Origin of the sequence: Streptomyces sp. LS1784 (assembly GCF_020103755.1) — a bacterium.
Lineage (GTDB): Bacteria > Actinomycetota > Actinomycetes > Streptomycetales > Streptomycetaceae > Kitasatospora.
This window is the reverse complement of sequence record NZ_JAHSQD010000004.1, coordinates 1-57,671: the sequence shown is the minus strand read 5'-3', so window position 1 is coordinate 57,671 and position 57,671 is coordinate 1. Positions and strand designations below refer to the sequence as shown.

Sequence of the window (57,671 nt, the reverse complement as noted above, 5' to 3'; positions counted from 1 at the left end):
CACTGATCTCCGGCCCGGTGAGGAACTCCTCCACGAGCACGTTCCGCTCGTGCCGGGGCAGGCCCAGGAAATCGCCGTCCGCGCCGGCGAAGGCCTCGGTCAGCTGCTGCGGGTCGTCGACCCGCATGACGCCGCAACTGCCGGCCATGGAACGGGGCTTGATGATCACCGGGTAGCCGATCCGGTCGGCCGCGGCGAGGGCCTCGGCGACGGTGCTGACGGTGTGCGAGGCAGGCTGGGGCACGCCCGCGGCGGTGAGGACGGAGCGGGTGGCGGCCTTGTCGCGGCACGCGACGATGGTGTCCGGCGGGCTCCCCGGCAGCCCGAGGTCCTCGGCGAGCCGGGCGCAGAAGAGGACCTGCGACTCGTCGTAGGTGAACGCGCCCACGACCGGCAGCGAGTCCACGACCACTCGGGCGGCCGCGAGCATCGCCTCCGGGTCCCGGGTGTCGACCCGGGTGGCACCGGCGCAGTACGCCAGCTGCCAGCTCGCCTCGGCGGAATCGAGCAGCCAGAGCCGGTAGTGCTTCGACACGGCGGCCAGGATGTACTCGCGGTACGGGCGGTAGCCGCTGCCGACGAGCAGCAGGACGGGGGCGTCCTGAGCCGCGGCGCCGGAGCTGTGCACAGCCTGTTCAGTCATGACCGATTCCTTTGTGCGGGTGCGGGGAGGGCGGCATTCACATCGCGCGGGCCGAAACGGCACAGGAGGCGGCCGAATATGCGAATCGGAGTTTTCGCGAGGCCGGAGGCGGGGCGCTGCGCGATTGTTACCGGCTGGTCGAGAGACTGTCAACGGAGTTCGGAGTGGACGGCGGACGGGCCCGCGGCCCCTCCGCCGCCGCCTGTGCAACCGAGGAAAGTCGCAGTTGCACAGCACCGGACGACCTTGCGCGGCCCCGGGGCTTATGCCATAAAGATCCGGGCGTCGACTCCTGTGCGCCCGTCCAATCGAGGGAGGCCCGGTGTGAAGGATCGAATCCTGCAGATCGTCATCGAGGCGATCGACGACATCAATACCATGCGGGAGGAGAAGATCCCCACCGACAATGTGCTCGACCTGTGCCTCTACGGAAACGACGGGGTATTCGAGTCCATGTATTTGGTGGCTTTTCTGGCGCAGGTCGAGGAAGGCCTTGAGGACGAGTTCGGGGTGGAGGTCACCCTGGCGTCCGAGAAGGCCGTGTCACTCCGGGTGAGTCCGTTCAGCCGGGTCCGCAGGCTGATCGACTTCATCGAGGAGGAACTCCGACCCGTGGACGCGCAGAGCGTCACGGCATGATCATCATGATCACCGGTACCCGGACCGGGGTCGGCCGGGCGCTCGCCGAGCATTTCCTCGACTCCGGCCACGAGGTGGTCGGGTGCGGCAGGAAACCGGCCACCCTCGACCACCCGAAGTACCGGCACTACCAGGTGGATCTCACCGAGACGGACCGGACCAGGGCGATGTTCCGGGAGGTCCGGCAGGAGTACGGCCACCTGGACGCGCTGATCAACAACGCCGGCACCTCGACGATGAACCACTTCATGACGACGCCGGACGAGGTCACCAGGAAGATCTTCGACCTCAACTTCTTCGCCGTCCTGAACTGCTGCCGCGAGGCGGTGAAGCTGCTGCGCAAGTCGGACGAGACGGCCCCCGCGATCCTGAACGTCTCCACGGTCGCGGTGCCCTGGGCGCTCGACGGGCACCTGGCGTACTCGGCCAGCAAGAGCGCGGTCGAACAACTCGTCCGGGTCATGAGCAAGGAACTGGCCGCTTTCGGAATCCGGGTCAACGCACTCGGCCTGCCACCGGTCCGCACCGTCCTCACCCGGACCGTCGCACAGCCGAAGATCGACGCACTGATTGCCCGCCAGGCGATTCCCCGGATGTGCACGATGTCCGACATCGTCGGCCCGGTCGAATTCCTCATCGGCCGCCGATCGGCGTTCATCACGGGCGAGACCGTCTTTCTCGGGGGAGTGCACTGAATGCGGGACGAACTGGTACGGCGGTTCGAGGAGTTCGGCCGGAAAACCGCACTGATCGACCGGCAGGTCGAATTCGGTTACGATGACCTGCTGGACCGGATCCGGTCCGCCCGGGAAATGCTGCGCGCCCACGGGGTGGCACCACACGATGTGGTGGTCGTGAACGGCGGCTACTCACCGAACTCGATAGCGGCCCTGTTCGCGCTGTTCCTCAACCGGAACGTCGTCGTGCCCATGGTGACGCTCAACGAGCGGGACCTCGGCACCGTGATGGAACACTGCCGGCCCGGCTTCCTGCTGCGGGCGGGCGCCGGGCTGGAGCTCGACGAACTCGCGCCGCCGCCCGGCGGCACCCCGAGCGTGCTCGACCGGCTCGGTGACGAGGGCGCCGCCGGGCTCGTGCTGCTGAGCAGCGGGAGCACCGGCGCCCCGAAGGTCATCCTGCACAGCCTCGACTCGCTGGTCGCCGAGAAGCTGGAGAGCCGGCCCCGGCGCCGGGCGAGCACGCTCAACATCCTGATGGTCCTGATGTTCGACCACATCGGGGGCCTCAACTCGCTGCTCAGCACGCTCCTGGCGGGCGGGACCGCGGTCCTTCCCGGCCAGCGCACGCCCGAGGAGATCTGCGAGTTGGTCGAGCGTTACCGGATCCGCGTGCTCCCTGCGAGCCCGACCTTCCTCAACCTGATCCTGATGGGCGGCTACCACCGCACCCACGACCTCAGCAGTCTGCGCCTGATCACCTACGGCACCGAGCCGATGTCCGAGGAACTGCTCAAGCGGGTCAACCGGGAGATCCCGGGGGTGCGGCTGCTGCAGACCTTCGGGACCAGCGAGACCGGAATCGCGACCACCACGAGCGAGTCGTCCAGCAGCACCTACTTCAAGATCTCGGACGGCGGCGTCGAGTACCGGATCGTCGACGGCGAACTGCAGCTCAGGAGCCGGACCCAGTTCCTCGGCTACCTGAACTACGCCGACGACTCCCTCACCGAGGACCGCTGGTTCAGGACCGGGGACCTGGTCGAGGAGGGCGCCGACGGCTACCTCCGGATCCGCGGCCGGGCCAAGGAGCTCATCAACGTCGGCGGGGAGAAGCTGCTGCCGCTCGAACTGGAGACCGTCCTGCTGGCCAGCCCGCTGGTCGAGGACTGCGTGGTCTACGGGAGGCCGAACGCCATCACCGGGCAGACGGTGTGCGTGGACGTCAAACCCAGGGGCGAACTGACCCGCGCGGCCGTCCGCAAGCACGTGGTGGAGTTCCTCACCGGCAAGGTCGAGGCGTTCAAGATCCCCTCAAGGATCAGCGTCGTCGACGCCATCGGGATGTCGGACCGCCTCAAGAAGGTGCGGTCGCTCCCGGATTCCGGCACGGCCTGACCGGGCCGCCGACAAGCCTCATTCCAACCGGAGTCCGCCGCCACACCGGCGCGCGACTCCCCCAGTCCGTCCCAGGGAGAAACAAGATGGCACGATCGACGGTGGCGATCATCGGCGGCGGTCCCGCCGGCAGCGTCGCGGCTCTCACTCTGAACAAGCTCGGCCACGACGTCACGGTCTACGAGCGGTCCCGGTTCCCGCGGTACCGGATCGGCGAGTCCCTGCTGCCGGGGACGATGTCCATCCTGAACCGGCTCGGCCTCCAGGAGCGGATCGACGCCGAGAACTTCGTCAAGAAGCCTTCGGCGACCTTCCTCTGGGGGCAGGACCAGGCGCCCTGGACCTTCTCGTTCGCCGCCCCCAAGGTCGCCCCCTGGGTCTTCGACCACGCCATCCAGGTCAAGCGCGAGGTGTTCGACCGGCTCCTGCTGGACGAGGCCCGCGGCCGCGGGGTCACCGTGGTCGAGGAGGCCAACGTGACCGGCGTCGACCTGTCCCGCCCGGACGGCGTCGCCCTGGCGGTGCGCCAGGGCGAGGACACCCTGCGGGTCGAGGCCGACTTCGTCATCGACGCCGGCGGGTCGGGCGGACCGCTGGCCCGTCAGCTCGGCGTCCGCCGGTACGACGAGTTCTACAAGAACTTCGCAATCTGGTCGTACTTCAAGAAGAAGGACCCCTTCGAGGGTGACCTGAAGGGCACCACCTACTCGATCACCTTCGAGGACGGCTGGGTCTGGATGATCCCGATGAAGGACGACCTCTACAGCGTCGGACTGGTCGTGGACCGCTCCAAGTCCGCCGCCGTACGCGAGCTGGGCGCCGAGGAGTTCTACCGGACCACCCTCGCGAAGTGCTCCCAGGCCACCGACCTCCTGGGCGGTGCGGAGCAGGTGGACGAGGTCCGGATCGTGCACGACTGGTCCTACGACGCCTCGCAGTTCTCCGCCGACCGGTACTTCCTCTGCGGCGACGCCGCCTGCTTCACCGACCCGCTGTTCTCCCAGGGCGTGCACCTCGCCTCGCAGTCGGCGGTCTGCGCGGCGGCGGCGATCGACCGGATCACCCGCAACGAGGCGGAGCGCGACGCCGTCCACCAGTGGTACAACCGCACCTACCGCGAGGCCTACGAGCAGTACCACGAGTTCCTGGCGTCCTTCTACACCTTCGCCTCCTTCACCGAGCCGGACTCCGAGTTCTGGCTCAAGCGGCGGATCACCGAGTCCGACGACGAGCGCCTGAGCCGCCAGAAGTGGTTCGAGAAGCTGGTGAACAACAGCGGCCAGGACGATTCCGGGATCACGGTGACCAACTTCCGCGACCGGGCGTCCACGATGATCGCCATCGGCCGCCACCAGCGCCCGGAGCTCAGCGACGAGTTCTCCGAGGAGGAGCTGAACGCCGCCCGGGTGCGCTGGATCGGCGACCTGACCAAGCGGCTCAACAGCATCACCCGGCTCAGCTGGACCGGCGGCAAGGTCGTGCTGAAGCCGCACTACCGGGTCGAGACCCAGAGCTTCCGCCTCGAACAGCGCGAGATCCTGGCCAACCAGGAGGGGCTGGACCTGACCCAGTACCCCATGGACGAGGAGACCCGACAGGTCTTCCAGGACCTCGCGGAGGAGGAGTTCGGCTACCGGGCGCTGGTCAAGCGGCTCGGCGCCGTGGGCCGGCAGGAGATCGCCGCGCAGCTCGTACTCCGGCTCATGGAGTCCGGCCTGCTCACCGGCTACGACCAGGACGGCGCGAAGGTGTTCGTCCAGGGCCGGCTGCACTTCGGCGGCGTCGGCGTCGAGTACGAGGTCTGACACACCGACGACGCGCGGCCTCCCCCGCGCGTGAGTGTCCGAAACGCGTGACCGTCCGCACCGTGCGCCGCGCAGCCACCGTCCGATCGCCGTGCCCCCGCTCCGCCGGGGGCTGCGACCGGGCGGTGGCTGCCGTCGGTCCGCGGCCCCGGGACCCGCACGCCGCACCTGCCACGAGGAGAGACGCATGAAGCACATCGAACTGGGCGGCCTGGAGGTGTCCCGGATCGGCCTGGGCGCGATGGGCATGTCCATGGGCTACACCGGTTCGGGCGGCGACGACGCCGAGTCGATCCGCGCCGTCCACCGGGCGCTCGATCTGGGCGTGACCCTGATCGACACCGCCGAGGCCTACGGTCCCTTCAGCAACGAGGACTTGATCGGCCGGGCGATCCGGGGCCGCCGCGACGAGGTGGTACTGGCGACGAAGTTCGGGCTGGTCTCGCACGCGAACGGCGGCCCGGGGCGGCTCGACAGCAGCCCGGACAACATCCGCGCCGCCGTCGAGGGCTCGCTCCGGCGTCTGGGCACCGACCGCATCGACCTCTACTACCAGCACCGCGTCGACCCGGACACTCCCGTCGAGGACACCGTCGGCGCGCTCGCCGAACTGGTCGCCGAGGGCAAGGTCCGCCACATCGGGCTCTCCGAGGCGGGCGTCGGCACCATCCGCCGCGCCCACGCCGTGCACCCGCTCGCCGCCGTGCAGTCGGAGTACTCGCTGTGGACCCGCGATCCGGAGGCCGCCGTGCTGCCCGTCCTGCGGGAACTGGGGATCGGGTTCGTGGCGTACTCGCCGCTGGGCCACGGCTTCCTCACCGGCCGGGTCCGCTCGACCGCGGACTTCGACCCGAGCGACCTGCGGGCGACCAACCCCCGGTTCCTCGGCGAGAACTTCCACCACAACCAGCGCATCGCCGACGCGGTCGAGGCGGTCGCCGCCGCGGCCGGCGCGACACCGGCCCAGGTGGCCCTGGCCTGGCTGCTCACCCGGGGCGAGGACATCGCCGTCATCCCCGGCACCAGGCGGGCCGCCCGGGTCGCGGAGAACACCGCCGCCGACGCCGTCGATCTGACGCCGGGGCACCTCACCGCACTCGACCGGCTCCCCGCCGCCGCGGGCGATCACCACACGCCCGAGCAGATGGCGGAACTGGGCCGCTGACCCCTGCGGCCCTGCCCGGCTCCCCGGCCGGAAGGCCGGGGCCCGGGGTGCGCCGGCGGGCGCCCTCACCCTGGTCGTCCAGCCCGTTCACGACACCGTTCACCGGCCCGGCCGGTCCGGCCGGCGACGCCGACACCGGCCCCGATCCCAGGCCGGCCGGGACGGGCAACAACCCACTCGGGCACGAGGATCATGGACTTCGGCTGGAGTACCATGAGCACGACCCAGCCAGATAGGTTTCCGCCGCGGGGGTGACGGTTTGGAAGAGTCGGCTATGCCACCTGATGTGACGCGTCGTGACGATGCCGGTTCCGGTGGTGGGGTGCTCGATGCCGCCGTGACGCGTCGTGACGACGGTGGTGGTGGTTCCCCGGCTCTGCTGCGACTGCCGTCGGCGCTGTCCGAACGGTTCGTGGTGGTCGGGGAGTTGCCGCACCAGGGGCGTGAGGCGGACGTGCTGCTGGTCCGCGACGCGGCGGGGGGTGAGTTCGTCGCGAAGGTGTACCGCAGCGGGGTGCGGGTCATGCCCGAGGTCTGGGAGCGCCTGCGGGGACTGGACACCAGCCATGTGGTGCGGGTGGTCGAGACGGGCTTCTCGGACGGGCGCGACTTCGAGGTGTCGGAGTACCTCCCCTGCGGGTCGCTGGAGGACCTGGTCGGGGTGGGGACCGTACTGGCGCCGGCCGCCCTGTCCGGGGTCGTCTCCCAGTTGACGGAGGCGGTGGCGCATCTGCACGGCGCGGGGATCGTGCACGGCGACCTGAAGCCCTCGAACGTGCTCTTACGCCGGCGGGAGCCACTGGAGTTGGCGCTGGCGGACTTCGGCGTGAGCAAGTCCCTGGATGTGACGTCCCGGTTCACGCAGCGCGTGTTCGGGACGCTGGCGTACTCGGCGCCGGAGTACCTGTTCGGCGCGGAGGTGTCCGGCTCGCAGGACTGGTGGGCGGTCGGGATGATCGCCCGTCAACTGGCCACCGGCCGTGCGCCGTTCGACGGCCTGTCGGAGCCGGCGGTCCGGCATCACCTGGCGACTCGGCCGGTCGACGTGTCGGATGTGGCGGACGAGCGGGTACGGCTGCTGTGCAGCGGGCTGCTGGTCAGGGATCCGGGCCGCCGGTGGGGCGCTTCCGAGGTGCGCAGGTGGCTCGACGGCGGCACCCCGGAGGTGGCGGAGGAGTCCCCCGCCGCGGGCACCGAGCCGGCGAGCGCCACCGGCCGCAGTCCCCTGCAGTTCAACGGTGTGAAGTACACCGAGAAGACGGCACTGGCCCGGGCCCTGGCAGCGGACTGGGAGACCGCCGCACGCCGGTTCTTCGTGTCCATGGGGGAACGGGACAACCCCAGCCAGGGCTGGCGCCAACTGCGCAACTGGCTGGCGCAGTTCGACGATCCCGAGCACGACGGCGCCGAGGAGCTCGTGGACCTGGTCGACGTCCACCTCCCGGGGACCGACGTGCCGGACGCGAAGGTGCTGCGGCTGCTGCACTGGCTCGATCCGACGATGCCGCCCGTCTACCGCGGCACGCGCATGCTTCCCGAGGACCTGCTCACGCTCGCCGAACAGGCCTTGTCCCCCCAGGACGACGACGGGCGCCGGACCGCGCGGGGGCTCGTCGACGAGTTGTACACCCGCGACCTGCTCGCCGTCCTCGCGACCTTCGGCGAAGGCACCCACCAGCTCGCCGACGTGAACCGTCGCTGGCACGACCTGAATGCCCGCTGGGACGGGCTGCGGGAGTCGACCGCGCTGCCACCCAGGATCCGGAGCGAACTCGCGGACTCCGAGATCCGCGTGGAGGCGCTGGCCGTCGCCGTGTCCCCGGAATGGGCCCGGGCGCTACGACAACGGGTCGAATCCTCCGCGGCGTCCGTACCGGGCAGGATCGGCTGGTTCGACGCGCTGCTGGCCGACGGCGGGGACCCTGTCCGTCACCTGGCGGCCCTGCGCACGCTGACGACCGCCGTCGCCGAAGCCCGTCGCCTGGAGGAGGCGCTGCGCGCCAACGAGGCCGCGGCGACGGCCCAGCGGCGCGAGTGGCAGGAATCCGAGGAACGCAGGCAGTCCGGTACCGGAGAGGCGATTCTGCGCGCCATCGGCGGAGTGGCCCTGCTGTTCGCCCTGCCGGTCGGTGTGCCGCTGGTCCTGGGAACCCTGGTCGGCGAGGAGGAGTTCCTGACGCGGTTCATCCCTGCCGCGACGGTGACCTGCGGGGTTCCGCTCGTCTGCGAGCTGGTGCTGGCAGCGAAGCTCGGACAGGTCTACCACCCGCAGTGGTCCCTTCAGTCCCGCCTCGCCGACATCGGCCGCCGTCTGTCCGGCGGGCGGGAAGCACTGGCGACCCAGCTGCGGCCGATGCGGAAGAGGACGATCGCCTTCGGCGGGGGCTGCATCCTCTACCTGGTGCTCGGCAGCGTGATCTGGGTGATCGTCACACTGGAGATCTGGTCACCGATCACCCTGGTGGTCGCGGCGGGGTACGGATTCTGGTCGTTCCTCCGGTACCGGGAGTGGCGCACGGCGCACGAGGCGCAGCAGACGCAGGTTCTGGGGGAGCGATGAGCGGGCCCAAGTGCACGACGTACCGGGTCGACGAGGCCCTCACCGCGGCGGCGTTGCGCGCGGCCGCGGAGGACGCCGCGGTGCGCGAGGCCACGCGACGCCGTGAGGAAGCCGCCCGCCAGGCGGCCCTCCAGGCCGCGGCCGCCCGGGACGCCGCCGTGCGCGCGGTGAAGTCGCGCAACGCGCGGATCGCGGCTCTGGCCGTGTCCCTCGAAGGCTTCGAGCAGCAGTACGGTGCCTCCGTCGGCGCGCGGCCTCTCGAACCGCTGCGCATCGACGCGCAGTCCACGTCCCAGCTGGAGGACTGGTGCGCCGAGGCCGACCGCGCGCTGGCCGCCGCGGAGCGGGAACTGCGGGAACAGGCCGCCCGCGCCCTCGCGGCGAGCCTGTTCGCCGACGTGGCCGGGCACACCGCCGGGCGCCGTCCGGTCGGCGCCGCCGAGTTGTTCGCGGACCGCCCGAAGCCCTCCGGCGTCGTCGTCTCCGAGTCCTCGGACGAAGCCGCGCGCGAGGAGGTCGAACAAACCCTGACCCGGGTCCTGTCGCGCCTCCTTCCGGACTGCGGCGAGGGCGACCGGGCGGACGCTCGGCAGGCCGCGGCGCGGGTGGCCGAGGCGACCACCCTCGACGAAGCACGCACCTGGCTGACCGAGACGAGGCTCCGGGTCCAACGTGCCAATTCGGCCGCGAAGGCCAGGCGGCGCGACGCCGACGAGGCGATCGGGTTCCTCCACGACCTGGAGAACGCCCGGGTCGCGGACGTGGACCCGGTGCGGGCCCTGCTCGCGGAGGTCGTGGCCGGCCGCCGGGCCCTCGACGAGCCACTGCGCCGACGGGTGGCCGGCTGCCGGGCCGCGGCCGAGGCGGAAGCCGAACAGCGGTACGTGGTCAACACGGTGACGGACGCCCTGACCGACCTCGGCTACCAGGTCAGCCAGGGGTTCGAGACGCTCACCGTCACCGACGGCGCCCTGCGCCTGTCACGGAGCGAGTGGCCCGAGCACGCGGTCAACCTGGTCGTCGACCAGCAGGGCGGTCAGATGCGTACCGCGGTGGTGCGCACCGCTGCCGGAAGCGGTGACGACGACGCGCACATCGACGTCGAGCGCGAGGAACAGTGGTGTCAGGACTTCCATGAACTCCGTGGCCGCCTCGCACGGGCGGGGCTGAGCACGGACGTCCAGGTCGCCGTCCCGCCCGGAGAGGTTCCGGTGCCCCTGGCCGTCTCCCCGGCCGCTTCGAGCACGCGGGCCCGGCCCAGGTACCGGGAGCGCGATCGGTGATCCGCCCGAGGGACTGACAGGGTCCGGACCGGAAGCCGGCAACATGTGGAGGGGGAACCTTGTCCGCCGAGGACACGCACGCACCTGATGGCGTCCCGCCGACGGTGGGGCCGCCGTTCGTCCGGGAATTCGACGCGACCCTGCCCGTCCACTCACAGTTCGTGCTGTGGGGGAACCGCCATGACAGCTTCCTCGTCCGGGAGTCCGGCAGCACACGCCCCCGCCTGCTGTCCTTGCTGGACCTGCTCTGGGAGACGCTCCGTACGAGCGGCTACGCGTGCCTGCTCGTCCACGACCCCGTGGACGGTCTCCGGGTGCACCTGCCGGCCGGTGCCACCGACGAGGAGGCCGGTCAGGCCGAGGCGGCCGCGTCCCGGCTGCTTCCCCGGCGTCCACGGCCGGGAACACTTCCCTCGTTGGAGACCCTGCGCACCCTGATGGCCGAGCTGGCCCGTCCCGCGCAGCCGGTCCGGGCGGCGCTCGCGATCGACGACGCCTCCCGCATCGCGCGCAGTGCGACGGAGCTGGAGCCGAACGAGCGGGACTTCTTCAGGTTCTGTGCCAGGCTCTCCCGGACCGCGGTTCCGGTGGGTGCGCAGAGCGGCCGTACGACCCCGCTGTACAACCCGGTGATCTGGCTGGCTGACCGTGAGGGCGATCTACCGGCCTGGCTCACCTCGGCCAACGACCAGATCCGGTCCATCGGGCTCCCGGTGCCGGACCTGGGCGACCGGCAGGCCACCGCGCGCCTGCTGATGAAGCTCTTCGGCGTCACGGACCTCGACTCGGACCCGCGCGCGACAGAGGCCTGCGACGCGTTCGCGGCTCAGACGGACGGACTCACTCTGCAGGCGATGATCGAGGTCACGCGGCTGGCCCGGGACCGCGGCCTGACGATGACGGAGCTTCCGGACGCGATCCGCATCTACAAGCTCGGCGTCATGGACAACCCCTGGAAGCGGGAGTACCTCCGCAAGCGGATCACGGACGGCCAGCATTCGATCCCGCAGCGCGTCGTCGGACAGCCGCAGGCCGTCACCAAGACCCTCGACATCCTGAAGCGGGCGGCCCTCGGGCTGTCCGGCGCGCAGCAGTCCCGGTCCTCGGCCCGGCCGCGTGGCGTGCTGTTCTTCGCCGGTCCCACGGGCGTGGGCAAGACGGAACTGGCCAAGGCCATCTCGTCGTTGATCTTCGCGGACGAGTCCGCCTACCTGCGGTTCGACATGAGCGAGTTCTCCGCGGAGCACGCCGGGGACCGGCTGATCGGGGCGCCACCGGGGTACGTCGGATTCGAGGCGGGCGGCGAACTGACCAACGCGGTGCGTCAACAGCCCTTCAGGGTGATCCTCTTCGACGAGATCGAGAAGGCCCACCCGCGGATCCTGGACAAGTTCCTGCAGATCCTGGAGGACGGCCGGCTGACGGACGGGCGCGGCTCGACGGTGCACTTCTCCGAGTCCGTCCTCGTGTTCACCTCCAACCTCGGCACGAACGTGGAGGACGGCGGCGGGCGGCTCGTGCCCCACGTCCACCCCGACATGCCGTACGAGGAGATCGAGGAGCGCATGAAGGCGGCGATCAACGACCACTTCACCAGGGTCCTCGGCCGGCCGGAGCTGCTCAACCGCTTCGGGGACAACATCGTGGTGTTCAACTTCATCGACCGTGAGGCGGCCGCCCGGATCTTCGGCCTCCAGCTCGACAACATCGTCTCCAGGGTCCACGAGGAGCAGGGCATCGTCCTGGAGGTGGACCCCGAGGTCCGGGCCGCACTGCGGAAGTGCTGCACCGACAACCCGCACATGGGGGGCCGGGGCATCGGCATGGCCCTGGAATCGCAGTTCGTCAATCCCCTCGCCCGGGCCCTGTTCGACCGCGACCCGGCCGCGGGTGCGCACGTCCGGGTGACGGGCCTTCGGCGCGAGGGCGACATCGTCTCCGTGGAGCTGGCATGACGCCCTCCCCCGACTCCCCCGCCGTCCCCGGACCCGGCCCCGGCCCCGTCAGGCTGATGCTGAACAAGGCGCACTACCCGGTGACCTCGCTGGGCCCCGGGACCCGGGCGGGCATCTGGACGCAGGGCTGCACGATCGGCTGTGCCGGGTGCGTCTCCCGGGACACCTGGACGGCCGATCCCGGCACCTTCGTGGACCTCGCAGCACTCCAGGACTGGCTTTCCGGCCTGCCCGATCCGCTCGACGGGATCACGGTCTCGGGGGGAGAGCCGTTCCAGCAGCCCGAAGCGCTCGCCGCGCTCCTGGAGTGGGTCGGCGCCTGGCGCCGCGAGCGGACCGCGCCCCTGGACGTGCTCGTCTACAGCGGGTACTCCCTCGCCCGGCTGAGGAGGGAGCACTCCGCGCTCCTGGACCACTGCGACGCGGTGCTCACCGGTCCGTACGTCGAGCGCCTCAACAGCCCCGGACTGCGCTGGAGGGGTTCGAGCAACCAGCGTCTGACCGCACTGACCGATCTCGGGCGCGAGCGGTACGAGGGAAGCGGCTCCGTCGACTCCCCGCCCATGCAGGTCGAGGTGGCCGACGGCCGCATCTGGTTCATCGGCGTTCCCCGCCAGGGCGACATGGACCGCCTGAGCGCCCGGCTCCGATCGGCCGGCATCACCATGGAAGGGGTGTCATGGCGCAGCTGATCTGTTCGTCCTGCGGCCTGGCGGCGGAGGACGACGATCTGATCTGCCGGGGATGCTCGGGAAACCTCAGCCGTCCCGTCGTCGCCCGGTACCCGCTGCCCGGGCCGCCCGTGCCCCCACCCCCGTCCGTGCCCCCGCTCGTGCCCGCGGCCGGGGCGGGGACCCCGGGGACGGCGGACGGGGGCGACCCGGCCGAGGAGGAGCAGCCCCGGGTCTGCCCGCACTGCGGAGCCCCGGTTCCGGTGCCGACCAACCAGGTGTGCGTGGCCTGCCAGCGGATGCTGGGCGAGGCGAGCCCGTCCCGTGCCGCCGGCGCCGGCGAGCAGGCCGGGGACGTGCACGCGACCCGCCGCGACATCCCCACCGTCGTCCTGCGGATCCGGTTCGGTGCGGTGGAGCGCACCGTGACGCCGGGCAGCACCCTGCTCCTCGGCCGCGCTCCGGCCGCCCACACCACGCGCGGCCTGCTGGAACGCTACGACAACGTGTCCCGTCAGCACGCGACCGTCGGCCTGGAACCGGACGGCACCGCGTGGGTACGGGACGAGCACTCCACCAACGGCACCTTCGTGAACAGCAGCCCGGTCAGCGCCGGCGCGCGGACACCCCTGCGGGACGGCGACGTGCTGAGGCTGGCGGCGGACTGCACGCTCGGGATCACCGTCGACCAGCCGGGTGAAGGGGACCGGCGATGACCGGCCCCCGGGACGTGGTCGAGGTGACCGTCACCGCGATGACCCACCGCGGCGCCGTCCGCGGCGGCAACGAGGACGCGTTCGTCATCGGGTCGCTGACCGCGGCCGGTGTGGACACCGTCGATCCCGTCGTGGTGCGGCTGCTGGTCGAGGAACCGACCGTGGTCGCGGTCGCCGACGGGCTCGGTGGCCACAACGCCGGCGAGATCGCCGCGGCCCTCACCGTCCGCAGGCTGGCGGAGCGCGCCCGGAGCACCGGCGTCGGCGAGCTGCTCCGGGAGATCAACACGGAGCTGTACGAGCTGGCCGAAGCGGACCCGGCGTGTGCCGGTGCGGGAACCACGGCCGTGGGACTGTGGCTGACCCCCGGCCGGGTGTTCTGGTTCAACGTCGGCGACTCCCGCCTCTACCGCGAGGACGGCGGCTACCTGGGGCAGGTGTCGGTGGACGACTCTCCCGTGACGGACCGGGACGAGCCGGGGCGGGCAGCCACCCCTACGAACCTCGTCCTCCAGACCCTCGGCGGTGCCGCGTCCTTCGAGCCCGTCCACCCGCACACCGGCACCGAGCGGTACGTCCCGGGCAGCCGGTGGCTGCTCTGCAGCGACGGGCTGTCGGACCTGGTGGACGTGGCCGAGATGGAAGTGATCCTCGCCGGGAACCCCGACGACGACGTCCGGGCGGTGAAGGCCCTCTGGGTCGCCGCGATGAACGCCGGCGGCCGGGACAACATCACCGCCCTGTTGGTGCGCTGCTGAGACCCGACCGCGCGGCCGGCCGGCCACCGCTCCGGAAGGAGCGGAAGCCGGCCGGCCCGTACGTCACCCGTACCGGTCAGTCGCAGCCCTTGGTGCTGTTGGCCGTGATCGCCTCGGCCGTGTAGGGGCACTGGAAGCCGATCCAGCGCAGCTTCTCCCATATCTGCGACCAGGGCTTCAGCGGGCCACGGCACACCATGAACTTCTGGTCGTTGTCGGACACCGGCAGGTCGTTCTTGTACTGGCCGCGCTCCTCGCACGACTGGAAGAGCTCCCCGAACGTCTTCGGGTCGGCGCCGATGGTGATCACGGTCGTCTTGTCGTCGCCGGGCCGCCCGAAGTCGGCGTACGAGTTGTGGCCGCTGTACGCCTTCGGCAGCCCGTACGTCGGCCCCCACTTGTCGATCGCGCCGGCCTGGCCGTAGTGGTTGCCGTAGACGACGGTGCGCGCCTGCTCGTCCGCCGGCAGCGAGTGGTAGATGCTGCTCACCTGCCGGGTCATCTCGGGCCAGCCGACCTGGTCGAACTGGACGATGGCCAGCTCCTTGAGGACCGGGTTGTCCGCGTACGTGTCGATCGGGAGCGTGGGCAGCACCAGGACCGCGGACATCGCCCCGTTGAGCACGGCCAGCCCGCCGATCACCCCGATTCGCTTGCCGCTGCGCATCCACCGGTCGACGACCACGGCCCCCGCGGCGAGGAGGACGTACTGCAGCGAGGTCGTGTAGGCGCCTTGCCCCCCGATGATCAGCAGCACGACGCACATCAGCGGGTACGACCAGCCGACGAACCGGTAGGCGCGCCACTCGGGACGACGCAGCAGCGCGACCAGCCCGGCGATCCACACCGGGTTCAGGAAGAGCCCGATGAGGAGGAGCTGCGTCGGGAGGAAGGTGCTGCGGGACAGGGAGTCCAGCGCCTTGGACAGCGCGGCGCTCATCTCCAGCTGCGGCATGCCGTGCGTCACCTGCCAGATCAGCACCGGCGAGGCGATGACCGCGGCCACGCCGATCGCGGCCGGGAACCGCCAGGTCCGGAACACCCACCGCGGTCCGAACACCAGCAGACCGGCCCCGAGGCACAGGAGCAGGAGAACCAGCAGGTACTTCGCGGTCAGGCCGACGCCGACCACGACGCCGATCGCCCACCACAGGCGGGTGTCGCGGGTGCGCACCATCCGGATCAGCAGCCAGGACGCCGTGATCCAGGACAGCTCGTCCCAGTTGTTCGTGCCCATGATGTGGCCGGTGAACATGACCAGGCCCGACGCGAACGCCAGGTACGCCGCGAGCTTCTGCGCCCGGGTGCCGCCGCCCAGCTCGCGGGCGATCAGCGGGGCGAGCAGCACGGCCACGGCGGCCATGAGCGCCGGCATCACGCGGAAGCCGAAGAGGTTGTCCCCGAACACCGCGATCTCGACCTTGCCGACGAGCGCGACGAGCGGCGGCTGGTCGATGTAGCCCCACGCGAGATGGCTGCTCGCCACCCGGGTGTAGAGCTCGTCGATGTGGTAGCCGTGCCGGGTGGCCAGCGCCAGCAGGCACACCGTCATCGCGGCGGCGGCCAGTGACACCGGCCGCCAGGGCACGGGGGTCAACCCCTCGGGCGGCTTGGACGCCTCTTGTTCCGAGGAAGCGGTCGCTGTCGCGAAAGTCATTAGGGACTCCATGCCGTCGTGGCTCGCTGCCGTGCCGGATGCCGGGCACGACTCAGCCCTTAAATATCGAGGCGCGCACCTCCGTCCTCAACGAACTTGAACCGTGCCGACATTGCGCAGGCCGGACGGTGGCCCGAGCCCGGGGCGGGGACACGGCTGGCCTCGGAATTTCATCCACGGGTCAACTTCATGGCGGGATCCCCCCTCCGCCGGAACACTCGGTGACGTCAGCTGCCGTCTCACAGGGAAGCCACGGCATGACCACACCCCTGCCACGCAACCGGAACTACCGCATCCTCTGGTCCGGCATGTTCCTGTCCGAGATGGCCGCCGAGATCGCGTACATCGCGTTCCCGCTCCTCCTGCTCGCCCACGGAGGCTCGGCGGCCGCCGTCTCCGGTGTCGCCGCCGTGCTCGCCGGCGCCCGTACGCTGGTCAGCCTGCCCGCCGGGGCGCTGGCCGACCGCGTGAACCGCAAGCGGGTGATGGTGGTGGCCCAGGGCGTCCGTACGGTGGCGATGCTCAGCATCGCCGTCGCCGTCCTGCTGGGCGACTGCCCGCTGTGGCAGGTCCTGCTCGTGGCGGTCGTCGAGGGCGCGGCCGCCGGCATCTTCGTCCCGGCCGAGAACGCGGCCCTGCCCCAGGTCGTGCCGGAGGACCAGCTGCCGCAGGCGCTGGCACGCAACGCGGCCCGGCCGTTCGCCGCGCTCCTGATCGGTCCGGCACTGGCCGGCTTCACGTTCGGGCTGTACGAGGTGCTGCCGTTCACGCTGAACACGTCGGCGCTCGCGGTGTCGTTCCTGGCGCTGGCGGCACTGCACCTGCCGCACCGCGCCGCCGGGCCCTCGGCCGACGAGGGGACCGCCGCTGCCGCCCCACCGCGGCCCGACGGGTTCAGGACGCTGCTGCGCATGCCGGTCATCCGGGCGACGATGGCCTGGATCGTCGGTGTGAACCTCGCGTTCCACACCCTGGTCGTGCTCGTGCTCATCGTGTCGGGCGAGGACCACGTCGCACCCGGGCAGATGGGCCTGATGATGACGTGCTTCGGCGCGGGCGGCCTGGTCGGCGCCCTGGTCGCCGACCGTCTGCACGCGGCGGCGCTGTCGCCGGCGGCGCTGGTCATCGGCTCGACCTGGGTCTTCGCCGCCGTCGCCGCCGTCATGGCGTACGCACCGCGCGGCGTGCCGCTCGGCATCCTGCTGGGCGTGGCCGCGATGGCCATGCCGATCGCGAACACGACCGTGATCACCTGCCAACTGTCGGCCGTGCCCGACGGCATGCGCGGCCGCCTGTCCGGCCTGGTCGGTCTCGGCTCCGAACTGGCCGCCACGGCCGGCCCCGTCGTCGCCGGCGTGCTGTCCGCCGGCACCCGGGACGGCGCCGTGAGCATCCTCGGCGCGGCCGCTCTGCTGGTGGCCGTCGCCGGCGGCGCCACCCTGAGCCCGACCCTGCGCCGCCTCGCACTGCCCCGTCCGTCGGCCGTACAGCAGCCGGCGCACTCCTGACCACCGACACCGGAGGAAGAAGATGCAGAAACTGCAGTTGCGCGACGAGGACATCGTCGCGATCGAGAAGGTCACCGCGGAGGTCGCGGAGCGCTTCTCGACCATCGAGGATCCCGCCCTGCACCGGGCCGCCCAGGTCTACGCGCACGAGTTGCCGCGCGAACTGCGGACGGCGCTGGTCGACTTCAAGCTGACCGAGCCGTCGGGTGTGCTGGTCGTGTCCGGACTGCCGGTCGAGGACGCGGAACTCGGGCCCACCCCGCCGGACTGGCGCGACAAGGCCGCGCCCGACGCGACGCTGCGCTTCGACATCCCGTTCCTGCTGATCAGCTGCCTGCTCGGCGAGCCGATCGGCTGGGCCACCCAGCAGGACGGGCGGGTCATGCACGACATCTTCCCGATCCGTGCCCACGAACACGGCCAGATCGGCTGGGGAAGCGCGGAGACGCTCGCCTGGCACACCGAGGACGCCTTCCATCCCCTGCGCACCGACTACCTGGCCCTCATGTGCCTGCGCAACCCCGACGCGGTGGAGACCACCTTCGCCGACATCGCCGACGCGCAGCTCGACGACGCGACGCGCGCGGCCCTGGCGGAGGAGCGCTTCAGGATCCTGCCGGACGACTCGCACCGTCCGCAGAACCAGGTCGCGGGCGGCCAGGAGGATCCCGAAGTGGCCGAGCTCAGGAGGCGCAGCGCCGAGCGGGTGGAGAGCGCCCTGCAGTCCCCCGAGCCGGTCGCGGTTCTCTTCGGCTCGCCGAAGGATCCGTACGTCCGGCTGGACCCCTATTACATGCAGGGCGTGCAGGATGAATCCGAGCAGCGGGTCCTGGACAAGATCGGGAAGGCCCTGGACGACGCGATGGGCGGAGTGGCCCTGACTCCCGGCGATATCGTTTTCATTGACAACTACCGTGTGGTTCACGGCCGTAAGCCCTTCCAGGCGCGTTTCGACGGCACCGACCGTTGGCTGCGTCGGCTGAATATCACCCGTGATCTGCGAAAGTCCCGGCACACCCGGTTGTCGGCGGCGTCGCGGGTCATCTACTGAGGACGTCCTCGCCGCCCTCGAACGCCGGCTCGCCACTCGACACGATCCGCATCGCCCCGGGGTCGTCGGTGGCGAGCGCGCCCGGGGCACCGTCCTGTTCGAGTGCGGGAGCACACATCGGGCCGGCCGCGGACCGTCTGCCGGACCGGCTCGGTGACGGCGCCTCCGACGGAGACGCGTACGGAGGCACCGGCACCTCGCCCCGGCCGCGCGGCAGGGCCGGGTCGGCGATCGCCTCGCAGCCGTCGACGAGCCTCACCAGCAGGTTCACCGCGATCCGACCCGGGGCGTGTCCGGTGCCACCCGGCCGCAGCCCGCACAGTACGGAGGAGGTCGAGCGCCGCTCGACAAGCACTCAAGGGCTCCACGTCACCACCGCCACCCGGTCCGGGCAAAGTCGGAAGATTTCGATCTTGCCATTGCCGGTGGCACACCCGTAGGCTTCTGCGTGCCATAAGCGCATCAGGTGTGACACGGGGGCGACAGTGTTGCGCATTCATGTAACCAGCGAAGACATTCAGCGCTTAAGAATGGTCCACACCTTAGGACCGATGTCCGAAGCGCTCTTCGCACTTCACCGTTTCGGACGTGACCGTGCTCGCGGCGGTGTCGGTTGGCACAAGTTCGTGCGCGAGCGACTTGGCGACGACCTGCCCGCCGTGGACAAGGTCGTCTCCGAGTACCGAGTAATTCCCGATCTCCTGTGGCTGCTCGAACGGGACGGGCCCGACGCGGATTCGGTGCCGTCGGCCGTACGCGCCAGAGCTCGCAGCCTCGCCCAGGTGGTCGTCCTGTTCTGCTGCGCGGGCATCCTGCCCTACTGGTCACGCATGCAGGCCCGGCTGGAGATCGAGCGCGACGTGCGCGGGCGGATGGCCATCACGAACGGCATCGAGTTCCTGCTCGCGGGCCTGCACCCCAAGGTGACCTGGGAGTCCTCGGAGCTGCGCATCGCGTCCGACCTCGATCTCGACATCGAACTCGACGGGCGCGGCCTGATCCTGAGCCCCTCACTCTTCCTCCCTCCCAAGACCTGCGTGCTCGTGCGCTCCGAGCGGCAGTCCGGCGTGCCCGCGCTCGTCTTCTCCGTGCCGCTGGATCTCAACGACCTGGAGTCGACTCCCGAGGACTCGGAGGTCGAGGGCGACCGGGCGCTGGCCGCCCTCGTCGGAGCCACCCGGGCGGCCGCCCTGCGCGCGCTGTCCGAGAGCGGCACCACCGGCGATCTGTCCGACCGGCTCGGCATCTCCCTCTCCGGTGCCAGCAAGCAGGCCACCGTGCTGCGCGAGGCGGGCCTGATCACGACGTTGCGCAACCGCACCACCGCCATGCACACCCTCACTCCGCTCGGACTGGCGCTCCTGCAAGGGGAGTTGCCCACCGAGCTCACCGGCCTGCCGGGCATCCCGGGCAACCCGCCGGCGGGTGAGCTGCGGGGCGGTCCGGGGCTCCGCAGCGCTAGGGCATGACCTGCGTCTCGACCACGCGACCTTCGACGAGCAGCACCACCGCGTCGGCCCGTTCCAGGGAGGCCAGGTTCGCGGCCGAGGCCACGACGCAGAGCCCCTGCCGGTCCACCAGGTCGCGCAGCAGGTCCAGGATCGCCTCCGCGTCGGAGGACGGAAGCCCGCTGGTGAGGTCGTCGGCGAGCAGCACGTCGGGGGCGTCGGCGACCGCGACCGCGACCGCGGCGGCGCGTTGCCGACGCCCCGTCAGGTCGAGTACGGGGGTGTCCCGCTCGTCCCACAGGTCCAGCCGGTACAGTGCCTCGCGCAGCAGTTCGGCCGATCCGGCCGGCAGTCGATCGAGCACCGAGGCGAGCGTGCCGGTCGTCGCCAGCTGCTCCGTCACCGGCCGCAGTCCGACGTGCGAGAGCCGGAGGTCCTCGGCCAGACGGACCTCGCCCGTCGCCACCGGATCCAGCCCGGCGGCGCACCGCAGGATGCTGGTCTTGCCCGCGGCGGCCGGCCCGGCCAACGCCGTCCAGGTGCCGGCCTCGGCAGCGAAGCTCACATTCTCGATCACATATCCGGACTCGATGCCGCCGGCTCCGATCGTGCCGACATGGCACAGCTGCAGAGCCGGACGATGGTCAGTCATGTCGATCTCTTTCAACGTTCGGGAGGTAAGTTGTGCAACCGGTCCGCCATCCCCGTTCCACTCCGGCGGAGGTGGGCCGATTTTATCCATCTCCGCTTCCGGATACTCGTCATGAGCAGCATGTTATGGTCTCCGGCGCTGATGAGCCCATACCCCCTGCCGCAGGGAAAGAACTACAGCCTGCTGTAATGCGCATGGCGGCCCGGTGTGCTCCGGTGATCCGCACCTGGACGTCACTGCTTCGGGCCACAATCTATCTGCTCGGGGAATTCGGCACCGCGGCCATGAGCCTCCTGTCTTTCCTGCTGCTCTGTCACCCGAGCCTGCGTCAGGCGTGGGCCGACTGGCACCGGCAGCGAGCCGGCCGTCTGCTGGGCCGCCCGGTCCGCGCGCAGAGCATCGCCCTGCCCCGTCATCTGTACTGGCTCGCCCTCCACGTCACGTTCGGCCTCGCCTGCGGGCTCGCCGCGGTCCTCTGCGTCGGCAACGCGCTGCTGATCGTGGTGTCGCTGCCGCTGTCGTGGGCTTTTCCGCCGGACGACGACTCGAAGCCGACGCTGGACCTCCCGGTGGTCGGCTGGCACGAAGCGCTCTCCGGTCCGTCGGTGGGGACCCTCCTGCTCGCCGTCGGCTGCCTGGCACTGCCGAAACTCGCCACGGGTCACGCCCGTCTGACTCTCGCCGTGCTCGCGTCGTCACGCGCCCAGAGACTCGCCGATCGCGTGGCCACGCTCACCCGCACCCGCACGGACGCGCTCGAAGCGCACGGCGCCGAGCTGCGGCGGATCGAGCGCGACCTGCACGACGGCACCCAGGCACGGCTGGTGGCCGTGGCGATGCGGCTCGCGGTGGCCCGGCGGTGCCTCGACCGTGACCCGGCCACCGTCGCCCGGATGCTGGCCGAGGCGACCGACGTCAACGAGGAGGCCATGGTCGAGCTTCGCGAGGTGCTCCGCGGCATCTACCCGCCCATCCTCGCCGACCGCGGACTGCGGGGAGCCCTGCGCACCGTCGCCGCCCGGGCCGGCGTGCCGGTCTCGCTCGACATCGGCGAACTTCGCCGGATCCCTGCGGCCATCGAGGCGGTCGCCTATTTCGTGGCCACCGAAGCGCTGACGAACGTGGCCAAGCACAGCCGGGCCACCGAGGCCGGGCTGAAGGTGTGGAGCGCCGAGGACGTGCTGACGGTCGTCGTCACCGACAACGGCGTGGGCGGCGCGCGGGAGAACGGCGGCAGCGGACTGGCCGGTCTCCGTGGCCGCGCGCAGGCCCTCGACGGCTGCGTCACGGTCGTCAGCCCGGAGGGCGGCCCCACCACGATCACCGTAGAGCTGCCGTGCGGATAGTCATCGCGGAGGACAACGTCCTGCTCGCCACCGGTCTGGAGCTGCTGCTGGCCAGTTCCGGCTACGAGGTGGCCGAGGTCGCCGCCGACGCCGAGGGATTCCTGGCCGCGGTGGACCGGCACCGCCCGGCCGTCACCATCGTCGACGTGCGGCTGCCGCCGCGGTTCCGCGACGAGGGGATCCGGGCCGCGATCGAGGCCCGGCGCGTCCATCCCGGCCTGCCGGTCCTGGTGCTGTCCCAGTACGTGGAGGAGACGTACGCGTCCGAGCTGCTCTCCAGCAGCGGTGGCGGCGTCGGCTATCTGCTCAAGGACCGCATCAGCCGGGTCGACGAGTTCCTGGCGGCGCTCGACCGGGTGGCCACCGGCGGCACGGCTCTCGACCCCGACGTGGTGACCCAGTTGCTCGCCAGGCGGACGCAGCCGCTGTCCACGCTCACCCGACGGGAGCGGGAGGTCCTGGCGCTCATGGCGGAGGGGCACGACAACGCCACGCTGGCCAAGAAGCTGTGCATCACCGACAACGCCGTGCACAAGCACATCGGCAACATCTTCGCGAAGTTCGAGCTCACCGAGACCGACGCCGGCCATCGGCGGGTCCGGGCCGTGCTGACCTACCTGGAGGCATCCTGACGGCTTCGAACCGGTGAACGACGAAGCGGCGGGCCCGTTCGGGGAACGGGCCCGCCGCTTTCGGCGTGCGCTACTTCTGCCGGACGCAGAGCCTTCCGGTGATCTGCACACGGTCGACGTCACCGGTCACCGGGTCGCGCAGGAACCGCCCGAGGTACGGCATCGCCGCGCGCGCACCGCCGTCCGAGGGCGTGCGGAAGGAGAGGTCCCTGCCGACCAGGAGCCGGACCGGCTCCGCTCCGGCGATCGAGAGCAGGAGGTCACCGCCGTCGGCCTCGACCCGGCACGACCAGTCGCCGTTCGCGTAGTCCCCCGCGCACTGCGGCGGCGCCGGCACGGACTCGACGCCGGTCGTGTCCCGAGGATGGTCGCCGACCTCCAGGCCGGTTTCACCCAGCCGCCCGAGCAGCGACTCCCACAGCCGCGCGCCGGTGCTGCCGTTGGCGGTCAGCGCCACCACGGTCCCCGTCGCCGGGTTCGCGCGCAGGTGGCTCCACGCGCCGTCGCCGGTGCCGTCGTGGCCGAACCAGCCCCCGTACCGCGACCATCCGGCACCCCAGCCGCCCGCCAGCCCGTAGGCGTCCACGGCGAGCCCCTCCGTGACGTCCTCGCGCATCGATCGCGCCGTCGCGGCGTCCAGCAGGCCCGCGCCCGGGCCGAGACCCAGGTGCGCGGCACCGAACACCGCAATGTCGCGGGCGGAGAGGCTCAGGCCGGCGGCCGGGTCCTCCAGCGGCGGTACGGACTGCTCCCGGATGGGCCGGGCCGGGGCGTCCGGCCGTACCAGATGGCCCGGGGCGATCGGCGCCGCGGCGTCGTACCCCAGCGGGCGCAGCAGCATCGCGTCCATGGCCTCCGCCCAGTCCAGCCCGGTGATCTCCTCGACCAGGCGGCCGGCGATCAGGTAGCCCGGGTTGGAGTAGGAGAAGACCGTGCCCGGCTCGTGCACGGCCAGCTCGGACGCGTGCCGGGCGAGCCACCGGGCGCGGGTGGTTCCGGGCGGCAGCTCGGCGGTGTTGGCCGCCAGGCCCGCGGTGTGGCTGAGCGCCTGTCGCAGCGTGAACTCCGGGCCCGCGCGCAGCTCGCCCAACTGCTCCGCCAGGGACTCGTCCAGGTCCACGTCGCCGTCGGCGACCAGCAGGGCCGCGAGCGTCGCGGTGAACGCCTTGGTGAGCGATCCGAGCGGGAACGCCGTCGCGACCGTCACCGGCCGTCCCGACCCGGCCTCCTCCTCACCGGTCTCCGCCGTGAGGAGGTGGCCGTCGCGCCAGATCGCCAGCTGCGCGCCGGGCACGCCGTGCCGGAGCGCGAGCTCCGTGAGCAACTCGTTCATCGGGCATCCTCCGTTCCGAGGGCCGGGTCGCACAGGCGGGCGATCGAGCGCAGGGCCGCCACCAGTTCGGAGCCGACCCGCTCGATCGTCCCGGGCTCGTGCAGGTTGACGGAGTAGTAGAGGTCGAAGCCGAGCCGGCCGCCCTCGACCGCGCCGACCACCTCCAGCGCCTGCTCGACCAGCTCGCGGTCGTCCTGCTCCTGGCCGATCTCCTCGTGGAAGGCGTGGAACAGCGAGCGGTCGGCCGTCCGGGTGATCTCCTCGGTCTGGCTGTGGTAGTTGAACGACACCGCGGGGGGCGCGTGCTCCCCCGACGGCGTGCCGTGCCCGGCGAGGTGGCGCAGCGCGCCGTAGCCGATGCCGTTGCCGGGGACGGCGCGCAGGCAGCGGCGCACCGACCGCACGACGGCGGGCCAGTCGGCCTCGTCGCCGGTCCGTCCGGGCACCTCCAGCGCGACGGGGTACGAGCTGGTGAACCACCCGACGGTGCGGGAGAGGTCGATGTCGTCGAAGATCTCCTCGCGTCCGTGGCCCTCCATCTCGATCACCAGTCGGTCGTCGCCGGACCAGCGGCACATCGTCCAGGCCAGCGCGGAGAGCAGCACGTCGCTGACCCGGGCGCGGAACTTGCCCGGTGCCACGTGCAGCAGCGCCGCGGTCTCGTCCTGCTCCAGCCGCACCGGCATGATCCGCCGCGACGACACCACGTTCGGTCCGGGGCCGTCGGTCGGCAGCGGCGCCGCCTCGGGCACCGCGTCCCAGTGCGCGGCCTGGTCGGCGAAGCCGCCGTCCGCCGCGTGCGCCGCGAAGCGGGTGGCCCACTGCCGGAACGAGGAGGTCTTGGCTCCGAGGTCGATCGGCTCGCCGTCGAGCGCCTGCCGGTAGGCGAGGTCCAGGTCGTGGTTGATGACCCGCCACGACACGGCGTCGATCACGAGGTGGTGCACGGTCAGGTGCAGGTGCGCCCGCCGGTCCGCGCCGAGGTCGAACAGGACCGCCCGCAGCAACGGCCCTTCGGTCAGGTCGAAGCTCGTGTCGGCCACCGCGGCGAGCCGGTCCATGGCCGGGAGCAGCTCCTCGTCGGGCAGCCCCGAGAGGTCGTGGCGCTCGAACAGCTCGCCGGTCTCGGCCGCGAGGTTCCACTGCGACCAGTGGCCCTGCTCGTCGAGTTCGTACCGCATCCGCAGCGCGTCGTGGTGCGCGACGACCGCCTCGATCGCGGCGCGCAGCGCCGCCTCGTGGACGTCCGCCGCGAGCTCGACGTGGATCGACTGGACGAGGTGCTGCGGGGCGGCCGTGTTGCGCGCGAAGAACGCGTGCTGGATCGGGGTGAGCGGCACCTCGCCGGCCTCGGCCTCCTGGGTGGCCTCGACCTGGCGGTCCTGGCCGGCGGCGGCGACGAGCTGTTCGACGGTCGGGTGGCGGAACAGGTCGCTGGAGGAGACCTGCAGTCCCGCCCGGCGGCTCTTGAACACGACCTGGATGCTGAGGATCGAGTCGCCGCCGAGGTCGAAGAAGTCGTCGGTGACCCCGACCCGCTCCACGCCGAGCGTCTCGGCCCAGATCGCGGCCATCGTGCGCTCGTCGGAGGTGCGGGGCTCCACCGTGGCCCGGCCGGCCGCAGTGGTCGTGGGCTCCGGCAGGGCGCGCCGGTCGACCTTGCCGTGCGCGGTGAGCGGCATCTGCTCCAGCCGGACGATCGCGGCCGGGACCATGTACTCGGGCAGGCTGGCGGCGAGGTACGCGGTCAGTTCGGCCGGGTCCTGCTCGGAGATCACGTACCCGACGAGACGCCGGCGGCCCGGCTGGTCCTCGCGGACGACGACGGTCGCCCTCGCCACGTCCGGGTGGCGGGTCAGCGCCTGCTCGATCTCGCCGAGCTCGATGCGGTAGCCGCGCAGCTTCACCTGGTCGTCGGTACGGCCGACGAACTCCAGCGTGCCGTCGGGCCGCCAGCGCATCAGGTCGCCGGTGCGGTACATCCGGGAACCGGGCGCCCCGAAGGGGTCCGCCAGGAAGCGTTCGGCGGTCAGCCCGGGGCGGCCCCGGTAGCCGCGGCACACGCCGTCCCCGGCGAGGTACGCCTCCCCGGCCACGCCCACCGGCACCGGCTGCAGGTCCCGGTCGAGCAGGTAGACCCGGGCGTCCGCGGTCGGCCGGCCGACCGGGACGGTCCCTCCGTACTGCCCGTCGCGCTCGACCGGGAAGCAGGTCGAGGTCACCGAGCACTCGGTGGGCCCGTACTCGTTGACGATCCGCAGGTCGGGCAGCCGGTCGAGGACGCGGGCGCAGTGCGGTGCGGACAGCGCCTCACCGCCGACCACGACCGTGCGCACCCCGGCGAGGATTCCCGGGTCGGTGTCGGCGACGGCGTGGAAGAAGCCCGCCGCGAACGAGATGGCCTCCACCTCGTTGTCGCGCAGGAACTTGTCGAGCTCGTCGACCGAGCGGAAGTCGCCGGGCCGCACGGCCAGGCACGCGCCGCTCAGCAGCGCCTGCCACAGCTCGTTCTGCGCGGCGTCGAACGAGATCGAGTGGTGCTGGGCGATCGTCGTGGCGTCGCCGAAGGTGTGCTCGCCCGCGGCGCGCACCAGACGGACGAGGCCGCGGTGGGTGACCATGCTGGCCTTGGGCGCGCCGGTCGAGCCCGAGGTGTAGACGAGCACGGCGAGGTTGTCCGGGACGGTGCGCGAGGGCAGCGGCGCGACGACGGGCTCCGGCCGCAGCTCGTCGACCAGCAGGATCTCGGCGTCGGTCGGCGGCAGGCCGGGCGCGAGCGCGGCGCTGGTCAGCATCACCGGCACGCCCGAGTCGCGGAAGAGGTAGGTGAGACGCTCGGACGGGTACCCGGGGTCGAGCGGCACGTACGCACCGCCCGCCTTGAGGACGCCGAGCATGGCGGTGATCATCTCGGCGCCACCCGGCAGGCAGATGCCCACCGGCACCTCCGGACCGACGCCCCGGCCGACGAGATCGTGGGCGAGCCGGTCGGAGCAGGCGTCCAGCTCGGCGTAGGTGAGCCGGGTGTCGCTGGCGACGACCGCGAGCCGGTCGGGGTGCTCGCGCGCGACCTCCGTGAAGAGCTCGTGCAGGCACCGCTCGGGGTAGCCGGACAGGGTTCCGTTGAACTCCTCGATCAGCCGGTCGAGTTCGGCGCCGCGGACCATCGGCAGGTCCCGCAGGGTGGTGCTGCCGGGTGCCGCCACCATCGCGTCGAGCATGCCGAGCAGGTGATCGGCGAAGCGGCCCGCGGTGGCGTCGTCGAACAGCCGCGGGTCGTAGCCGAGCCGCATGTGGAGTCCGTCCACCAGGTGTGCCACGCAGGTGAGCGGGAAGTTCGACGTCTCCAGGCCCGCCAACGACCGGACCCCCAGGCCGTGGCGCTCGGCGGCGTTCTCGTCGTACGGGAAGTTCTCGAAGACCACGCAGCTGTCGAAGAGGTCGGTGCCCGCCGGGATCGCGGCCCAGCTCCGGACCTGGGCGAGCGAGACGTACTCGAACTGGCGGCCGTCGACCTGCTGCTCCTGGATCTCGCGCAGCCAGGTGCGCAGGTCGCTGTCGGGCGAGACGGTCAGCCGGGCGGGCAGCGTGTTGATGAACAGGCCGACCATCTCGTCCGAGCCCGGCAGGTCGGCGGGCCGGCCGCCCACCGTGGTGCCGAAGCAGACCTGCCGGTCGCCGCTGTACCGGGACAGCAGCAGGGCCCAGGCGCCCTGGATCAGGGTGTTGACGGTGACCCGGGCCTCCCGGGCGAAGCTCTCCAGCCGCCCGGTCTCCTCCGCCGTGAGCACGAGGTCGAGGTGGCCGGTGTCGCGGGACTGGTGCGAGCGCAGCGGCGGCCGGTCGTACGGCAGCACGGTGGGTGCGGAGAACCCGGCGAGCAGGCCGGTCCAGTACGTCTGCGCCGCGGCGGTGTCCTGCTCGCCGAGCCAGCGCACGTACTCGCGGAACGGGCGGCGCGGGCGCGGCGGGTCGACCTCGCGTCCGCTGAGCGCGGCGTGCTCCACGAAGACCTCGTTGAGCACGTCGGCGAAGCTCCAGCCGTCGAGGAGCAGGTGGTGCGACGAGCAGCGCAGGTGAACGCTGGACGCGGAGAGCCGGGCCAGGTGCAGTCGCAGCAGCGGCGGCCGCGACAGGTCGAGCGGCTCGCCCGGGGCCTCGGCCAGCAGGCGGATGCGCTCCTGCTGCTGTGCCTCGGTCAGCTCCGACCAGTCCTCGATGACGACGGGCACGCGCACGTCCCGGTGGACCACCTGCAGGGGGCGTCCGCCCTCGGCGTCGGCGATCGCGGTACGCAGCACGGGCGTGCGGTCGACGACCCGCTGCCACGCCTCGGCCAGCACGGCGGGGTCGGTGACCCCGTCGAGGACCAGCCCGAGGTGGGTGAAGTAGATGTCGTCCTCGTGCGCGTCGAGCGAGTGGAACAGCAGGCCACTCTGCATCGGCGTGAGCGGGTAGACGTCCTCGACCGCGCGGCCGTCCCCGGCGATCCGGTCGACGCCGGCCTGGTCGAGCCCGGCGAGCGGGAAGTCGGACGGGGTGCAGCCGCCGGCCTGGGCGCAGTGCGCCACGATGTCGGCGAGCGCGGCGGTGAACCGCGCCGCGAGGCCGGCGATCGTCGCCTCGTCGTGCAGCGCGGCCGAGTACTCCCAGGAGAACTCGATCCGGCCGTCACGGACCATCCCGGTGACCTCCAGGCGGTTCGGACGGGCCAGGTCGGCACTGCGGTCCGGTACCGGGCTGGGCTGCCAGCCGCGCAGCAGGCCGTCGCCGGTGGCCACGTCGAAGTGGCCGTGGTAGTTGAAGCCGACCTGGCAGCGGCCGCCGCCCAGCCCGGCGCCCTCGGTCAGGTAGCGCAGGGCGCCGTACCCGATGCCGGCCTCGGGGACCGCGCGCAGGGTCTCCTTGACGGCCTTGAGCCGGGTGCCCCAGTCCTCGCCCGGCACGGGCAGCACGACCGGGAAGAGCGTGGTGAACCAGCCCGCCGTGCGGGACAGGTCGACGTCGTCGAAGAGGTTCTCGCGGCCGTGGCCCTCCAGTTCGACCGCGACGGCCTCGCCGCCGGACCAGTCGGCCAGCACCGCCGCGAGCGCGGTCAGCAGCACGTCGTTGATCTGGGTGCGGTACGCCGCCGGCACGTCCCGCAGCAGCGCGCGGGTCAGCTCGGCGTCGAGACCGGCCTCGACCGTACGGGCGTGCGCGAGCGTGTCCGGTGCCGTGCGGTCGACCGGCAGCGGCGGGCATGCGACGGACGCGGCCTCGACGGCCTGCCAGTACGGTCGCTCGCCGTCGAAGCGGCCGGATCCGGCCGCCTCGGTCAGCCGCATCGACCATTCCCGGAAGCCGGTGGACTTCTCCGGCAGGCCGGCTCGCAGGCCCTGCACCGCCTGCTCGTAGGCGAGTTCCAGGTCGGAGAGCAGCACGCGCCAGGTGACCCCGTCGACGACGAGGTGGTGCACCGTGACGAACAGCCGGTCGGGCTCGGGTGCACCGGAGAAGTGCACCGCGCCGAGCAGGGGGCCGGCGTCGAGCCGGAAGCCCGCCTGGGCCGCCGTGACCGCCTCGTGGACCGCCCGCTCGCGGGCCCGGGCGTCGAGGCCGGACAGGTCGACCGTGCGGAACGGCTCGCCCGTCTCGGCGACCGCGCAGTGCTGCCGCCAGGCGCCGTCGGTGCGCACGGCGCGCAGCCGCAGCGCGTCGTGGTGGTCGAGCAGCGCCGTCACCGCCGTGCGCAGGGCGGCCGGGTCGGTGCCGGGCGCGAGCTCGACGAACATCGACTGGTTGAAGTGGACGGCGCCCTCGGGGTACTGCTCGAAGAACCAGTGCTGCACCGGGGTGAGCGGCACGTCCCCGACCGCGGTGGCGGCCGCCTGCGGCGCCGGCTGGTCCGCGGCCCGGACGACGGCGGCCAGGTCGGCGACGGTCTGGTGCAGGAAGATCTGCTTGGCGGTCAGGCGCAGGCCGGCCCGCCGTGCCTTCGACACGACCTGCAGTCCGACGATCGAGTCGCCGCCGAGCTCGAAGAAGTTGTCGCTGACCCCGACCGAGCCGGGCTGGAGGCCCAGCACCTCGGCCCAGATCGCGGCGAGCGCGGCCTCGGTGTCGTTGCGCGGCGGTACGTGGTTCCCGGCGGCGTGGTCGGTGGTCGCCGGCGCCGGCAGCGCCTTGCGGTCGAGCGTGCCGCTCGGCGTCATCGGCAGCTCGTCGAGGACGACGAGTGCGGAGGGTACGGCCGGGTCGGGCACGATCCCGGCGAGGAACGCGCGCAGCTCGGTGAGGGTGGGCGCGGTACCGTCCGCGACCAGGTAGCCGACGAGCCGGTCACGGCCGCCCGTGTCGGGTCGCACCGCCGCGGCCGCGGCCGCGATGCCGGGGTGGCGCAGCAGGGCGGCCTCGACCTCGCCGAGCTCCACCCGGAAGCCGCGGACCTTGACCTGGTCGTCCGCACGGCCGAGGTACTCCAGGTTGCCGTCGGGCCGCCATCGCCCGACGTCGCCGGTGCGGTAGAGCCGCCCGTCGGTGAACGGGTCGTCGATGAAGCGCTGCGCGGTGAGCTCGGGCCGGTTCCAGTACCCCTGTGCCACCCCGTCACCGCCGATGCAGATCTCGCCGGGCACGCCGACGGGAACGGGACGCAGCAGGGCGTCGAGCACGTACGTGCGGGTGTTGCCCAGCGGCCGGCCGATCGGCACGACCGCCGTGTCGCCCAGCGCGTCGGGCCGCAGCCGGTACGTCGTGGAGTCCACGGTGGTCTCCGTGGCGCCGTAGTTGTTCGTGACGACGGCGTCGGACGGGAGCAGCTCCAGGGTCGCGGCCGCGTCGCCGGCCAGCCACGCTTCCGAACCGACCGCGAGGACGCGCAGCGAGTCCGCCCGGTGGCCGGCCCAGGACAGCTCCTGGGCGACCGCCTTGGCCAGCGACGGGGTGGTCACCAGCAGCTGCGGGCGGACCTCGGTGATCAGCGCGGCCAGTGCGGGCGGGTCGGTGATCACCTCTGCCGGGCAGATCACCATCTCGCCGCCGTACATCGCGGACATCAGGAAGTCACCGAGGAACAGGTCCACGGCGAGGCTGGACACCGACAGGCTGCGGCCCCGCAGTCCGGTCAGGTCGTAGCGGGCGTCCCAGGCGCGCATCATGTGTTCGGCGTTGCGGTGGCTGACCATCACGCCCTTGGGGCGGCCGGTCGAGCCGGAGGTGTAGACGACGTACGCGAGGTCGTCCGGCCCGACGGCCGTGGTGGGCGCCGTGGCGGGGTGGCGGGCGATCGCGTCCTGGTCGGTGTCGAGGCGGATCGTGGTCCAGGGGCCTTCGCCCACCGCCGCCGAGTCGGTGATCAGCACCGGGGCGGCGGCGTCACCGAGCATCATGGCCAGCCGCTGCGCGGGGTGCTCGGGGTCGAGCGGCACGAACGCGCCACCGGCCTTGAGGACGGCCAGCAGCGCGACCATCGCGTCCACGCCGCGGTCGAGGCAGACGCCGGTCAGCACGCCCGGGCGGACGCCGGCCGCGACCAAGTGGTGCGCGAGCCGGTTGGCCCGCGCGTCCAGCTCGGCGAAGGTGAGCCGCTCGCTGCTGTCGCTCACCGCGACGGAGTCGGGCGTCCGGGCCGCCTGCTCGTCGAAGATCCGGTGCAGGGTCCGGGCGTCCGGTACCGCGATGGCCGGTCCCTGCCAGTCGGCGGTGAGCGTGTGCAGCTCGTCGGCCGGCAGCATGGACAGGCCGGCGAGCGGCGCCTCGGGCTCGTCGGTCACCGCGCGCAGCAGGGTGACGAGGTGGCCGCCGAGCCGCTCGACGGTCGCCCGGTCGAACAGGTCGGTGCTGTACTCCAGGTAGCAGACGAGCGAGGAGGCGTCCTCGTAGAAGTCGAGCGTGAGGTCCAGCTTCGCGACGTCGACCGGCGGTTGGATCTCGGTGACGTCCAGCCCCTGGAAGGCCGGCAGCGTGTCGGCCAGGTTCTGCAGGTTGACCATCACCTGCACCAGCGGCGGCCGGGACGGGTCCCGGTCGGGCCGCAGCGTGTCGACGAGCCGCTGGAAGGGGACCTCGTCGTGGGCGAAGGCGTCGAGCAGGCCGGTGCGCACCCGGCCGAGCAGCTCCGTGAACGACAGCGACTCCTCCACCTGGGAACGCAGCACCACGGTGTTGATGAAGGTGCCGATCAGGTTCTCCAGCTCGGGCCGCTGCCGGCCCAGGGTGACCGTGCCGACCGCCACGTCGGGTTCGTCGCAGTACCGGGCCAGCAGCACCTTCGTGACCGTGACCAGGGCCATGAACAGCGTCGCGTCACGCCCACGGCTCAGCTCCCGCAGGCGGTTCAGCACGTCGGCGGGGATCTCCACCGGCAGGGTCGCGCCCGCGGGCGTACGGACGGGCGGCCTCGGCCGGTCGGTGGGCAGGTCGGCCGTGCGCATGCCCGCGAGCCGGTCGCGCCAGTAGCCGAGCTGCTCGTCGAGCGTGGCGGACCGCTCGCGCTCCCAGACGGCGAAGTCGGCGTACTGCACGGGCAGGGGCGACAGGGACGCCGCCACGCCGCCGACCGCCTCGTCGTAGGCGGCGGCCAGCTCGCCGAGCAGCCGCCCGGTCGACCAGCCGTCGCAGACGATGTGGTGCGTGCCCAGCACGAGCACGTGGTCGTCGGCGTCCACGCGCAGCAGGGTGGCCCGCAGCAGCGGTCCGTGGCGCAGGTCGAACGGGGTGTTCAGCTCCGCCGCGAGGAAGCGCTCGATCGCGGGCACGGCGTCGGGCCCTGACACGTCGACGGTCGGCAACGGCCGGTCGGTGTGCTCGTGCACGATCTGGACGCCACGGCCGTCGACCGCGTCGAACGTGGTGCGCAGCATCTCGTGCCGGCGCACGACCTGGTCGAGCGCGGCGCCGAGCGCAGCGGTGTCGAGCTCGCCGCGCAGCCGCAGCGCGCGCAGCGAGTTGTACTCGGCACTGTCCGGTTCCAACTCGGCGGAGAACCAGAGCCGCTCCTGCGCCGACGACATCGGCAGCAGGCCGTCACGGGGGGCGGCGGGGATCGGCAGCTCCGCGGGCGCGGACTGGCCGGCGAGGCGGCGCAGCAGCTCCGCCCGCAGGTGCGCCGGTACGGACGCGAGCATCTCGTCGGGCTGGGTCATCTGCATTCCTTCCAAGGTCAGATCCGGCCGGGCGCTTCGGCGCCGGAGGCGGCAATCAGGCTCGCGATGATCCGCTGCTGGACGACCGCGGCGAGGTCTCTCACGTGGCGGTGCTCGAACAGGTCTCGCGGGGAGAGCGGCACGTCGAACGCGGTGCGCATGCGGACGGCAAGGCGGATCGCGTTGATCGAGTCGCCGCCGAGGTCGAAGAAGCTGTCGTGCGCGCCCACCCGGGGCACGTCCAGCACCTCGCCCCAGATCCGGCAGACGGCCTCCTCGGTGGGGTTGGCCGGCGCCACGTACGAGTCCTCGTCCGGACGGAGCCCCGCCGCGGGCAGCGCCGCCCGGTCGAGCTTGCCGTTGCGGTTGATCGGCAGCACCGCCAGCGACACCACGGCGGCCGGAACCATGTAGGCGGGCACGTGCTGGGCGACGTGTGCGCGCAGCTCGTCCGCGGTCGGTTCGCCGGAGCGGGGCACGACGTACGCGACGAGCCGCTTGCCGGCCCCGTCGGCCTGGACGACGACCGCGGCCTCGGCCACCGCCTCGTGCCGCAGCAGCACGTTCTCGACCTCGCGCGGCTCCACCCGGAAGCCGCGGATCTTGACCTGGTCGTCCGCCCGGCCGGCGAACTCCAGCGTGCCGTCCCGGTTCCAGCGGACCAGGTCGCCGGTGCGGTACAGCCGGGCGCCCGGCGCGCCGAACGGGTCGGCCACGAAGCGCTCCGCGGTGAGGTCCGGCCGCCCGATGTATCCGCGGCCCACGCCGGCGCCGCCGAGGTAGAGCTCTCCCGTGACGCCGGGCGGCACGGGGCGCAGCCGGTCGTCGAGGACGTGGACGCTGGTGTTGGGGATCGGCCTGCCGATCGGGACGTTGTCGTACCGGGCACCGGGCTCGACGGCGAACAGCGTCGCGGCGACCGCGCATTCGCTGGGACCGTAACCGTTGAGCAGGCGGCGGCCGGGCGACCACGCGGTGGCGAGGTCCGGGGTGAGGACCTCGCCGCCGCACAGGATGGACTCCAGGTTCGGCAGCGCCGCCGGGTCGAGCACCGGCAGGACGGTCGGCGGCCCGGTGACCGCGGTGACGTCGGCCTCGCGCAGCTGCTCGATCAGTTCGGCACCGCTGTAGGTCCCGGCGGTCACGGGAGCGACCAGCGTGGCGCCGCCCGCGAGCGTGCTCAACAGGACGAGCGAGGCGGCGTCGAAGCTCATCGGGGAGAGCTGGTAGATCCGGCTGCCGGGGCGCACGTGCAGGGGGACGACCGCCTCGATGGTGTTGACCATGGACCGGTGCTCGACCATGGTGCCCTTGGGCTTCCCGGTCGAACCCGAGGTGTAGACGGTGAACACGAGGTCGCGGGGGCTGCCGTGGTCGGGCGGGGCGGTCGCCGGCCGGGCGGCGACGGCGGGCCAGTCCTCGTCGAGCAGGACGAGCGGGGTCGTCGTGCCCGCGAAGACGTCGACGTGGCTGGTGTGGGTGAGCACGACCGCCGGGCGCGCTTCCTCCAGGATCGCGGCGGCGCGCTGGGCCGGGTAGTCGGGGTCGATCGGCACGTACGCGCCGCCGGCCTTGAGCGTGCCGAGGACGCCGACGACCAGGTCGGGGCCGCGCTCGACGGACACACCGACGAGCACGTCCGGCCCGACGCCGAGGCCGACCAGGTGGTGGGCGAGCCGGTTGGAGCGCTCCTCGACCTCCGCGTAGGTGAGCCGGTGGTCGCCCCGCTCGATCGCGACGGTGTCCGGCCACCGGGCGGCGCGCTCGCTGATGAGCTGGTGCATGCGCCGCTCGATGGAGTACTCGGAGGCAGCGGCCACGCCCCACTCACCGAGGACGAGTTCCCGCTCGGCGGCGGTCAGCGCGGTCACGTCGCCGACGCTCGGCGCGGACCCGTCGGCCAGCTTGTCCAGCACCGTGATCAGCCGCGCGGCGACCCGCTCCACGGTGTCCGGCTCGAAGACCGTCTCGTCGTAGAGCAGCCGCATGACCAGCGACTCGCCGGGGAACACGCTCAGCGCCAGCGGATAGCCCGTGGCGAACTCGACGTCGAACGCGCGGACCACCGACCGGTCGAACGGGTAGTTCTGGAAGACCACGGCCGTGTCGAACAGCGCGGTCCCGGGCGCCACGTCGGCGAAGGACTGCACGCGGTTCAGCGGGGCGTACGCGAACTCGCGCGCCGCGGCCTGCTCGCGCTGCAACTCCGCGAGCCAGGGCAGGGTCTGCTCGTCGTCACCGACCCGGACCCGGACGGGCTGGCTGTTGATCATCATGCCGACCATCGACTCGACGCCGGGCAGCTCCGCCGGCCGCACCGCCATGCTCGTGCCGAAGCAGACGTCGGTCTCGCCGCTCAGGCGCGCCAGCAGGATCGCCCACGCGCCCTGGACCAGGGTGTTGGGGGTCAGCCCGGTGCGCCGCGCGCACGCGGAGAGCCGCGCGGCCGTCTCCGCCGGAACCGTCACCTGCACCGATCGCCTCGCCGTGGGCCGGTGGCCCTCGGGCGGCTGCCGGTCGCCGGGCACGGACACCGGACTCGTGAAGCCGGCCATCCGGCCGCGCCAGTAGTCGTCGGCGGCGGTCAGGTCCTGGTCCGCGAGCCAGCGGACGAAGTCCTGGAACGGCGGCCGCGGCCGCACCGGCTCGCCGCGGTACCCGTCGAGCACGTCCTGCAGCAGTTCCGCGGCGCTCCACCCGTCGGTGAGCACGTGGTGCATCGTCCAGACGAGCTCGACGGAGTCCGGGCCGAGCCGCACGATCGTGACCCGGCTCAGCGGTGCCCGGGTGAGGTCGACGCCGGCGGCGCGGTCGGCGTCGAGCAGCTCCCGCAGCCGCACGGGGTGCTCCGCCTCCGGCAGAGCGCTCCAGTCGAGGTGGGTCACCGGCAGCGTGACCTCGTCCCGGACGACCTGCACGGGCTCCTCGACCTCGGCCCAGCGCAGCTCGGTGCGGAGCACCGCGTGGCGTTCCGTGGCCTCCTGCCAGACCCGGCCGAGACGGTCGGGGTCGGTGACGTCGCCGAGCCGGACGACGAGCTGGAGCAGGTGCAGCGACGGGTCGTCGAGCATGAGGGTCTCGAAGAGCATGCCGCTCTGCATGGAGGTCAACGGGTAGCTGCCCGTCCGCTGCGCCTCGTGCCGTGCCGCCGGGGCTTCGTCGAGCCGCGTCGCCGCGCCGGCCAGCGCCTCGACGGTCGGGTGGGCGAAGACGTCGGTCGTGCTCAGCACGAGGCCCTTGGCCCGCGCCCGCGCGACGATCTTCATGGTCAGCACGGAGTCGCCGCCGAGGGCGAAGAAGTCGTCTCGCGCGCCGACCCGTTCGACGCCGAGCGTCTCGGCCCAGATCGCGGCGAGCTCACGCTCGGTGTCCGTGCGCGGCTCGCGGTACTCCTGGTCGTCGGCCGGGGGCTCGGGCAGCGCGGACCGGTCCACCTTGCCGTTCGCGTTGATCGGCAGCCGGTCCATCCAGACGACGCGCGCGGGCACCATGTAGCTCGGCAGGCGCTCGGCCAGCCGGTCGAGCAGCTCGCCCTCGGCGAGCGGGCTCGGCCCCGTCGGGTACGCGACGATGCTGCGCGTGGCGCCGCTCTCCCGCACCATCACGACGACGTCGGTGACGCCGGGGCAGTCGCGCAACGCGGCCTCGATCTCGCCCAGTTCGATCCGGAACCCGCGGATCTTGACCTGGTGGTCGGCACGGCCGAGGAACTCGATGAGCCCGTCCTCGGTCAGCCGCACCCGGTCGCCGGTGCGGTAGAGGCGGCCGCCGGGGACGAACGGGTTCGCCACGAAGCGCTCGGCGGTCAGCGCGGGGCGTCCGAGGTAGCCGCGCCCGGTGCCGTCGCCGGCCAGGTACAGCTCGCCGTCCGCGCCCGCGCCGACGGCCCGCAGCCGCTCGTCGAGCACGTACGCCTCGGAGTCGTCCAGGGCCGTGCCGATCACCGCGGCCCGGGTGGGCTCGCCGCCCGGCGCCATCCGGTGCGCGGTGGCGCACACCGTGATCTCGGTCGGCCCGTACACGTTGACGACCGTGGTGTCCGGGCAGGCGCGCCGCGCCTGCTCGATGGCGGTCGCCGACGGCGTCTCGCCACCGGTCCACACCTCGCGCACCCCCGCGAAGCAGCCGGGCTGCTCCTCGGCGAAGAGCCGGAACAGCGCCGCGGTCAGGAAGACGCCGTCGAAGCCGTGCTCGGCGATGAGCCCGGCCAGCCCCGGGGCGGTCAGCTCGTCGGGCGCGATGACGACGCGGCCTCCGTTGAGCAGCGGCACCCAGATCTCGAACGTGGAGGCGTCGAACGCGAGCGGCGCGTTGAACATCGTGCCGCGGCCGAAAGCGGCGCGGACGTGGGGTTCCCGGGCGAGCGCCAGGATGTTGCGGTGGGTGACGGACACGCCCTTGGGCCAGCCGGTCGAGCCCGAGGTGTGGATGACGTACGCGAGCTGCTCCTCGTCGACGCTCACGCGCGGGGCGTCGGGGCGCCGGCCCGGGTCCGCGCCGTCCACGACGAGCACGGACGGCCCGGCGGTGGCCGCCCGATCGGCGGTCGACCGGTCGGCGATCAGCACCACCGCGTCGGTCCCGGCGAGCAGCCGGCGGACCCGCTCGTCGGGGTAGCTCTCGTGCATCGGCACGTAGACCCCGCCCGCCTTGAGCACGGCGAGCAGGGCGACAACGGTCTCCGGCGAGTGGCCCGAACGGCCCATCAGCATGCCGACCCGCGACTCGGCGCCCACCCCGGCGGCGACCAGGAGGTGGGCCAGGTGGTTGGCGCGCTCGTCCAACTCGCCGTACGTGAGGGTCCGGTCGGCGTCGACGACCGCGGGCGCGTCCGGGTCCCGCCGGGCGTGCGCGGCGACGACATGGTGGACCGTCCGGCCCTCCGGGTCGGCGGGTGCGTTGTCAAAACCGTGGGACATGCTCGGCCCTCCACTAGAGACACGCGTGGCGCGCGGATCTGTCGACGGTCGAGCTTGGCGTGCGGAGGGGTACCGGCTCCACGTTCTTGAGCGGTGAGGAAACTGCCCGCTCGGTGGGGGTCCCGGTGGGGACGCGCGAAACAGGTGAGGCGTGGCCGAAGCCACGCCTCACCTGCTACAAGCGGTCGTACGTCACTCGGGCCGCGAGATCGCCTCCACGGCCGGCGGACGCAGTGCGAGCCGGGCCGGCAGCATCACGGCGGGCCAGGCGATCGCCACGGCCGCGGTCACGATGCCGAGGTACATCAGCGGCGGGATGGAGGGGAACACGGAGTGCCGGATCGCGTAGCTCATCCCGATCAGCGACGGCAGCGCCGCGATCGTGCCGACGACGATCGCGCACAGCGCGATGATGCCCGCCTCCTGGCGCATCATCGACCGAACCTGGCTGGTACGGGTGCCGACGAGGCGCAGCAGGGCGAACTCGCCCCGCCGCGAGATCGTCGCCATGACCAGCGTGTTGACGACGGCGATGGCGAGGTAGCCGAGCAGGACGGCGTTGAGCATGAGGCTGACCCCGCTGGCGCCCGAATCGGTCGGTGCGACGGTGACCGCCGCGGCGTCCTGCACGCTCAGCGTCGGGTACGGCTTCAGCGCCGCGCTCAGGTCCGCCTTCGGATCGGAGTTCACCATCAGCCACTGATCGAGGTGGTCGGTGCTGTGCGCGATGACCACGTCGTTGGGCAGCGTGATGTCGCCGAAGCCGAGCCCGTTCTCGTAGACCGCGACCACCTTGGCCTTCTCGACGGTGCCGTCGCCGAGGTGCACCTCGACGGTGCCGCCCACGTCGGCGCCGACCGTGCCGGAGACGATGCGGCTGAGCGCGACCGTGTCTCCGGTGAGACCGCCGAGGTCGCCGCGCAGAACGTCCAGCTTCATGGTGTCCGGTACGGCCGCCGGGTCGACGCCCTGCGCCGAGGTGATCCGGTACTGGATGCCGTCGCCGTCGGGCCAGGTGAGGATCGTCGAGGTCCGGGCGACCGGGCCGACCGTGCGGACGCCGGGGACCTTTCGGAGCTCGTCGACCAGGCCGGGTGAGATCCCCGCGCTGTCGGAGGTCACCACGTGGTCGGCGATCACGCCGTCGACCAGCTGGTCCTGCGCGGTCGCGGCGAGCGTCGTGGCGCCGAAGAGCTGGGCGGACGCCATGGTCACACCCATGATCAGCGGGGTGGTGGCGGCGCTGAGCCGGCGGGCCCGGGCCCGGGAGTTGGCGATCGCGAGGAACCGGGTGACGCCGCCCGGGCGACGGCCGAGCAGCGCCGCGATGCCGCCGAACAGCTTCGGTCCGAGCAGGCCGACGGCGATCACCAGGAGCAGCGCGGAGCTGGCGGCGCCTTCGATGGCCGACTCGCCGGGCAGCACGATCGGCAGCACGACCGCGACGGCCAGGCCCCCGGGCACGAGCAGCAGGCCGAGCGTGAGCCGGACCCAGCCGAGCTTCTTCGACTCCACGGCCACGTCGCCGAGCGCCTCGACGGCACTGACCTTCGCGGCCCGCCGGGCCGCCAGCCAGCCGCCGACCCGGGCCGCGAGGACGCAGACCAGCACGGCGAACAGCACCGGCAGCGGCGTGATCTCCAGGGAGAATCCGGCCGGCAGCACGCCGGCCGACGTGAACACGGAGTGCAGCAGCAGGGCGAGCAGGATGCCGGGGACGGCGCCGAGCACGGCGCCGATCCCGCCGACGAGCACGGCCTCGCCGCCGATCATCCGCAGCACCTGCCGCGGGGTGGCACCGACGGCGCGCAGCAGGGCCAGCTCGCGGCGGCGCTGCTGCACCTGCAGGGCCAGCGTGCCGGAGACCACGATGACCACGAGCATGATCATGGTGGCGCCGAAGGCGCTGGCCACCTCGATGACGAAGGACCGCGACTGCCCGATGTCGAGCGTCTCGACATCGCTGCGGTCGTCGCCGGTGTAGGTCTCCACGCCGGGCACGGCCTTCTTGATCCGGTCGGCGAGGTCGCCCGCGTCGGTCCCGTTCGCGGCCAGCACACCGACGGCGTCGATCTTGCCGGGCAGGTCGTAGAGCCGCGCCGCCCGGTCGTCGGTGAAGAAGACCGCGGACTGCCGGTCGAACGAGACCCCGGGCTCGGCGACGCCGCTGACGTGGTACGACTCCGGCTTCGACCCGGCCACCAGCGTGACCGTGTCCCCGGCGCCGACGCCGGCCCGCTTGGCGAGGTCGCTGTCGAGCACGACGTCGTCGGCCGCTTGCGGCTGGGAGCCCGAGCGCAGCGTGAACGGTGCCAGCACCGAGGCGGACCAGCCGTGCCCGTACACGGGCGGGCCGTCGAGGACGGAGTCCTTCTTCAGGACGGTCATCCGGACACTGGTGTCCGCGACCGCGGATTCGACGCCCTTGACCGCGGCGACCTTGGCGACCGTGTCGTCGGGCAGCCGGACCCGCTCGGAGAGCCGCGGGTCCGAATCGCCGTCGACGGGCATGGCCTGGTAGCCGCCGACGACGACGGCCGCCTTGTGGTACCGCTCGGCCGGGACTCCCGAGCTGAGACCGGTCTCCAGCAGCGCGCCACAGGCGGTGATCACGGCGGAGCCGACCGCGACGGCGATCAGCACCGCCGCGAAGCCGCCCTTGCGGCCGCGGATCGTGCTCCAGGCCAGCGAGAGGTTCTCGCGCGAGAGCGTCTTGACCTTCTTCTTGGCCTTGACGCCCGCCGGCGGATCGGCCGCCTTGGCCTTGCTCTTACGGCTCACCACTCACCCAGCCTGGTCATCCGGTCGGCCACCTGGTCCGGCGTCGGCCGGACGAGTTCGCCGGCCAGTCGGCCGTCGGCCAGGAAGGTCACCGAGTCCGCGTGCGAGGCGGCGACCGGGTCGTGGGTCACCATCACCACGGTCTGGCCGGTCTGGTCGACGACCCCCCGCAGCAGTTGCAGGACCTGCTTGCCGGTACGTGTGTCGAGCGCGCCCGTCGGCTCGTCGGCGAAGATCACGTCGGGTTCCGTGATGAGGGCGCGGGCGATGGCCACCCGCTGCCGCTGACCGCCGGAGAGCTGCCCGGGGTAGCGGTCGCCCATGTCGGCGAGCCCGACGTTCGCCAGCTCGGCGTTCACCCGGTCCATCGGAACCGGTTCGCCGGCCAACCGGAACGGCAGGCCCACGTTGTCGGCGATGGTGAGCGAGTCGAGCAGGTTGTACGCCTGGAAGACGAACCCGACCCGTTCCCGCCGGATCTCGGTGAGCTGCTCCTCGTCCAGGCCGACCAGGCGGGTGTCGCCGAGGGTCACGCCGCCCTTCGTGGGTTGGTCGAGACCCGCCGAACAGTGCAGGAACGTACTCTTACCCGAGCCGGAGGGACCCATGATCGCGACGAACGTCCCGCGCCGCACGCCTATCGTCACGTCGTCCAAAGCGGTGACCACATTACGACCGGAACCGTAAGTCTTCGTCACGGATTCCAACAAGAGAGCATATCCGCTACTCACTTCACACCCTTCCCCCTTTTGCGGGGAACCGTACCGTCCGGCGCCCTCGCCGATCAACCCGACTCTGGCGGAAAAACGATTTTTGGCCGTGCTCCGACGGAGCTCGAATAACGGCTCCCACCTGCGCTTCTCCTTTCAGGCCCGGCTCCCCCCGGTCGGCCGCACGGCCGAATCTCGACGTTCGACACGACAAACGTTCGACGTCTGTTCACGGCACCGACCCCGCCGCGCCGGCGGCACACCGCACGGCCCCGGCCGCCGCACGGGAGCGGTCCGGCCACAAACCACCGGGGCCCGGGGCGGCACCCGCGGCCCGCACGGGGGCACCGGAGGCGCGAACCCGGTCCCGGAACCTCCGCGGGCCCCGCTCCCACGAGGCATCCGCACGCCCACGTCCGCCTGACGTGCCGTCACCGCACGGATCCACCGGCCGATCCGCACCCGGGTCGCCGCGTCCGGTGCGGCCGACCGGCCGACCTCACGGGACGCTCCGGCGGCACCCGCCCTTCGCCGCCGACCGCGCCCTGCCCGCCCACGACCAAGGAACCCGGAGACCCCCACCCGGGCATCGGGCCCCAGCCGTACCCGCCGGGCGACCGGCAGCCGACGGATCGTGAACCACGGCCCGGAGCGCGAGACCCGGAAAGCGGCTCCGAGCTGCGGGTTTCACTCTGCGGGCAACAAGATGGCCGGTCCGTCGCACACGCCGAAATACTTCTCGACGTCCCGGGGGCTTTCCACCGCACCGGGCAATGGGCCTGCCACGGCCCGGAAATATCGGCGGCCGCGTCGAGAATTTCCGCACCGACAGCGCTTGACAATCCCCCCTGCATCGATGGGCAGCGAAAACAATGATTCCTGCGGACCTGGAACACGCCGTCTACGGAATGTACGCCACCCACGCTCTGCACGTCGCGGACCGGCACGGTGTCTTCGAGCACCTGACCCGGCACAGCGGCGACAGCGCCGGGAAGATCGCGGCCGCCCTGGCCGTCGACGAGGACACCCTCGAACGGCTCCTGCTGGTGCTGTCCTCCTTCGGCGTCCTCGACGCCGACGGCGGGCGCTACACACTCGCGGCGGACGTGCGGCCCTACGTCGACCGCGATGACCCCCGCTACCTGATGGGATTCGTCGACCACCTGATCGGCGACACCGCCGACCAGTTCGGACGGCTGAACGGCTACCTGCACAAGGGCAAGGCCGAGACCGACCGGGACACGCCGGCCCCGTTCGAGGCCATCTACCGCGACGACGAGTCGGTGGGCCGCTTCCTGAAGGCGATGTGGGGCCTCAGCCACCACGTCTCGCACGAGCTCGCCGCCCTGGCCGACCTGGGCGACGCCCGGCAGCTGATCGACGTCGGCGGAGCGAGCGGGCCCTTCTCGGTGGCCGCCCTGCAGGCCTTCCCGCAGCTGCGCTCGACCGTGTTCGACCTTCCCCAGGTCGGTCCGCACCTGGCCGCGCGGGCCACCGAACACGGGCTCGGCGACCGGCTGGAGTTCGCGGCCGGCGACTTCTTCCGCGACCCGCTACCAACGGGCGACTGCTTCGCCTTCGGCTACATCCTGTCCGACTGGGACGACGAGACCTGCGTGACGCTGCTGCGCAAGGCGCACGACGCGTGCCTCCCCGGCGGCCGGGTCCTGATCATGGAGCGGCTCTTCGACGACGACCGCGGCGGCCCGCTCGCCACGGCCGTCATGAACCTCTCCATGCACGTCGAGACCGAGGGCCGGCACCGCACCGCGGCCGAGTACCTGGACCTGCTGCGTCGGGCCGGCTTCGCGGACGGCACGGTCCGGCGCTCCAGCGGCGACAAGCACCTGGTCATCGGCCTGCGCGCCGGCAGAGACACCGAGAGAGCGACCGAGCGGTGAGCCCCTTCAGAGCCCTCGCCCCGGCCCCCTCGCGGGAACTGCCCGCGGCCTGCGCCGAACTGGCCGCCTGGCTGCACGCCACGCCCCTCGCCGAGCTGCCCGACGACGAGATCCTCGGGCTGTCCGAGCGCTACGACGAGGCCGTGGCCGGGCCCGACACCGACGAGAACGAGATCCTGCGACTGCTGACCCGACCGTTCAGCCGACGCCTCGACATACCCGAGTACTACCGCTACACCGGGCTGCACGTGGCCGGCTGGTACTTCGCCCGGCGGGAGGACGCGTACGAGGCGGGCCTGATGCTGCTGCACGCGCTCATGACCGACCTGATCGCGCTGGAGGAGCGTGAGGCCGGGCTGCACGAGACCACGGTCGAGGAGGGCGCGGAACGCGTGCGCCGTCTGAAGGCCGTGCTCGACCACCTGGACCGGTCCCCCGTCGGCCCGGACCGCACCATGGCGAGCGCCGGTCTGGTCCGGCTCGCCGGCGACGACGACGCGCTGGTCCACGACCTGACGGTGGTCAACCGCTGTTCGGGGTTCCGCCGGTCTGACAAGCACGACGAGCACATCTTCATGCGCGCCGTGCAGGCCTGCGAGATCGGCTTCTTCCTCATCCGCTGGACCGCACGCCGCGCGACCGAGGCCGTCGGCCGCGACCGCGACGAGTACGTCCTGCGGGTGGGCCAGCTCACCTGGGCGGCCGAGCTGCTGAACGTCGTCTTCCACGCACTGCGGACGCTGACCCCGGAGCTGTTCATGGGCTTCCGGGATGCGACCGGGAGCGCCAGCGCGGTCCAGTCGCTCAACTACCACCTGATGGAGCTGGTGGTGTACGGCTACGACGAACGGAAGATCGACACCTACCGGCGCTTCGAGCACCTGGCCCCGATCAACGACCCGCTGCTCCGCGCGTTCACGTCCCTGCGGGACGCCGCGGGCGGCTCCCAAGACCCCGACGTGCGCGAGGCGTTCGCCGCGAGCGAGACGCCGCTGCACGTCTGGCGCGGCCGGCACTACGGATTCGGCCGCCGCTATCTGCCGGACACCCCTGGGTCCGGCGGCACCGAGGGTGCCGGTTACCTCAAACGCTTCGTCGGAAAGTCCGGGTTGCCTTCCGGTGACCTTGTCGACGATGTCGAGCAATTGCTCACCCGTTTCGCCTTCTGCTGACAGAGGGTCATTTCGATTCCTATCCCGGCGCTCGCGCCGGTGAGTCCCGGCAACCGCCGTGGCTCCAAGCACACTTCGCCACACACTCATATGAGAGGTGCTTGTGAACAGAATTCCGTCGAAGGTCTCCGCGGAGAACCTGACCCAATTCGAGACGCTCGCCCTGAACAGTTCGATGAACCTCGCCGACGGGCACGCCCGCCAGCAGCTCACGCCCGCGCAGGCCAAGGTCATCGCCGAGCTGCCGGACCTGTGGGCCGAGGCCGTCATGCGCCCGGTGGCCGAGATCGAGCAGGAGGCCGCCGACTCGTTCTTCGGCATGCTCGGCCAGCACAGCCACCCGTTCGCCGCCGGGCGGACGCTGCCGTGCTACTCCTCCTCGCTGGCGATGGAGATCCTGGCCCGCTCGCTGGTCACCACGTCCGACGCGGTGGCGCTGCTCCACCCCACGTTCGACAACATCCCCGACATCCTGCGCGGGGTCGGCCTTCGGCTGATCCCGGTCGAGGAGGAGCAGGCCCACGACGACGACCTGCCGACGGAGCTGCTGGAGCAGGTCGGCTGCGTCTTCATCACCACGCCGAACAACCCCACCGGCCGGGTGATGACCGCGGAGCGCCTGACCAGGCTCGCCGAGCAGTGCGCCGAGCACAACGTGGTGCTGGCCCTGGACACCTCGTTCCGCGGCTTCGACCCCGCCGCGCAGTTCGACCACTACGCCATCCTCGACGCGAGCGGCTGCCGCTGGGTGGTCATCGAGGACACCGGCAAGCTGTGGCCCACGCTCGAACTCAAGATCGGCTGGCTGGTCCGCTCGGAGAACGTGGACCTGCCGATCGAGAAGATCCACTCGGACATCCTGCTCGGCACCTCGCCGCTGATCATGCTCATGGTGAAGCGGTTCGCCGACGACGGGGCGGACGGCGGCCTCGCCGACCTGCAGCGCACGATCGCCGAGAACCGGGCCCTGGTGCGTGCCGAGCTCGCGGGCGTGCCCGACATCAGCTTCATCGACGAGGATGCCCGCACCAGCGTGGAGCGCGTGCACGTCGGCTCGCGGCTGGCACTGGACGTCTGGTCGGCGGTCAGCTCGCAGAACCTCTACGTGCTGCCCTGCCAGAAGTTCCACTGGGCGCGGCCGGAGGAGGGCGACCGGATGCTGCGCATCGCGCTGTCCCGGAACCCCTCCACCCTGCTCGCGGGCGCCCGGGTGCTGCGCGCGGCTCTGCTGGACACCCCGGGGCAGCAGGGCTGATGGTTCCACCGAACACGACGGTCTCGCCGCTCCCGCACGCCCGTTGGTGGCGTGCGGGGGTGGTGCAGGCCGTCTCCCCGCCCGGCGTCATCGACCTGGGGCCCGGCTACCTCGAACCGAGCCTGCTGCCGGTCGACGAGGTGCTTCCGCTCTACGCGGAGGCCCTCACCGAGTTCGGCCCCGCGGCGCTCAGTTACGGCGCCAACGCCGGGGCCGAGCCGCTGCGCGCCCTGCTGGCCGCCCGGCACGGCTGCACGGCCGACGAGGTCATGGTCACCGCCGGCACCTCGCAGGCGCTGACCCTGCTGTGCACCGTCCTGGGCCGGCCCGGCCGGTCCGTCGTGGTCGAGCGCACGTGCTACGACCTGGGCCGGAGCATCATGACCGACCACGGTCTGCGCCTGCGTGAGGTGGACGCCGACGGTGAGGGCGTGCGGCCGCAGGCGCTGGACCAGGCCCTGTCCCAGGGCGACGACGTGGCGTTCGTCTACCTGACGCCGACCTTCCACAACCCGACCGGCACGGTCGCGGGCACATCGCGGCGCCGCCAGCTGCTCGCGGTCGCCGCCCGGCACGGCGTGCCGATCGTCGAGGACGACGCGTACACGGAACTGGCCCTGGACCGCACCACCCCGCCGCCCTCGCTCGCCGCACTGGCCGGCCGGCGGGGCGTGATCCGGCTCGGGTCGTTCGCCAAGACACTCGGGCCGGGCCTTCGACTGGGCTGGCTGGAGGCCGAACCGGACCTGGTCGAGACGCTGACCAACCGCGGACAGCTGGTCAGCGGCGGATCGCTCAACCACCTGACCTCGCTGGCCGTGGCCATGCTGATGGGGGACGGCCGCTACGACCGGCGCCTGTCGTGGCTGCGGGACCAGCTCCGGCTGCGGCGCGAGACCCTCGTGGCCGCCCTGCGGGCCGGCCTGGGCGAGTCGGTGACCATCGACCGTCCGGCCGGCGGATTCTTCGTCTGGCTGACCTTCGACCCGCGGCGCAGCGAGGCGTCGTTGCTCGCCGCTGCCGACCGGGCAGGCGTCGCGGTGGCACCGGGATCCCGCTACGGCAGCACGCCCGGCACCCACGTGCGGCTCGCGTACAGCTTCAACCCGCCCGACCGTCTGGCGGAGGCGGCCGCGCGGCTCGCCGCCGCCTGGAGAAACGAGGAAACCCTTCGATGACCAGTTCCGTCGTCAGCAGCCTGCGCGGCTACAGCCTTCCGCTGTCCCCGTCCGGCACCTCGTCCACGCTGACTCCTCCGCCGTGGCACTTCTCCGGCGAGGTCGTCATGGTCGACTACCGCGTGGATCCGGAGGCGGCGGCGCGGTTCCTCCCGCCCGAGCTCGACCTCGGCGCCGATCCGGGGCAGGCCGCCGCGGTCTTCGCGCACTGGCAGTGGTGCTCGGAGCCGGGCACCGAGCTGGCCGAGCCGGGTGCCAGCCAGTTCAGTGAGTTCCTGATCCTGCTCGGCTGCGAGTACCGCGGCCGCCGCCTGGCCCGGTGCCCGTACGCCTGGGTCGACCAGCCCGTACCGCTGCTGCGCGGCTGGGTGCAGGGAATGCCGAAGCAGTTCGGCGAGGTGCACCAGACCCGGCCGATGCGCGTCGGCAAGGCGGGTCCCCTGGGCTCCGCCGCGGGCACGTACCACGGCACCGCCTCGACGGGCGGCCGCCGGATCGCCCAGGCCTCGGTGAGCGTGACCGCCCCGGCCGCCGAGCCGCCGGCGCTGCACACCGTGCCGCTGGTGCACAGCCGGGTCCAGCCGCGGTGGATCGACGGTGAGGAGCCCGACCTCGGGCTGGTGACCTCGACCGTCACGGGGGTCGAGTTCTCGGAGGTGTGGTCGGGCGACGCGACCCTTGAGATCTTCGACGCGCTCGACGAGGACTTCGCCTCGCTGCGGCCGGTCGAGGTCGGGCGCGGCCACGTCTTCGGATACGCCGAGACGCTCGTCTCCGGCCAGGCGCTCGCCTGAAACCCGTCCCCCCGAAGGAGCACACGATGACAAATCCGTTCGAGGACCCTGACACGGCCTACAAGGTGCTGGTCAACGACGAGGGTCAGCATTCGCTCTGGCCCGCGTTCGCCGCCGTTCCCGAGGGGTGGTCGGTCGCGCTGGCCGACGCGGACCGCGGGACCTGCCTCGCGTACGTCGAGGAGCACTGGACCGACATGCGTCCGAAGAGCCTGGCCGACCGCATGGCCGCACGCTGATGGGCGTCGCGACCGTCCGCGGGGCACAGCTGCACTACGACGACCTCGCACCCGGCGGCCGGGAAGGCGCGGAGCCGGTCGTCCTGGTCATGGGCGCGGGCGGTCGCGGCCGGGCGTGGCACCTGCACCAGGTGCCGGCGCTCACCGAGGCCGGCTATCGGGTGATCACGTACGACTCCCGCGGTGTGCCCCCCAGCGACCCCGGCGAGGCGGGTTTCACGGTCGGCGACCTCGCGGCCGACCTGGCGGGGCTCATCGAGCACCTGCACGCCGGGCCGTGCCGCCTGGTGGGGACCTCGCTCGGCGCGCACGTGGTGCAGGAACTGCTGCTGACCCGGCCCGACCTGGCCACCGCCGCCGTCCTGATGGCCACCCGCGGCCGCGACGACGAACTGCGCGCGGCCGCCGACCGGGCCGAGCTGGAGCTGCTGGACTCCGGCATCACGCTGCCGCGCGGGTACCACGCGGCCGTGCAGGCGATGCAGAACCTGTCCCCGCACACGCTCAACGACGACCTCGAAGTGTCCAACTGGCTGCCGGTGTTCGAGCAGTCGCTGTCCGCCGGCCCCGGACTGCGGCATCAGCTCGCCATCAAGCCGGACCCCCGTCGCCTCGCGGCCTACGCCGCGATCACCACGCCGTGTCTGGTCATCGGCTTCGCCGACGACCTGATCACGCCCCCGCACCTGGTCGCCGAGGTGGCACGTGCCATCCCCGGCGCCGCCCACCGGCTGATCCACCGCGCGGGTCACTACGGCTACCTGGAGCAGCCGGAGGAGGTGAACCGGCAGATCCTGGAGTTCTTCCGGAGCGTTCCGGCCCGCCCTCTCGCACGTACGAACCGTGCGGCGGCCCACGAGCGCCCGGTGACCGGCCCCTGAACCGTTTCCCGACCGAGGAGTGCCGATGGCCGTCGCATCCCCGAAGACCGTTGTCGTCGTGCCGACCTACAACGAGCGGGACAACCTGCCGGTACTGGCCGGTCTGCTCGCGGACCTGCCGGTGCCGAACCTGCACCTGCTCGTGGTCGACGACAACTCACCCGACGGCACCGGTGAGGTCGCCGACAAACTCGCCGCCGACGCGCCGGACACCGTCGGCGTGCTGCACCGCGTCGCCAAGGACGGACTCGGCCGCGCCTACGTCGCCGGAATGACCCGTGCGCTGGACGAGGGCGCCGACATCGTGATCCAGATGGACGCCGACCTCTCGCACCCGGTCTCGGCGATCCCGGCCATGGTCGACGCGCTGCTGACGAAGGGCGCCGCCGCCGTGATCGGCTCGCGCTACGTGGCCGGTGGCTCGACCGCCTCCGACTGGCCCTGGTCGCGCAGGGCCCTGTCGGCCTGGGCCAACATCTACGTCAACGCGATCCTGGGGTTGCGGCTGAAGGACGCCACCGCCGGATTCAAGGCGTGGCGGGCCGAGACCCTGCGCGCGATCGACCTGGGCTCCGTGCACAGCAACGGGTACTCCTTCCAGGTCGAGATGAACCACCGCGCGGTGACGCGGGGATTCACCGTCCTCGAAGTGCCGATCCGCTTCGAGGAACGCGAGCAGGGCGTGTCGAAGATGAGCATGGGAGTGCAGCTCGAATCCGCCCTCGCCCCGTGGAAGCTGCGCTTCGGGGGCAAGCGCGGTTGAACCCCCACGGCCGGTTCGCCGGCCTCACCGACGCAGCGGGCGACACCGGGGCATCCACCGACGGCCTCCGCGGGCGCCGGGTCAGGCCCGGCGGCGGCCGGCACCGGCAAGGCGGCGGTCCCGGCGGCTGCGGCGAACGGACGCCGCGAAGGTGACGATGGAGACGCTGATGACGGTGATGCTGACGACCATCAGGACGAGGTCGGCGTTGGGAACCTGGGTCATGGCGACGGTGATGGCCGCCAGGAGGATGCAGACGCCCAGGCCCTTGAAGACGTTCATGGTGTTCTTTCGGGTCACTTCCACGCGGAGACGCGTGTCATGTACGACTTGACGACGGAGGAGACGAGCCAGTAGGTGCGGACCACCGTGAAGACGAGCTCCGGTACCAGCAGCGCCTCGACGATCATGGCCTTGGGTCCGAGCTTGCGGACCCGGAGCGCCGGGTAGAGGACCCAGAAGCCGATCATCGCCCAGAACAGCGGTCCATGGCTGACCCCGTACTCCACGATGGCGGCCACCTGCTTGGTGCCCCAGCCGAGGATGTAGGCGGAGGCGACGAGCCCCATGATCAGGGTGCTGATCGAGTGCCAGGTGAACTTCGTCCATCCGCGGGCGCGAAGGGTGTCGACGGTGCCGCGGGACCAGCGTTCGCGCTGCTGGATGAGTTCGCGCAGGGTGGGCATCAGGTCGGTGTAGGCGATGCACAGCTCGTTGGCGGTGACCTTCCAGCCGGACTCCTTGAGGGCCAGCGTGGTCTCGTAGTCCTCGACGAGGTTGCGGTGGTCCTCCCAGAAGACCTCGCCGCGCCAGTCGATGAGGGTCTGCAGGGCCTCGGCGCGGTAGAAGCTGCCGGCGCCGGACATGGTGTGCACGTCGGCGCGGTAGCGGGCGCTGGCCGCCCGGCCGTACTCGATGATCTGCATGCCGAGCAGGTAGCGCTGCCAGGGACTGCGCCACAGGCCGGTCCGGCCGAGGCAGGAGGCGCTGACGCCACCCAGCTCGGGGTCGGAGGAGATGACGTTGCGGGCCCGCTCGATGAACCGGTGGTGCAGCTCGGTGTCGGCGTCCATCACCAGGACGTGGCGCACCGCGCCGGTGAGGCGTCCGCCGACCGCTTCCCGGAGCCAGTCCAGCCCGTGGTTGAGGGCGCCGGCCTTCTTGTGGGGGTTGTTGTCCAGGTTGAGCACCACGGTCGGCGGCGTGCGCTCGTCGTCCGCGAACTGCTGGGCGAACTCGCGTGTGCGGTCGGTGGAGTTGTTGACGACCACGATGATGAGGTCGGGGCGCCGGCTCTGCTTGGCCAGGGAGTCCAGCGAGGTGAGAACGCCGACTTCCTCGTTCCGGGCGGGGACGAGGACCACGGTGTCGTAGAGGGCGGTGCCGGCCGCGGGGGCCACCCGGCCCCGACGGTGCCGGCTGCGCGAGGACCGCGACTCCTCGATGGGCGCGCTGGGCACGGCGGCACCTGACACGGTACGAACTCCCCCGTTTTGACGGCGTGGTGGTCAACGCCGCCCACTCTGTGCACATCCCGTTGATGGCCGGGGAGAGGATACCCTCCCAGAAGGTAGACGGTTCAACGGGTTGGCACGCCCCCCCGGCATCGGATGGCACGCAGCGCGATCGCGCACTTCCCCAAAGTAAGTCGGGCCGCTTGGCCGCCTCCGCCAAAGCGCGCCAAATCAGGCAGATCACCCACGCGTGAGCGGCAACGAACGTGGCCGGGAACACATTCACATTCCACCCCCCCACCCGCTCTTTGAGCCGCATTCTTCCGGGACGGGTCTTGTTCCGAGGGCCGAAAGGCGATGCAACGGCGTGGATAGGATGAGCGGGAATTGGTCGATCCGATGCGAAGCATGTGCACGCCATGCACCCTCCGCATCCCCCTCGGAGGAGCAGTCGTGACCCGCCTCACCCGGCACACCCGCACGCGGGCCGCACTCGGGATCGCCCTGCCCCTGACCATGCTCGCCGCCTGCGCGAGCGCGTGCGCTTCCGGCAAGGAGTCCCCCGGGCCCACGGCCGGACGCGGACAGGAGGCGCAGCAGGCCGCCACCGCGGCGCCGACCCCCACCACCCCGCCCGGGCCGCCCGGCGTCCTGTTCGACGCCTTCCACTACACCGGAGCCGAGGACCCTTCCCTGGCCGCCCACGGCTGGACCGTCCGCACCGACGGCGGTGGCCCCGGCATCCGCGACACCTGGTCCAAGGAGGGCGTCTCCTTCCCCACCGTGGCCGACGCCCAGAGCGGCCAGGCGATGCAGCTGCGTGTCACCAGCGACGGCACCCCCAAGGGCACCAAGCAGGTCGAGGTCGGACGCTCGACGGGCGAGTCCCTGAACGGCACCATCGCCGCCCGGATCTTCTTCAGCGACAAGCCGGCCGACGGCCGCGACGGCGACCACATCATCCAGACCGCCTACGCGATCTCGCCGGACCACAACTCGCAGAAGTACAGCGAGTTGGACTTCGAGTACATGCCCAACGGCGGCTGGGGCGCGCCCGGCCCCCGGCTCGACACCACGAGCTGGCGCAGCTCCGCCCAGAACGACCGGGACACCCTCGCCACGAAGAAGAGCGTCGCGGGCTGGCACACCCTGATGATGACCGCCGACAACGGAAAGGTCACCTATTCCGTCGACGGGAAGGCCCTGTTCAGCAGCGGCAACAAGTCCTACCCGCGCGAACCCCTGAGCATCCGGTTCAGCTCCTGGCTGATCGACCTTCCCGCGACGATGTCCGGTACCCGGACATGGGACATGAAGGTCAACTGGCTCTACTACCAGGCGGACAAGAACGTCACCCTGGCGGAGGCCGAGAAGGCTGTCAGTGGCTTTTATGCCACCAACACCAATTTCGTGAACACCCTCCCCAAGCACTGACCCCGCCCCCGGGTTCCCGACCGGCTGAATACAGGGACGGAAAAACACTCGGCTGACCGGTCGGTCCGGTTCTCCGATACCGCAACGGTGTTCATCGTGACTGGGCATCAGCTCTTCGGCTGATGCCCCGTCATTTCCCGTGCCTGGGACTGTCCGGGCCTGGTGTCGGAGCCGGCGGCGCCGGCGGGACCGGCAGCCGAGACCTCGGGGCGCATAGGATCCCGGCGTGGCCACGTATCGCAGCGCTGCTCCGCGCTCCCTCCGGATCGCCCGTCAGCTCCAGGAGCGCACCGGCTCCGGCGAGTTGGAGCCGCGCGAGGAGTTCGACGCCCGACTGCGCGCCCACCACGGGCCGCGGGCGCGTCGCGCCGCACTCTCCCCCGCCGCGCGACGTCCCGACGATTCCGTTTGAACTCCGTTACCGGCGCCAATGTATGACGGTGGTGAGAACCCCGACGCCATCCGGCTCACGGGGCCGACGGCAGAGGCGTCCGGCGTCCTGCGCACCCGGGAACGACGACGGTTGCCTGCGGCGAAATCGGATCGAAAGCGGGACGACACCCGCCCCCGGCAGGATGGGCGTACACAGGACACCAGCCAACGGGGGGAACCATGGAGTTCAGCTTGCTCGGTCCCGTCGAAGCCAGACGCAACGGCAAGCCCATCGGGCTGTCCGGGACCAAGATGCGCACGCTGCTCGCGGCGCTGCTGATCGCTCGCGGAAGGGTGGTCCCGGACGCACGGCTGAGTTGGCTGCTCTGGGGTGCCTACCCACCCACAACGATGAACGCGCAGATCTACACCTATGTCTCCCGGTTGCGCAAACTCCTCGAACCCGAGGTCGCCATCGTCCGGCGGGCACCCGGCTACGCCATCGAGACCGGTGACAGCCTCATCGACGTCGTCGAGTTCGAGCGGCTGGAACGTGAGAGCCGCGCCGCGCTCCAGGCGCACCGCTACGAGGAGGCGGGGGCTCTGCTGAACCGGGCGCTCGACCTGTGGCGCGGTCCGGCGCTGGCCAACACCACGGACCTCCTGGTCGAGCAGCAGGAATCACACTGGGAGGAGGTCAGGGCGGCCGCGCTGGAGAACCGCGTGGAGGCCGGCCTCGCACTGGGCCATCACCAGCACCTCACCGCTGAACTCGTCCGTCTCGTCTGCGACTTCCCCCTGCGGGAGCGGATGCGCGCGCAGCTGATGACCGCCCTGTTCAGGTCCGGCCGTCAGGCGGACGCCCTGCGCGTCTTCCACGAGGGCCGCCGTGTACTGGCCGACGAGCTCGGAGTCGACCCGGGTGCCGAACTCACCGGGACCTACCAGGCCGTACTCAACGGTTCGCTCGACACCGCCCCGGCCGAGTCGCTCACCCGTGCCCCTCGGGAGCCCGCCCCCACAGGGCCGGTGGCGCCGTCGACACTGCCCGCGGACACCGCCACGTTCGTCGGACGGGGGCGGGAACTGGCCTCGCTGCAGGCTCTGTTGGCCCCCGGAAGCCCTGTCCGGCGCGGCCTGATCACCGGCATGGGCGGGGTCGGCAAGACGGCCCTCGCCCTGCGCGCCGCGCACACCAGCAGGTACCACTTCCCCGACGGGCAGCTGTACGTGGACCTCGCGGACGAGGACGGCACCGCCCGGGATCCGCGCGAAGTCCTGGTCCGGCTGCTGCGCGCCCTCGGCGAGGAGACGGCGGCCGGCGACGGGGCGTACGGCGAGGGAATGTCCCCCGCCGTGGCGTTCCGCCCCGGTCTCGACGAGCTGGTGCGCCGCTACCGCGCCCGTACCGCCGGACGGAAGCTGCTGGTCGTGCTGGACAACGTGTCCGACACCGAGCAGCTCGCCGCGCTCCTCCCCGGCGGTGAGGAGCCCGCGGTTCTCGTGATCGGTCACGCGCACCTCGCCGCCGCCATCGGCCCGCACACCACCGTCGTCGAACCGCTCGGCGACGACGACAGCCTGGCCCTGCTGGCCGCCGCCGTGGGTGTCGGGCGGGTCGCCGAGGACCTGGCAGCCGCCCGAGAGATCATCGCGTACTGCGGCGGCGTCCCGCTCGCCCTGCGGACGGCAGGCGCCCGGCTCGCCGCCCGCCCCCACTGGTCGCCGGCACTGCTGGCCGGTCTGCTCGCCGCCCCGGCGAACCGGCTGCGCGAACTGCGTTTCGGCGGCCTGGACATGGCCCGCTCCCTGCGCTCCTGGCTGCGGCTGACCGGCGTGGCGGAGGACGACCTGCGCCTGTGCTCCGCGCTGGGCGAGCGCTCCTTCTCGGCCGCGACCGCCGCCGCCGTACTCGAACTTCCCGTCGTCCTGGCCGAGGACCTGCTGGAGCGACTGGCCGACGCCTCGCTCATGGATCCCGCGGAACCGTCCGGAGGGACGAACGGGGTTCCGCAGTACCGGTTCCACCGGCTCGTGCTCTGCTACGCACGCTCCCTGCCCGTCCGGATCCCCGTCGACACCGCGCTGCCGGTGGCGAGTTGAGCAGCTTCCCACCGCCCCCGTCCATTCTCGGCCCATCGCCGCCTCACACCACGAGAGACAAGAGGATTATGAGCAACGACGCAGTAGTGCTGACGTCGGTGACGAAGACCTACCGAACGGGCGACCACACGGTCAGAGCACTCGACGGAGTCTCGCTCGCCCTGCCGGCCGGGAGTTTCACTGCGATCATGGGTCCCTCGGGATCGGGGAAATCGACCCTCCTGCAGTGCGCGGCGGGCCTCGACCGGCCCGACGGCGGCTCCGTCGCCCTCGGCGGCACCGAGCTGACCGGCATGTCCGAGAGCGAGCTGACGCTGCTCCGGCGCAACCGGATCGGCTTCGTCTTCCAGCAGTTCAACCTGATGTCGATGCTGACCGCCGAACAGAACGTGGCGCTTCCGCTGCGGCTGGCCGGCCGCAAGCCCCCGCGCGGCGCGGTGGCGGAGGCATTGGGCCGGGTCGGCCTCGCCGACCGCGCCCGCCACCGGCCCTCCGAGCTGTCCGGCGGCCAGCAGCAGCGTGTCGCCCTGGCCCGCGCCCTGATCACCCGGCCCGAGGTGCTGTTCGGCGACGAGCCGACCGGCGCCCTGGACTCCTCCACCGGCCGCGAGGTACTCGCCCTGCTGCGCGGTCTGGTCGACAACGACGGCCAGACCGTCGTCATGGTGACGCACGACCCGCAGGCCGCCTCCCACGCGGACCGGGTGGTCTTCCTCGTCGACGGCCGGGTCAGCGGCGAGCTGCTGCGGCCCGCCGCCCACGAGATCGCCGCGCGGATGACCGAGCTCGAGGAGATCTCGTGCTGAGTGTCGCCCTGGCCACGGTGCGGGCCCGTTGGGCCCACTTCGTGGGTGTCTTCCTCGCCGTCGCGCTCGGCGTCGGCCTGACCGCCTCGATGGGGCTCGCGCTGGCGGCCACCCTCGACGCGCCGCAGGAACTCAAGGACCGTGACGCGGACGCCGTGCTCACGGTCAACGCCATGCTCGGCACCGCCTCGGCCGTCACCACCTTCACCTCCGTCTTCGTCGTCGCGTCGGCGTTCGCCTTCGCGGTGGCCCAGCGCCAGCGCGAGTTCGGCCTGCTCCGCATCGCCGGGGCGACCCCCCGCCAACTGCGGGTCGCCGTCCTCGTCGAGGCGGCCGTGGTGGCCGTCCCCGCCGCACTGGCCGGGATGCTGATCGGCAGCGTGGGCGGCCCCGCCCTGATCGACTGGATGGCCCGGGAGCGGCTCGCGCCCGCGTGGCTCACGACGGGCGACCAGGTGTGGCCCTACGCCGTGGCCTTCGCGATCGGGCTCGTGGTCGCTCTCACCGGCGCGTTCGCCGCGTCGGGCCGGGCGGCCCGCACCAGCGCCATCGAGGTGCTGCGGGAGGCGGCCGTCGACAAGCGGGTGATGACGGTCGGACGGTGGGTGTTCGGCGGGCTGCTGCTGGCCGGCGGGCTGGTCCTGTTCGTCCAGCAGCTGGTGTCCGACCCGGCGAACCTGCTCAAGCGCAAGACGTACACCACCGAGCCGATGCTGCTCATCGGCGCGTTCGCCCTGCTGGCCCCGCTGGCCGCCGGACCGTTGGTACGGCTCGTCGCCCGGCCGCTGGAGTCCGCCCGGGGCGCGGTCGGCACCCTGGTGCGCGAGAGCGCGACCGCCGGTGTCCGGCGGACCTCCGCGATCGCCGCCCCGGTGCTCGTCAGCGTTGCCCTGGCCGGGTCCCTGCTCGGCTCGACGGACACCGTCGGCGCGGGCAAGACGGACGAGATCCGCAACCGTACGGTCGCGGACTTCGTCGTCACCCCGGCGTCCGGGGGGACGCTGGACGACGCCGCCGTCCGGGCGGCCGCGGTGCCGGGCAGCCGTACCGCGGTCACGGCGCCCACCACGGTCGAGTACCTCTACGAGGGTCTGGTGCGGGTGCCCGAGCCGGGCCGGGTCGTCGATCCGGCGGTCTTCGCCGAGCTGTCGAGCCTCCCGCTGATCGCCGGGTCGGTGAAGGACCTGAACGACCGGTCGATCGTCGTCAACGACGAATGGCCGGTCACCGAGGTCGGCAAGCAGGTCGACGTCTGGCGGTCGGACGGCGCCAAGGTGACGCTGACCGTCGCCGCCGTGATGCGCAGGGGCACGGGCAGCAACGGCGTGTACGTGACCGCCGCCAACGCCCCCGGCGCCCGTCCCGACCGGGTCGAGGTCCGGGTGGACCAGGGCGCGGACCGGGCGCAGGTCGGGGCCGCCCTGGCCGCGGCCGTGCGTCCGCACGGCGCCGTGTCGGCCACGGCCGAGGAGTGGATCGCAGCCTCGCAGCCGGAGACCAAGCGGGAGAGCCGGTTGGCCGTCTTCGTGGTGCTGGGGCTGGCCCTGATCTACTCCCTGATCGCCCTGGCCGGGACGGCGGTCGCGGCCGCCGGTGACCGGCGCCGTGATCTGGCGACGCTGCGGCTGACCGGGGCCACCGGCGGCCAGGTGCTGTACGTGGTGGCCGTCGAGGCGGCCGTCGTGGTGGTGGCGGGCGCGCTCCTGGGTTTGGTCGTGACCACGCTCAACGTGATGGGCACCTGGTCCGCGCTGTCCGTACTGGTCGGGTCCGGGGCCCCGCTGGCACTGCCGTGGGCGGCGATGGCCGCGGTGACGGCGGCCTGTGCCGCGGTCGCCGTCCCCGCCTCGGTCCTGGCGGCGGCGGCCGCGCTGCGCGGACGCCCCG

Annotated in this window: 40 protein-coding genes (1 of these 40 running past the window's edge); 29 read left to right on the top strand and 11 right to left on the bottom strand. The window is 72.0% G+C overall.

Annotated elements, in window-relative coordinates; translation table 11 throughout:
• Positions 1-643 carry the 5' portion of an ATP-grasp domain-containing protein gene (locus tag KS423_RS01240; protein ID WP_224273820.1) on the bottom strand. The gene continues 623 nt to the left of window position 1, outside the view, so 643 of the gene's 1,266 nt are visible here — the first part of the coding sequence; the start codon lies at positions 641-643; its stop codon lies off the left edge, out of view.
• Between the two features lie 324 nt (positions 644-967).
• On the opposite strand from KS423_RS01240, the gene KS423_RS01235 reads away from it, so the two are divergent.
• The 11 genes from KS423_RS01235 (at position 968) to KS423_RS01185 (ending at position 14,270) form a co-directional block, all read left to right on the top strand.
• Entirely contained in the window at positions 968-1,282 is a 315-nt protein-coding gene (locus KS423_RS01235; RefSeq protein ID WP_224273819.1) for a hypothetical protein, read from the top strand.
• Positions 1,279-1,977: an SDR family NAD(P)-dependent oxidoreductase gene (locus KS423_RS01230; RefSeq protein ID WP_224273817.1), complete on the top strand. Its 699-nt coding sequence runs from the start codon at positions 1,279-1,281 to the stop codon at positions 1,975-1,977. The genes KS423_RS01235 and KS423_RS01230 overlap by 4 nt, the downstream gene beginning before the upstream one ends.
• On the top strand, positions 1,978-3,357 hold the full coding sequence (locus tag KS423_RS01225) for a class I adenylate-forming enzyme family protein (protein WP_224273815.1): 1,380 nt from the start codon (positions 1,978-1,980) through the stop codon (positions 3,355-3,357). It begins immediately after the preceding gene.
• Between the two features lie 86 nt (positions 3,358-3,443).
• Entirely contained in the window at positions 3,444-5,162 is a 1,719-nt protein-coding gene (cmlS, locus tag KS423_RS01220; RefSeq protein ID WP_224273813.1) for a chloramphenicol-biosynthetic FADH2-dependent halogenase CmlS, read from the top strand.
• Between the two features lie 187 nt (positions 5,163-5,349).
• Positions 5,350-6,327 carry an aldo/keto reductase gene (locus KS423_RS01215; RefSeq protein WP_224273812.1) on the top strand — a complete coding sequence of 326 codons (978 nt, stop codon included), beginning with the start codon at positions 5,350-5,352 and terminating at the stop codon, positions 6,325-6,327.
• Positions 6,328-6,664: 337 nt separating this feature from the next.
• A complete protein-coding gene (locus KS423_RS01210; RefSeq protein WP_224273810.1) occupies positions 6,665-8,887 on the top strand; it encodes a serine/threonine-protein kinase in 2,223 nt (740 codons plus the stop codon).
• Positions 8,884-10,170: a hypothetical protein gene (locus KS423_RS01205; protein ID WP_224273808.1), complete on the top strand. Its 1,287-nt coding sequence runs from the start codon at positions 8,884-8,886 to the stop codon at positions 10,168-10,170. Before KS423_RS01210 ends, KS423_RS01205 begins: the two co-directional genes overlap by 4 nt.
• Before the next feature lie 59 nt (positions 10,171-10,229).
• Positions 10,230-12,125 carry an AAA family ATPase gene (locus KS423_RS01200; protein WP_224273807.1) on the top strand — a complete coding sequence of 632 codons (1,896 nt, stop codon included), beginning with the start codon at positions 10,230-10,232 and terminating at the stop codon, positions 12,123-12,125.
• Complete coding sequence (locus KS423_RS01195; RefSeq protein WP_224273799.1) at positions 12,122-12,817, top strand: 4Fe-4S single cluster domain-containing protein; 696 nt, start codon at positions 12,122-12,124, stop codon at positions 12,815-12,817. The genes KS423_RS01200 and KS423_RS01195 overlap by 4 nt, the downstream gene beginning before the upstream one ends.
• Positions 12,805-13,512 (top strand): FHA domain-containing protein, encoded by a 708-nt coding sequence (locus KS423_RS01190; RefSeq protein WP_224273797.1) that lies wholly within the window; start codon positions 12,805-12,807, stop codon positions 13,510-13,512. The genes KS423_RS01195 and KS423_RS01190 overlap by 13 nt, the downstream gene beginning before the upstream one ends.
• On the top strand, positions 13,509-14,270 hold the full coding sequence (locus tag KS423_RS01185) for a PP2C family serine/threonine-protein phosphatase (protein ID WP_224273795.1): 762 nt from the start codon (positions 13,509-13,511) through the stop codon (positions 14,268-14,270). The genes KS423_RS01190 and KS423_RS01185 overlap by 4 nt, the downstream gene beginning before the upstream one ends.
• A 76-nt stretch (positions 14,271-14,346) precedes the next feature.
• Here KS423_RS01185 and KS423_RS01180 read toward each other — a convergent pair whose 3' ends face one another.
• Positions 14,347-15,927 (bottom strand): glycosyltransferase family 39 protein, encoded by a 1,581-nt coding sequence (locus tag KS423_RS01180; RefSeq protein ID WP_224273793.1) that lies wholly within the window; start codon positions 15,925-15,927, stop codon positions 14,347-14,349.
• 257 nt (positions 15,928-16,184) lie between these two features.
• Here KS423_RS01180 and KS423_RS01175 point away from each other — a divergent pair, with 257 nt between their 5' ends.
• Positions 16,185-17,435: an MFS transporter gene (locus KS423_RS01175; RefSeq protein WP_224273791.1), complete on the top strand. Its 1,251-nt coding sequence runs from the start codon at positions 16,185-16,187 to the stop codon at positions 17,433-17,435.
• 37 nt (positions 17,436-17,472) lie between these two features.
• On the top strand, positions 17,473-18,486 hold the full coding sequence (gntD, locus tag KS423_RS01170) for a guanitoxin biosynthesis L-enduracididine beta-hydroxylase GntD (protein ID WP_224273790.1): 1,014 nt from the start codon (positions 17,473-17,475) through the stop codon (positions 18,484-18,486).
• On the opposite strand, the gene KS423_RS01165 is transcribed toward gntD, so the two are convergent.
• Positions 18,476-18,841, bottom strand: a complete 366-nt coding sequence (locus KS423_RS01165) for a hypothetical protein (protein WP_224273849.1) — start codon at positions 18,839-18,841, stop codon at positions 18,476-18,478. The two genes, gntD and KS423_RS01165, sit on opposite strands and share 11 nt — an antisense overlap.
• Before the next feature lie 271 nt (positions 18,842-19,112).
• On the opposite strand from KS423_RS01165, the gene KS423_RS01160 reads away from it, so the two are divergent.
• On the top strand, positions 19,113-19,955 hold the full coding sequence (locus KS423_RS01160; protein WP_224273788.1) for a helix-turn-helix transcriptional regulator: 843 nt from the start codon (positions 19,113-19,115) through the stop codon (positions 19,953-19,955).
• Here KS423_RS01160 and KS423_RS01155 read toward each other — a convergent pair.
• Positions 19,945-20,586 (bottom strand): ATP-binding cassette domain-containing protein, encoded by a 642-nt coding sequence (locus KS423_RS01155; RefSeq protein WP_224273787.1) that lies wholly within the window; start codon positions 20,584-20,586, stop codon positions 19,945-19,947. The genes KS423_RS01160 and KS423_RS01155 overlap by 11 nt on opposite strands.
• Positions 20,587-20,870: 284 nt before the next feature.
• Here KS423_RS01155 and KS423_RS01150 point away from each other — a divergent pair, with 284 nt between their 5' ends.
• Positions 20,871-21,932 (top strand): histidine kinase, encoded by a 1,062-nt coding sequence (locus KS423_RS01150; protein ID WP_224273779.1) that lies wholly within the window; start codon positions 20,871-20,873, stop codon positions 21,930-21,932.
• Complete coding sequence (locus KS423_RS01145) at positions 21,923-22,564, top strand: response regulator transcription factor (protein WP_224273777.1); 642 nt, start codon at positions 21,923-21,925, stop codon at positions 22,562-22,564. The genes KS423_RS01150 and KS423_RS01145 overlap by 10 nt, the downstream gene beginning before the upstream one ends.
• A 70-nt stretch (positions 22,565-22,634) precedes the next feature.
• Here KS423_RS01145 and KS423_RS01140 read toward each other — a convergent pair whose 3' ends face one another.
• The 5 genes from KS423_RS01140 to KS423_RS01120 all read right to left on the bottom strand — a co-directional run bounded on the left by KS423_RS01140 (position 22,635) and on the right by KS423_RS01120 (position 41,453).
• Positions 22,635-23,897 (bottom strand): serine hydrolase, encoded by a 1,263-nt coding sequence (locus KS423_RS01140; protein ID WP_224273775.1) that lies wholly within the window; start codon positions 23,895-23,897, stop codon positions 22,635-22,637.
• Complete coding sequence (locus KS423_RS01135) at positions 23,894-33,022, bottom strand: non-ribosomal peptide synthetase (protein ID WP_224273773.1); 9,129 nt, start codon at positions 33,020-33,022, stop codon at positions 23,894-23,896. The genes KS423_RS01140 and KS423_RS01135 overlap by 4 nt, the downstream gene beginning before the upstream one ends.
• Positions 33,023-33,039: 17 nt before the next feature.
• On the bottom strand, positions 33,040-37,941 hold the full coding sequence (locus KS423_RS01130) for a non-ribosomal peptide synthetase (RefSeq protein WP_224273771.1): 4,902 nt from the start codon (positions 37,939-37,941) through the stop codon (positions 33,040-33,042).
• A gap of 192 nt (positions 37,942-38,133) precedes the next feature.
• A complete protein-coding gene (locus KS423_RS01125; RefSeq protein WP_224273769.1) occupies positions 38,134-40,725 on the bottom strand; it encodes an FtsX-like permease family protein in 2,592 nt (863 codons plus the stop codon).
• Positions 40,719-41,453 (bottom strand): ABC transporter ATP-binding protein, encoded by a 735-nt coding sequence (locus KS423_RS01120; protein ID WP_224273842.1) that lies wholly within the window; start codon positions 41,451-41,453, stop codon positions 40,719-40,721. Before KS423_RS01120 ends, KS423_RS01125 begins: the two co-directional genes overlap by 7 nt.
• Positions 41,454-42,340: 887 nt before the next feature.
• Here KS423_RS01120 and KS423_RS01115 point away from each other — a divergent pair.
• The 8 genes from KS423_RS01115 to KS423_RS01080 all read left to right on the top strand — a co-directional run bounded on the left by KS423_RS01115 (position 42,341) and on the right by KS423_RS01080 (position 49,615).
• Positions 42,341-43,333, top strand: a complete 993-nt coding sequence (locus KS423_RS01115; protein ID WP_224273767.1) for a methyltransferase — start codon at positions 42,341-42,343, stop codon at positions 43,331-43,333.
• Positions 43,330-44,505, top strand: a complete 1,176-nt coding sequence (locus KS423_RS47850; protein WP_224273765.1) for a tryptophan 2,3-dioxygenase family protein — start codon at positions 43,330-43,332, stop codon at positions 44,503-44,505. The genes KS423_RS01115 and KS423_RS47850 overlap by 4 nt, the downstream gene beginning before the upstream one ends.
• A 103-nt stretch (positions 44,506-44,608) precedes the next feature.
• The gene (gene mppP / locus KS423_RS01105; RefSeq protein ID WP_224273763.1) at positions 44,609-45,760 is read left to right on the top strand and encodes an enduracididine biosynthesis enzyme MppP; all 1,152 of its coding nucleotides are present in this window, start codon (positions 44,609-44,611) and stop codon (positions 45,758-45,760) included.
• On the top strand, positions 45,760-46,938 hold the full coding sequence (locus KS423_RS01100) for an aminotransferase class I/II-fold pyridoxal phosphate-dependent enzyme (protein WP_224273761.1): 1,179 nt from the start codon (positions 45,760-45,762) through the stop codon (positions 46,936-46,938). Before mppP ends, KS423_RS01100 begins: the two co-directional genes overlap by 1 nt.
• The gene (gene mppR, locus KS423_RS01095) at positions 46,935-47,732 is read left to right on the top strand and encodes an enduracididine biosynthesis enzyme MppR (protein WP_224273754.1); all 798 of its coding nucleotides are present in this window, start codon (positions 46,935-46,937) and stop codon (positions 47,730-47,732) included. Before KS423_RS01100 ends, mppR begins: the two co-directional genes overlap by 4 nt.
• A gap of 26 nt (positions 47,733-47,758) precedes the next feature.
• Positions 47,759-47,971, top strand: a complete 213-nt coding sequence (locus KS423_RS01090) for an MbtH family protein (RefSeq protein WP_224273746.1) — start codon at positions 47,759-47,761, stop codon at positions 47,969-47,971.
• Entirely contained in the window at positions 47,971-48,852 is an 882-nt protein-coding gene (locus KS423_RS01085; RefSeq protein WP_224273744.1) for an alpha/beta fold hydrolase, read from the top strand. Before KS423_RS01090 ends, KS423_RS01085 begins: the two co-directional genes overlap by 1 nt.
• 25 nt (positions 48,853-48,877) lie before the next feature.
• Positions 48,878-49,615 (top strand): polyprenol monophosphomannose synthase, encoded by a 738-nt coding sequence (locus KS423_RS01080; RefSeq protein ID WP_224273742.1) that lies wholly within the window; start codon positions 48,878-48,880, stop codon positions 49,613-49,615.
• Between the two features lie 81 nt (positions 49,616-49,696).
• On the opposite strand, the gene KS423_RS01075 is transcribed toward KS423_RS01080, so the two are convergent.
• On the bottom strand, positions 49,697-49,921 hold the full coding sequence (locus KS423_RS01075) for a hypothetical protein (RefSeq protein ID WP_224273741.1): 225 nt from the start codon (positions 49,919-49,921) through the stop codon (positions 49,697-49,699).
• Complete coding sequence (locus KS423_RS01070; RefSeq protein ID WP_224273739.1) at positions 49,912-51,075, bottom strand: glycosyltransferase family 2 protein; 1,164 nt, start codon at positions 51,073-51,075, stop codon at positions 49,912-49,914. Before KS423_RS01070 ends, KS423_RS01075 begins: the two co-directional genes overlap by 10 nt.
• 447 nt (positions 51,076-51,522) lie before the next feature.
• Between KS423_RS01070 and KS423_RS47845 the strand changes: the two genes are divergently transcribed.
• From KS423_RS47845 to KS423_RS01045, 5 genes are all read left to right on the top strand, one after another.
• The gene (locus tag KS423_RS47845; RefSeq protein ID WP_224273738.1) at positions 51,523-52,503 is read left to right on the top strand and encodes a glycoside hydrolase family 16 protein; all 981 of its coding nucleotides are present in this window, start codon (positions 51,523-51,525) and stop codon (positions 52,501-52,503) included.
• Positions 52,504-52,729: 226 nt separating this feature from the next.
• The gene (locus tag KS423_RS01060) at positions 52,730-52,915 is read left to right on the top strand and encodes a hypothetical protein (protein WP_224273736.1); all 186 of its coding nucleotides are present in this window, start codon (positions 52,730-52,732) and stop codon (positions 52,913-52,915) included.
• Between the two features lie 200 nt (positions 52,916-53,115).
• The gene (locus tag KS423_RS01055) at positions 53,116-54,978 is read left to right on the top strand and encodes an AfsR/SARP family transcriptional regulator (RefSeq protein ID WP_224273735.1); all 1,863 of its coding nucleotides are present in this window, start codon (positions 53,116-53,118) and stop codon (positions 54,976-54,978) included.
• A 68-nt stretch (positions 54,979-55,046) separates the two neighbouring features.
• Positions 55,047-55,784 (top strand): ABC transporter ATP-binding protein, encoded by a 738-nt coding sequence (locus tag KS423_RS01050; RefSeq protein ID WP_224273733.1) that lies wholly within the window; start codon positions 55,047-55,049, stop codon positions 55,782-55,784.
• A partial coding sequence (locus KS423_RS01045; RefSeq protein ID WP_224273731.1) for an FtsX-like permease family protein occupies positions 55,778-57,671 on the top strand: 1,894 nt, incomplete at its 3' end. The genes KS423_RS01050 and KS423_RS01045, both read left to right, overlap by 7 nt.

Bases quoted from the DNA above. Each gene is read 5' to 3' on its own strand.
- mppR (WP_224273754.1), top strand. From the start codon at position 46,935: ATGACCAGTTCCGTCGTCAGCAGCCTGCGCGGCTACAGCCTTCCGCTG.
- KS423_RS01135 (WP_224273773.1), bottom strand. From the start codon at position 33,022: ATGACCCAGCCCGACGAGATGCTCGCGTCCGTACCGGCGCACCTGCGG.
- KS423_RS01055 (WP_224273735.1), top strand. From the start codon at position 53,116: ATGGAGTTCAGCTTGCTCGGTCCCGTCGAAGCCAGACGCAACGGCAAG.
- KS423_RS01150 (WP_224273779.1), top strand. From the start codon at position 20,871: ATGAGCCTCCTGTCTTTCCTGCTGCTCTGTCACCCGAGCCTGCGTCAG.
- KS423_RS01185 (WP_224273795.1), top strand. From the start codon at position 13,509: ATGACCGGCCCCCGGGACGTGGTCGAGGTGACCGTCACCGCGATGACC.
- KS423_RS01085 (WP_224273744.1), top strand. From the start codon at position 47,971: ATGGGCGTCGCGACCGTCCGCGGGGCACAGCTGCACTACGACGACCTC.
- KS423_RS01100 (WP_224273761.1), top strand. From the start codon at position 45,760: ATGGTTCCACCGAACACGACGGTCTCGCCGCTCCCGCACGCCCGTTGG.
- KS423_RS01130 (WP_224273771.1), bottom strand. From the start codon at position 37,941: ATGTCCCACGGTTTTGACAACGCACCCGCCGACCCGGAGGGCCGGACG.
- KS423_RS01140 (WP_224273775.1), bottom strand. From the start codon at position 23,897: ATGAACGAGTTGCTCACGGAGCTCGCGCTCCGGCACGGCGTGCCCGGC.
- KS423_RS01080 (WP_224273742.1), top strand. From the start codon at position 48,878: ATGGCCGTCGCATCCCCGAAGACCGTTGTCGTCGTGCCGACCTACAAC.
- KS423_RS01155 (WP_224273787.1), bottom strand. From the start codon at position 20,586: ATGACTGACCATCGTCCGGCTCTGCAGCTGTGCCATGTCGGCACGATC.
- cmlS (WP_224273813.1), top strand. From the start codon at position 3,444: ATGGCACGATCGACGGTGGCGATCATCGGCGGCGGTCCCGCCGGCAGC.
- KS423_RS01215 (WP_224273812.1), top strand. From the start codon at position 5,350: ATGAAGCACATCGAACTGGGCGGCCTGGAGGTGTCCCGGATCGGCCTG.
- KS423_RS01230 (WP_224273817.1), top strand. From the start codon at position 1,279: ATGATCATCATGATCACCGGTACCCGGACCGGGGTCGGCCGGGCGCTC.
- KS423_RS01205 (WP_224273808.1), top strand. From the start codon at position 8,884: ATGAGCGGGCCCAAGTGCACGACGTACCGGGTCGACGAGGCCCTCACC.
- KS423_RS01225 (WP_224273815.1), top strand. From the start codon at position 1,978: ATGCGGGACGAACTGGTACGGCGGTTCGAGGAGTTCGGCCGGAAAACC.
- KS423_RS01175 (WP_224273791.1), top strand. From the start codon at position 16,185: ATGACCACACCCCTGCCACGCAACCGGAACTACCGCATCCTCTGGTCC.
- KS423_RS01115 (WP_224273767.1), top strand. From the start codon at position 42,341: ATGTACGCCACCCACGCTCTGCACGTCGCGGACCGGCACGGTGTCTTC.
- KS423_RS01180 (WP_224273793.1), bottom strand. From the start codon at position 15,927: ATGACTTTCGCGACAGCGACCGCTTCCTCGGAACAAGAGGCGTCCAAG.
- KS423_RS01090 (WP_224273746.1), top strand. From the start codon at position 47,759: ATGACAAATCCGTTCGAGGACCCTGACACGGCCTACAAGGTGCTGGTC.
- KS423_RS01190 (WP_224273797.1), top strand. From the start codon at position 12,805: ATGGCGCAGCTGATCTGTTCGTCCTGCGGCCTGGCGGCGGAGGACGAC.
- KS423_RS01050 (WP_224273733.1), top strand. From the start codon at position 55,047: ATGAGCAACGACGCAGTAGTGCTGACGTCGGTGACGAAGACCTACCGA.
- KS423_RS01195 (WP_224273799.1), top strand. From the start codon at position 12,122: ATGACGCCCTCCCCCGACTCCCCCGCCGTCCCCGGACCCGGCCCCGGC.